Consider the following 57,671-nt stretch of genomic DNA (forward strand, 5'->3'; position numbering starts at 1 on the left):
CCGCTCGCCGCCGAAATGGCCGAGATCGATGCCATTCTTGCCCGCTCGCAGAAGCTCATCGACATCCATACGGGCAAAGCGCCGCCCGGCGAGGCGGCCACAGTATCACCGGCCAAGCGCAACGATGACCCTCTCGGCCTGCTTGGCGACGAGGAATGGGATGAGGAGCAGCGGCTTTCGGAGTGGCGGTGCGTGCTGCCCCTGGCCGACAACCTGCCGCCGGTTCTAGGGGCCGTGATCCTGTTCGAAGCCTGGGACAGGATCGAGCCGTTGCGGCGTCAGCATTGGCTCGGCGGGCTTCTGGTCGAAAGCTACCTGCGCGCCCGCGGCAAGGTCGCTTCGCATCTCTTTTCCTTTTACGGCGGGCTGAAATTGGTGCGCCACGAGCGGCGTCGGGCCCGTGACCGGGTGACGCGGCTGCAAGCTTTTCTCGAAGCGATGCAGCTGGCTGCGGCGGCCGGCCTCAAGGAAATCGACCGGTTATCGCTGGCCCGCACGCAAATGGAGCTGCGCTTTCGCGGCCGTCGCTCGAACAGCAGCCTGCCGGAGCTTGCCGATTTCATCCTGTCGCGGCCGATGGTGTCGGCAGCGATGATCGCCCGTCAGCTGCGCATCACGCCGCGCGGCGCGCTGAACCTCGTCAACGAGATCGGCATTCGTGAAATCACCGGCCGCGGCCGCTATCGCGCCTGGGGCATCATCTGAAATAAAAAACCGGCCGGGTGGACCTCCGGCCGTACCTTTGAGAGTGAGCGCCCGGTCTGCCATCCTGTCACAGATTGCAGACCGGACGCTCTTGCGCTTCCATTGCCCCCAGAAGCGCGGTCCTATTCCCGCTCGCCGGTGAAGTTGAGCAGAAGCTGGAAGATGTTGACGAAGTTCAGGTAGAGCGAGAGCGCACCGAAAACGGCAAGCTTCTGGTTCGATTCCTGATCGTAATTTTCTGAATATTGTTCCCTGATGTTCTGCGTGTCGTAGGCGGTCAGGCCGACGAAGACGACGATGCCGATCACCGAGATGGCAAACTGCAGCGCGCTAGAACCCAGGAAGATGTTGACGATGGCGGCGATGATGATGCCGAACAGACCCATCATCAGGAACGAGCCCATCTTCGAGAGGTCACGCTTGGTGGTGTAGCCGTAAAGGCTGGTGGAGCCGAACATGGCCGCGGTGACGAAGAAGGTCTGGGCGATGCTCGTCTTGGTGAAGACCAGGAAGACGGAGGCAAGCGACAGGCCCATCACGGCGCAGAAGGCCCAGAAGGTGATCTGAGCGGTGCTCGCCGACATGGTCTGGATGCGGAAGGAGAAGAAGAAGACGAAGGCGAGGGGCGCGAGCATCACGACCCACTTCAGCGGTGAGCCGAAGATCGGGACATAAAGCGCCGGCGTCGAGCCGACGATGAAGGCAACGATGCCGGTGATGACGAGGCCAAGGCCCATATAGTTGTAGACGCGCAGCATATGCTGACGCAGACCCTCGTCGAAAAGGGCCTGTGAGCCGGCGACGGCTCCATAGCGGGGATTGATCGGGTTCATGCTGATCTCCTCGGTTTGAACTAGTAGAGCGAGCGGGCGAGCCGTTCGGCCGCCTGATCGAGATTGAGGCCGCTATCGTCGGCGATCAGCGCATAGGCGACGTCGCCGATCTGCCAATAGGCGGCTTCTGCTTTTTCGAGTGCGAGATGGCTGACCTGCCGGACCTCGAAGGCTCCCGGCCGGACGGCGAAAAGCGACAGCCGTTTTCCATCGGCCACCGTGATCGCCATCTCGACGCTCGGTCCGAATTCGGACGGGAATATCTGCACGTCGGCGATCTTCCAGTCTTTCGGCAACTCAGGCATGACGATCGCGGTGGCGGCGCGGATGTCCTCGGCGCTATAGCTGGTCGGGGTCTGCGAAGGCATCGAGGCGCGAAGGGCCGCGGTCTGATAGGCGCGGACGGCATCCTCGACATAAGCAGGCGCCGGAACGGAAGCCGCCACCTCGGTCGCCGAAAAAGCGCCGAAGGAATTATGCGCCACCCAGCCGGCGGTGACCAGAATGCCGACGGCGGCGATGCGCTGCATGGAATGAAGGATACGGCCATAGGAAAGGCCGCGCTCCAGCCGCCGGGCGGCATCGCGGGTCTCAGGACGGCCGAGGGCATTTTCGCCGGCAAGCGCCAAGCGCAGCTCACCTTTCATGCTGAGATCGGCCATGACCTTGGCGGCAATCGCCGGATTCTCCGAGAGATAGGACTCGACCTGAATACGGCGCGCGACATCGAGCTCGCCATCGACATAGGCATCGAGATCGGCATCGATGATCGGATCAACTGCTTTCATTGCCGCTCCCTCCGATTAATTTGAGATGCGAAACGCGCGGCGTCTTCTCCTCGAATTCGCGCAGTTGCGCCCGGGCACGGGAGATGCGCGACATCAGGGTGCCGATCGGAATACCGAGCGCATTGGCGGCTTCCTGATAGGAAAGGTCTTCGATGGCAACGAGATGCAGCGCCTCGCGCTGTTCCTCCGGCAGGTCGAAGAAGGCGTCGCGCACCTGCTGCAGGCGCACCGCATGTTCCTGGCCGGCCGGCAGCGACTGCTCGCCTTCGACAGCCACTTCGTCGTGGCGACGCGTCAGCGACCGGTTCCGGCGAAGACGATCGATATGGGCATTGTGCAGGATGGAAAGCAGCCAGGTGCGCAGATTGCCACCGCTTCGGAAGCTTTTTCTCTTCTCTAAGGCGCGCACCAGAGCATCATGCACCAGATCCTCCGCCTCATCCGAGTTGCGCACCAGGGCGCGCGCATAGCGCCGCAGCGCTGCAAGCTGTCCGATGACATCGAAGGGGCGGTCTTTGCGTTCCATGCTTGAGTATACGCAACCGCTGCGGATTTTATTCCCGGCGGCACAAAAAAATGATGCGGGGAAATACCATCCGTCAGCGCATGCCCTTAAATCGGCGATTGTTTATGACAATTACATGACAGATCATCACGCCGCTGATTTGCGGGGACGATATAGGATGAAGGAAAAGAAGCGGGTCTACGAAGCTCTCGTGGACGGCGCCATGGAAGGGCTGACGGGTGAGGCACTCTATGATTTCGTCAAGGCGCGATGCCCGAAAGCCACCGGCAAGAAGATCGTCAGAGCTTCGCTTCTCGCTCTGACCGATCCTCATCTCAAAGACCGCAATATTCTCGACGTGATTTACGCGCTTGCGATCAAGCACCGCCTCGATGAGGGCGTGTTTGACGACGGCGACGATGAGCCCGCCGAACCGGCGCCGTTCCAGACGGTCAGCTAGAGCCTTCCGGCTTCCCCAGGATGGTCAGCGACCGTCCGAGAGCTCTTCGAGAATCGGGCAATCCGGTCGGTCGTTGCCATGGCAGGCATGCACGAGGTGCTCGAGGGTGCGGCGAAGTTCCGTCAGCTCGCGGATCTTGCGGTCGATTTCTCCGAGTTTCGTCTCGGCAATGTCCCTGACATCGGCGCTCGCCCGGGCTTTGTCCTCATAAAGCGCCAGCAACTGCCGGCATTCCTCGACGGAAAAGCCGAGGCCGCGCGAACGCTGCAGGAAGCGCAGCTTGTGAACATCGGCCACAGCATAGTCGCGATAGCCGTTTCCGCCCCTTTCGGGGCGGATCAGGCCGATATCCTCGTAGTAGCGGATGGTCTTCGAAGGCAGGCCGGACCGCTCAGATGCTTCGCCGATATTCATGGCCGTCTCCTATAATTTTGCAAAGCGCAGTCTCAGCGCATTAGCGATCACCGATACCGACGATAGGCTCATCGCCGCCGCCGCGATCATCGGCGAGAGCAGCAAGCCGAAAACGGGATAGAGGATCCCGGCAGCGACCGGAACGCCGAGCGCGTTATAGCCGAAGGCGAAGCCGAGATTCTGGCGGATATTGCGCATCGTCGCCTCCGCCAGCCGCCGCGCCCTGACGATCCCGTTGAGATCGCCTTTGACCAAGGTAATGCCCGCGCTTTCCATTGCAACATCGGCGCCGGTGCCCATGGCGATGCCGACATCGGCTGTCGCAAGAGCCGGGGCGTCGTTGACGCCGTCGCCTGCCATGGCGATCACCGCGCCCTTGGCGCGCAGTTCCTCGATCAGCGCCTTCTTGCCTTCCGGCAGCACGTCGGCGCGGACCTCGTCGATGCCGAGGCTGTTCGCGACCGCCCGCGCCGTGCGCTCGTTGTCGCCGGTCGCCATGATGATCTTCAGCCCGCTGTCGTGCAGCGCCTTGATGGCAGCTGATGTCGTCGGCTTGATCCGGTCGGCGACGGCGACGAGACCGGCGAGCTTGCCATCGAGGGTCACGAACATCACCGTCTTGCCATCGCCGCGCAGGGCTTCGGTCTTCTCCGACAGCGCCGATGGATCGACGCCGAGATCGGTGAGCAGCGCCGCATTGCCGAGTGCCACCTTCGTACCGTCGGCTATGCCCTGGACCCCCTTGCCGGTCTTCGCCTCGAAGCCGCTCACCTCCACGAAGGCGGCACCGCGTTCTTCGGCGCCGGCAACGATCGCTTCGGCCAGCGGATGCTCCGAGCCGCGCTCAAGGCTTGCGGCCAGCGACAGCAGCCGGTTCTCCTCGACGCCGCCTGCGGCGACGATGTCGGTGAGCACGGGCTTGCCTTCGGTCAGCGTGCCGGTCTTGTCGACAATCAGCGTGTCGACTTTGGAAAAGCGCTCCAGCGCTTCGGCGTCCTTGATCAGCACGCCTTCGCCAGCGCCGCGCCCGGTCGCGATCATGATCGACATCGGCGTCGCAAGGCCGAGCGCACAGGGGCAGGCGATGATCAGAACGGCGACGGCGGCAAGCAGCGCGTTTGCCAGGCTCGGCTCCGGCCCGATCGCTGCCCAGACGACGAAGGCAAGCATGGCGACGGCGACGACGGCGGGCACGAAGAAGGCCGACACCCGGTCGACCGCGCCCTGAATCGGTGCCCGCGAACGCTGCGCCTTTGCGACCATGTCGACGATACGAGACAGCACCGTGTCTGCGCCGACTTTCTCCGCCGACATGACGAGAGAGCCGTTCTTGTTGATCGTGCCGCCGGTCAGCCCGTCGCCCGTCGTCTTCTCGACGGGCAGGGGCTCGCCCGATATCATCGATTCGTCGACCGTCGACCGGCCCTCCAGGACGGAACCGTCCACCGGTACGCGCTCGCCCGGGCGCACGCGCAGCCGGTCGCCGGTCTGGATCTCCTCTACCGGCACGTCCCTCTCGTTGCCATCGGCATCAATGCGCCGCGCCGTCTTCGGCGCGAGGTCGAGCAGCGCGCGGATCGCCGAGCCGGTCCGCTCGCGTGCCTTCAATTCCAGCACCTGGCCGACGAAGACCAGGGCGACGATGACGGCGGCCGCCTCGAAATAGACAGGCACGGTGGCGCCATGGCCGCGAAAGCTCATCGGGAAAAGACCGGGCGCAAGCGTGGCGACCACGCTGTAGACATAGGCGGTGCCGACGCCGAGGCCGATCAGCGTCCACATGTTCGGGCTGCGGTTGACGAGAGAAACCCAGGCGCGGCGGAAAAAGGGCAGGGCGGCCCACAGCACGACCGGCGTTGCGAGGGCTAGCTCGATATAGGTTGCCCGTGGTTCGCCGATCGTTTCGCGAAGCGGCAGGCCGAGCATCGGCCCCATGCCGAGCGCCAGCAGCGGCAGGGCAAGGCCGGCGCTGACCCAAAGCCGCCTGATGAAGTCGACAAGCTCCGGATTCGGTCCTTCATCGGCCGGAGGAATGCCCATCGGCTCCAGCGCCATGCCGCATTTCGGGCAGTCGCCGGGCCGGTCGCTGACGACTTCCGGATGCATCGGGCAGGTATAGAGCGTACCCTTCGGCGCCGGCTTTGCCGCCGGACGGGCGCCGTCGCGATAGGCCGACGGGTCGGCCTCGAATTTGGTTTGGCAAGCGGCCGAGCAGAAGTAGAATTTCTCGCCCTCGAATTTGACGAAGTATTTTGCCGTCGAACGATCAACGGTCATGCCGCAGACGGGATCCTTCGCCGTCAGATAACCCTGCGGCTGAGCCGCAAACTTCGTCCGGCAACTCTCGGAGCAGAAATGATAGACACGACCCATGTGGTCGAACGAGGGTTTGCCGGCTTGCGGATCGACCGTCATGCCGCAGACGGGATCGCGGATGACCACTTCGGTCGCCTTCTCCTGATGATCATGGCCGCAATGGCAGTGACTGTCGCCGTGGCTGTGGTGATGGTGGTCGTGTTCGTGCTTGGTATCCATGACTATCTCCTATGCCCGAAGGGCAGTTGGAGAGGCTTATCCACCTTCCAGCAACTGGAAGGTCAAGCACTAAATTTAACGATGTCGATTTATCGAAAACTGCCGCTTCGCGTGTCGCTGTGGTGGCATGCCCGATTTCTCAGGTCCCGCCCGATCCTCAAATCGGGCTGATCAGACCGAGCGGCTGGCTCCCGAGCAGTGCGGCCACCGAAATGCTGCCTCCCGGCTCGATCGTTTTTCCGGTCACGAGATCTGCCTTCAACCCATGAAGAGGGGAGGGGACCGCGATCGCCGTATCTTCCCAGAACTCCGGGCCGGCAAAAAGCACGCCGGGATCGAGCCAGCCGAACATCAGCCGCGGGGCGACGGTGATCGCGAATTCGCTGTTGTGCACGCGGGCAAAGGCCAGCACATGATCACGGCGGCTGCCGGTCGTCTTCAACGGCAGATAGTCACCCCGGGCAAAGAGAACCGGGTGCCGCCGGCGCAGCTGCAGGCCGATTGCGATGATGCGCTGCTTCAAGGCCGCCGCCTGAAGCTTGGCGATCGGTCCGGCTTCACCAAGCCAGGCGGCCAGCTGTGCATGATCGACCGGCCGGCGATTATCGGGATCGACAAGACTGAAATCGAAGCCTTCCGCGCCTTGGTAAATGTCGGGAATTCCCGGCGCGGTCAGCTTGAGCAGCGTCTGCGAAAGGCTGTTCACGTACCCCGCCGCAATGAAGGGCTGCAGCACTCTTTCGAAATCTTCCAGAAAGGCGTCATTGTCCGGCGACACCAGCGCCGCCGCATAGGCGGTGATCGCCTCCTCGTAGGCGCCCTCCTGTTCGGTCCAGGCGCTGCGCAATTTCGCCTCGCGCACTGCCTTGACCGCGTAGTCGGTGAAGCGCGCGCGAAGGTCTTCCCTTTGTGCTCTGTCGAATTCCTCCGGCCAGACGCCGGCGAGCGCCTGATACAGCATCCATTCGGTGTTCGTCTCCGGCGCTGCACCATCCGGCAGATGCGTCAGCCACGGCCGGTTCATGTCGCGCCACCGCTCTACCGCCTGAGCAAAAACATCCGCACCCTCGCTCAAGACATAGAGCCGCGCGCGTGCATCCTCGCCGCGTTTGGTGTCGTGAGTGGAGCTTGCCGAAAGCCCGTGCGGCTGCAGCCGCGCCCGCTCGGCCATGCGACGATGGAATCCGTCCGGCCCCTCAGGTGCCTTTCCGGGTTCGCCGCCGACCTCGTTTGCGGCAAGCAGCCTGTTATAGCGGTAGAACAGCGTATCCTCTGTCGCCTTCGCCATGACAGGCCCGCTCAGCTGCTGGAAACGGATCCGGAATTCGTGGGCCACAGGACCTTCGATCTTGCCTTCCAGAAGCTTCAGCACGTGATCGAGCGCGCGCCGGTCGTCGAGAAGCGGCATGACCTGCGATGCGGTCGCGGCAAGGACGGACGAATCCTGCCAGCTCAGCGGACCGCCGTCGCCATAGGTGCGGTAGACGGGGAATGCGATCAGCAGCTCGCGCACGGCGGTGGCGATCTCTTCCCGGTTTACCTCGGGAAAGATGCCCGCTGCCATCGCGACCAGCCTGCCGGTCTCGCCGGCAAAATTGCGCTCGACCATCTGTCGTTTGGCAAGCCGCCGGCCCTCCTCGAGATCGCCCGCCTCGCCGGCGAGGCCGCGATAGGCATCATCCAATATCCGCAGGCCGCCGGCGTCGATGAAGAGCTCGCCGAGAGCGGCGATGAATTCATATCCGGTGGTGCCGGCAACCGGCCAGCTCTCCGGCAGGACCTCGCCCGCCCCGAGGATCTTTTCGACGACGATGTAGGTGTCGGCCCCGACAGCTGCCCTCAGCCTGTCGAGATAGGCCTTGGGTTCGGCAAGCCCGTCAACATGGTCGACGCGCAGGCCCTGCACCTTGCCATGGCGCACGAGTTCGAGCACCAGCCGATGCATGTCTTCGAACACCAAGGGATCCTCGACGCGGGTCCCGACCAGTCCGGTTACCTCGAAAAAGCGGCGGTAACTCAGATGCCGCGCCGCTTCCTTCCAATGCATCAGCCGCCAATGCTGCTCGTCGTGCAGGCTTCTCACGAAATCGCGATCGGACGAGACATCCCCGAGTTTCTCCCGAAGGACTGCCTGATCGCCGCCCTCGAAGAGGATGTCGCGCAGTGCGCGGGCGAAGTCCTCGCCTGACGTCACGGCCGCGGCCTCGGCCATTCGGGTTGCGACCGGATTGTCGAGCCGATTTGCGACCGCGCCGTAGCTGCCGGGTTTGACCGGCAATAGCGTCTGAAAATAGGCCAAGGCGAAGTTGCCGTGCATCTCGTCGAGCACGAGGCGCAGTTCGCCTGAAGCCAGCGCCTCTTCGAAATCCTGGCCGAGTTGCGGCAGGGTCAGCGGCTCGCTCCAGTCGATGTCGAAATGGCTGGCATAGGCGCTCTGCGGGCCGAAGGTCAGCACGTCCCGCCACCAGGCGTTGTCAGGCGAAGCGGCCATATGGTTCGGAACGATGTCGAGAACCAATCCCATGCCCGCCGAGGCGAGGCACTCCGTCAGCCGGTCGAACCCCGCGCGGCCGCCAAGCGCCGGATCGATCTCATTGGCGTCGATGACGTCATAGCCGTGAGTCGAGCCGCTGACGGCGGTGAAGATCGGTGAGGCATAGAGATGGCTGATGCCGAGCGTCTTGAGATAGGGAACGAGGTCGCAGGCACGATCGAAAGTCATGCCGTTGCGGAACTGTATCCGGTAGGTCGCTGTCGGAAGAGTCATGAGGCCGTCTGACGTTGGAGGGAGACCTTTTCCAACGGTTGTCGGACTAATTTGGTTCCTTCAGTCGATGAAAACGCCGACACTTGCGGCGCGTCCGGCTGAATCGATGACGGTCAGTTTCGAATAGCCGCCGCCGTCGGGCAGCCATTGCTGGGTGCGACGGCGCGAGAGATCGGGTAAGGGCTTGCCGTTGGCAAGCCACCGGAAGGGCGCACGGCCGCCCTGCAGCTTCAACAGCAGCGGCGACAGATCGCCCCCCTTGGCGCCGAGATCGATATGGGCTCCCTCGGGCGGATAGACGATCTGCGGCGCGGGCTCGCGGCCGGAAGCGACGAGCAGGCCGCTGGCATTCAGCGCAAAACGCCGCTGGCTGATCGGCAGCTCGGCCTGGGCGATGCGCACGGCGCCTGCCGGCGGGCGGGGCAGGGGCGTGGTGGCGATGCCGGATTTGGCGAAAGCCTCGAACAGGATCGGCGCGGCGGTGCCATAGCCGGTCAGACCGGGCACGGCGCTGTTATCAGGCCGTCCGACCCAGACGCCGAGCACATACCGGCCGTCATAGCCGACCGACCAGGCGTCGCGATAGCCGTAGCTCGTCCCGGTCTTATAGGCAATGCCGCGCTGCGGCGCGCCGGCGGGGGGAATGACGCCGGAGAGGATATCGGCGACGTTCCAGACCGCGACCGGTTCCAGCAGCGGTTCGCCGTCGATTTTGCCCGGTGTACCGGTGACGCCGTCGCCGAGCCGTGCCGGCTGGCCGCGATTGGCGAGCGCCGTATAAAGCTGCACCAGATCCTTGAGCGTGAGGCCAACGCCGCCGAGACCGATCGCCAGTCCGGGCGTCTCGTTCGGCGGCAGGACCGGGCGAACCTCGGCGCGACGGAAGCGCACCAGCAGCCGCGACGGCCCGACGGCGTCGAGCAGCTTGACGGCCGGCACGTTCAAGGAGAGCTGCAAGGCCTCGCGCACGGTGACATCGCCCTGATAGCTCATGTCGAAATTGCGCGGCCGGTAGCCGAAGAAATCGGCGGGCCGGTCTTCGATGATCGTCTCCTGGGAAACGAGGCCCTGCTCGAAGGCGAGCCCGTAGATGAAAGGCTTCAGCGTCGAGCCGGGCGAACGGTTGACGCGGGTCATGTCGATCCAGCCGGAGCGGCTGGCGTCGAAATAATCGGCCGAGCCGACTTCGCCGACGATCGCACCGGTCTGCGCATCCGCCATCACCATGGCGAGCGAAAGCTTCGGCCCGAGTTTCGTCGTCGCGGCGCGCGCGACGGATTCCAGCCCCTGCTGCACCTGCTTCTTCAGCGTGGTCCGATGCTTGAGGACCAGAGGCTCCTTGCGCAATGCGGCTTCGCCGACATGGGCGGCAAGGGCAGGCAGTTGCAGGCGCCGCGGTGGAATGGCGACAGCTTCGGCCCGTTCCGCCTCGCCGTCGCCGACGGCTTCGGCCACTGCGACGCGGTCGAGCACGCGCTTGCGCGCCTCCTGTGCCGCCTCGAGATTGCGGTCCGGCCGCCGCCGTTCCGGCAATTGCGGCAGGGCGACGAGCAGCGCCGCCTCGGCCACTGTCAGGCGTCGCGGCTCCTTGCCGAAATAGGCAAGGCTTGCGGCGCGCACGCCCTCGAGGTTGCCGCCATAGGGCGCATGCGTCAGATAGAGGTCGAGGATCTCTTCCTTCGACAGCCGCCGTTCGATCTGCACGGCGCGTGCGAGCTGCAGAAGTTTTGCTGAAAACGAGCGTTCGGCGCGCGGCTCGATCAGCCGGGCCACCTGCATCGAAAGCGTCGAGGCGCCGGAGACGATGTGGCCGTTGCGGACGAACTGCAGGCTGGCGCGCCCGAGCGCCCAGATATCGATGCCGCGGTGATCGTAGAAACGCTGATCCTCATAGGCAACAAGCATGCGCAGAAATTGCGGATCGACGTCGGCGACCACAGTCCTCAGCCGCCAACGGCCCTCCGGCGTCGCGAAAGCGCGCAACAGCTGCCCATTGGCATCCAGCACCTCGGGTGAAACCACAGCCGCCTTGTCGAGCGGCGGCGGAAAGGCCCGGTCGGCGGCTTCGAGCGCGAGGAGAGCCGCGCCGGCAAGAAGGATGCCGGCGGCGGAGCCGATCGCGATCTTGTGCCACAGCCTCATTTTTGCGCTGCTACGACCTCCATCTTGCCGGTCGCCGTGCGGGCCGAAAGCTCCGGCCGGTACATGTCCTCGACGCTTGCTGCCGGATGGTCGTAGGTGCCGGGGGTGACGGCGCGCACGACATAGGCGACGTTGAATTCACGCTCGTCGCCCGGCGCGCGGTTGAAGGCGGCGACAAAGCGGTCATAACGGAACTCGGTATGGGCGGCTGATATTTCGCCGATCCAGTCGAAATTCGTCATCTGGGCGCTGTCGACGAGATTCGGATTGTCGATCTCGAAGCCGGCCGGCAGAAGGTCGGTGATAACGATGCGCGATTGCCAGTCATTGGTCTCGCGCACGTGGATTACGACCACGTAGCGCTCGTTCTGCTTCGCCTCGCTGACATTGGCCCCCTCGCCGTCGAGCGTGTAATAGCTGCGCTCGATGAGGAAGCCGTCGCCGCCGGCCGGCAGCGGCACGGTGGGAGCGGCGACTGTGGTGACGACAGCGGAGACGGAGTCGTTCGTCTGGTTGGTCAGCGTCAGCGGATGATCGGCGAGCGCATCGCCGGTCATGCGTGCCATATAGGCGCCGCTGTGGGCGGCGCCATTGACATCGATCTTCAGACCGTCATCACCGCCCTGGAGGGCGCGCGCGGCAAGCAGCATCCAGGCCTCTTCCTGGGTGCTCTTATATTTGCTGCGGCCCCATTCCTTGGCAACGGCCTTGGCGAGATCCGGGATGACAGGCGGTACCGGCCGGCTTTCGGCGGCGAGCGCCAGGATCGCCGCACCGTCACGCAGGATCGTGCCGTAATCGGTGCGCGACAGGTTGACGCGCGACACCATCGATTGCTGCGACATCTGTAGCGCGTCGATGAAAATATTCTTCGAACGCTGGGCGTCGCCATAAAGCGCCAGTGCGGCGGCGATATGCGCCTTGGCAAGCGGCGTCGGGAAGTCGTTGATCATCGTGTCGGCATAATAACGCAGATCGCTGATCGCGGCCTTCTTGTTGCGGGCGAGAACATAGATGGCATAGGCGATCTGGTCGCCCTGGCCCTTGATGTCGGTGGTGTAGGAAAGCGTGTTCTGCAGGTTTTCGAGCGCCTGCACGAAGGCCTTTTCCGGGACGTCATATTTCATTTCGCGGGCGCGCGTCAGGAAATCGGTGACGTAGGAATCGAGCCAGACGTCGCCGGAATCCGGACCCCAGAGGCCGAAGCTGCCGGCCGAGGCCTGGTAGGAGAGCACCCGATAGATCGCGTCCTGCACTCTGCTGTGAACGTCGTCATCATTTTCGATGCCGGCCTGTTTCGCCACTTCGGCGAAGTAGAGCAGCGGCAGCGCCCGGCTGGTGGTCTGCTCGGCGCAGCCGAAGGGGTAGCGGTCGAGCGTCATCAGCAGCGCCGGAATGTCGAAGGCCGCCGAACGGGTGACGTTGACGCTGATCGAGGCGCCGGGCAGCACGCTGTCGGCCAACAGGTTCTTGTCCACCGTCAGCTTGGCGCCCGGCTTCAGCGCCAGCACCCTGCGTTGGGTGATCGGCAGGGATGAGGGGCGCACCGGCACGTCGATGACCTGGTCGAGTGAAAGGCCGGAGGCGTCCGAAAGGTTGATCGAGACGCTGCCGGCGCCCGGCTGATTGCCGATGAGCGAAAGCGTCAGTTCGGATTTCGCGCCTGCTTCGAGGCGGATCGTCTGCGCGGCGGATGCTGCTTCGATGCCGACTGCGTCGTTGCCGGTCAGCTGCAGCTTGTAGTCGCCGGCCGGCGCATCGGTATTGGCGATGTCGAGGCGCAGTTTGGCCTTGTCGCCGGGAGCGAGGAATTTCGGCAGGCTCGCCGTCACCACCACGGGATCGCGGATGATGACGTCCTTGACGCCGTGGCCGACGCCAGTCTTCGACCAGGCGACTGCCATGACGCGCGCCGTGCCGTTGAACTGCGGAATGTCGAAGGAGACCTTCGCCTTGCCCTCGGAGTCGAGCTTGACGGGGCCGGAGAAGAAGGCGACGAGCTTCTGCGTCGGCGGGCTTGCCTGCAGCGCAATGGCGCCACCGTCGCCGCCGCTCCTGAGCTTGCCGGTCGCGCCCAGCGAGCCGTCGATCAGCCTGCCATAGAGGTCGCGGATCTCGAGACCGAGCTGACGCTGGCCGAAGTACCAGTCTTCGGGGTTCGGCGGTTCATAACGCGTCAGGTTGAGAATGCCGACATCGACGGCGGCAACCGTCACGTAGGCATCCTCGTTGGCGCCGGCGCCGGTTACCTGCAGGCCGATATCAAGCGGCCCGCGCGGCAGCATCTTTTCCGGCGTATCGATCTTTACCGCAAGTGCACGCTGTTCGGGATCGACCTTCAGCCATTTTATGCCGATCGAGCGCATCGGCATGTGGCTGTCCTGCGCGTCGCCTGGGCGGAAGAGCGTCGCCGTGACATAGGCGCCGGCGCCCCAGTCTGCCGTGACTGGGATGTCGATCTCGCCGCCGGTCTCGCCGATCGTGGCGTTCTCTACGGCCACGAGCTTTTCGGTTCCGGCCGTCACCATCAGTTCGCCGCCATAGCGCGACGTGATTTTCAGCTTGGCTGTTTCGCCGATCTTGTAGCTGTCCTTGTCGAGGGCGATTTCCAGGCCATCCGGCGTTTCGGTCGAGGTCGAGGCGACGAACCAGCCGGCGTCGAATTCGACGCTGGACGTAGGGCCGTCGGCATCAGGGCTTTCCACTTCGAGGCGGTAGCGGCCCCAGGTTACCGGCACGGAAATCTTGCCGCCATCCATCGTCGCGTCGACGCTGCCGTTGGAAACCTGCTCGGCGGTATAGACCGGCTCGTATTTCCAGGCCGTCCCTTCGCGGTACCATTGGTATTCGCGGTTGAGGCTGTAGAACTTCCAGCGCAGGTCCTTCATCTCCTGCTTCTGTCCGTTAGCATCGACGCCAATCACCGTGAAATTGGCGATGGAATTCTCGGGCAACTCGTCGGAAAATTCCGGCTTGATACCGATCGAGGCGCGCTCGTTCTTAACCGGAAGGACAAGCGAGCGCTCGATGGCACGCCCGCCTGCTTCCTGCATGCGTATATAGACGGTGGCGTTGAGCAGCTGCGTCGTTGCCGGCAGGTCGCCGACGGTGAGGTCCGTCGAAGCTTCGCCGTTTTCGTCGAGTTCCGGCAGTCCTTCGATCGGTAGACGCGAATCCTCGTTCGTCTCCTCGTCGGCAAGCCCGAAGAGGTAGCCCTTATAGGCGGCGCTCTCACGCGTGGGCTTGACGACGACGTCGCCCTCGAGCGTCAGGCCGACGGCCGGCGCGCCATAGAGATACTTGCCTGAGATGGTGATGTTCGCCGGCGTATCCGGGCCGATCTCCTTGGCTTCGGTTTTGATCTCCATGTCGGTGCGATCGGGCACGAAGTCGTCGACGAGGAAACTTTTGCTGGCGATCGCGCTGCCCTTCGGATCGGTGTAGATGTTCATCGTCCAGGTGCCGCGCATGGCGTTTGCCTGGGTGGTGAAATCGACGGAATAACCGCCGAGATTGCTGGTCTGGCTGACGATCCGGCGGTCTTCGACGCCATCAGGGCGGCTGAAGATGAAAGTCAGCGGCAGATTCTCGATGGCGTTGCCGTCGGTGTCGCGGGCAAGCGCCTGAGCGTGGACCGTTTCGCCGGCGCGATAGATGCCGCGTTCGGTAAAGGTCAGCACGTCGATCGCGCCGGGTGAGGCGCGGCCGGTGACGCCGCGGTCGGAGAGATCGAAGCCGGCGCGCGTCATGTCGAGGAAGACGTAGTCCGAGGCGCCGTTTTTCGCGGTGATGACGGCGGGCGTCAGGGCCGCCGTGCCGCGGATGAGGCCGGCAGTGAAGGTGGCGCGGCCGTTTTCGTCGGTGGTGGCGGTGCCGAGCACTTCATTGTTCTTGGCAAGCAGCTGCAATTCGACGCCCGATATCGGCTTGGCCGAGGCGAGCGAACGGGTAAAGACATTGAGCCCGTCGGTGCCGGCATAGGTGGTGACGCCGATGTCGGAGACGAGGAACCATTGCGTCGCCTGCGAATCCCACTCCTGCGTCGGTCCATTCGGCGCCGTCGCCGTCATCACGTAGATGCCGGGCTTGCGCTCGGGCAGCGCCTCGTCGACGGGGAAGCTGGTGATGATGTCCTTGTTGAGCTCGTTGGCGATGTCGATCGAACCCTGCCAGACGAGTTCGCCGCTTTGATCCTCGATATTCTGGGCGCTGTAGCCGTCGAGCTGGCTCAGGAACTGCGAGTTGGTCAAGAGCGGCGCGATGGCGCGATCGCCGATACGGTAGAGCTTGAGATTGGCGGAAGTCAGGTTGACCGAAACGATCGGGATGCCGCGGCGCGCCGTCGAGGGCAGCACGAAGCTGTCGCCGGTGAAGCGCACCATCTGGGTGCGGTCCTTGATATAGACGTCGATGGTAACAGGTGCATCGAGCGTCTCGTCGACCGATGACGGCAGGCCGTTGCGGAAGGCGATCTTGTAGGTCTGGCCGTGCGTCAGGCCCTCGACGCAGATCTGCTTATCCTTGGTTTCGACCGCCTTTGGCGCCTCGCCGTTCAGCGTCACGAAGGGCGTGTAGTCGGTGGTCTTGATCAGCGCCTCCGAGAAGGTGACGCAGGCCCGCGGCGTGGCGCTGTCGGCGTCGACCGTGTGTTCGGTGATGCGGAAGCCCTGCGTCGATTTCAACTGCAGGTAAGCCGCCTGCACATCCTCGGAGGCAACCAGCGCCAGACTCGCCTTGTAGGCGTTGAGCGCCGCGCGGTAATTGGCGTTTCGATCCAGGGCGTCGGCGAGGACGGCGAGCGCCTCAGCGCGCTTGGGCTTGGTGCGCGTCAGCTCGTAGCCGTTCAGCGCGTCGAGCACGGCCTGGCCTGATGTGTTGGTCTCGGCGCTACCGAGCGAAGCGGCGGCGCGGGCGGTTTCCAGCCAGAGATCGGCGTCGTCAGGGGTGATCGACAGCGCGCCATGGAAGGACTTCAGCGCGTCGGCCAGATTGTTGCCGGTGAGATCGATGCGGGCATTGGCCGTCAGGCTGTCGACGCCCTGGCCCTGCTGGTCGTCGGCGAGCGCGAGATTGTCCTTGAAGTCGTGAGCCTGCTGAATGAGGTCGTTGCTCAGGAAGCTCAGACGCGGCGCGGCGCCGAGATCCGGCTCCTGCTTGGTTGATGTCTCGACGATCTTGCCGGCGACGGCGCCGGGGAAGGCGTTCATCGTCTTGAAATCGGACTTCAGGAAGCACCATTTCACCTTGGGATTGTAGGTGAAGGCCTTGCAGCTCTTGTCGCCGATGCAGGAGGTCTTGCATTGATCGAGCGAGACGTTCTGTTCGGTGCGAAGATCGAAGCCGAAGAAATCGGCATCCTTGATCGTCTGGATGTCACGCTTGGTCTCCGCAGCGGCGACCGGAAGACCGACGGCGATCGCGGAAAAAAATGCGATGGTGGCGAAAGCAAAGAACGAGCGCACGGACATAGGTTCCCCCCGGAATGCTGGCTCAGATCGGCGGCACTCTCCTCACTCCTCACGAGATTGTCAACTCAACTTGAGCGCTGTTTCGCCTTCAAGCACACGCTTTCATTTAGTTGTCACATCGGCGTGAGTGAACGTCTTGTGATTTGCCGCTTTTACAAGGATGAGCAAGGATTTGAGCGACCCTCAGGAGGTAGCGCGATGCCCATCTCTTCCAACCTTACCTCGCTCCTCGTCACTGTCGTCGTCTCGCTCGGTGCGGGCATGGCATGTGCCGCTGAGGAAGCGGTCGTCATTCCGCCGCCGACCATTGACGAAACCGCCGGGTCCGCTACTGAAACCGCCATTTTCGCCGGGGGATGTTTCTGGGGCGTCCAGGGCGTCTTTCAGCATGTGAAGGGCGTCGAGAGCGCCGTTTCAGGTTATGCCGGCGGCGAGGCTAAAACGGCACAGTACGAAACCGTCAGTACCGGTTCGACCGATCACGCAGAGGCCGTCGAGGTGAGGTTCGATCCGAAGAAGGTGAGCTACGGCAGGTTGCTGCAGATCTTCTTCTCGGTGGCCCACAACCCGACGCAGCTGAATTTCCAGGGACCGGATCGGGGCACCCAGTACCGCTCGGCGCTGTTCGTCACCGCTCCCGAGCAGCGAGAGGTGGCTGAGCGCTATATCGACCAGCTCGACAAGGCGCACGTCTTCCCGCAGCCGATCGTCACCAAGGTGTCCGAGGCCGCCGGCTTCTATCCCGCCGAAGCCTATCACCAGGATTTCCTGACGCGCAATCCGACCTATCCCTATATCGTCTACAACGACCTGCCGAAGATCGAGAATTTGAAGTCGCTGTTTCCCACCGACTACCGCAGCCAGCCGGTGCTCGTCGGGAAGACCAAGGGCTGATCTGAGCCTGCTCGGTTTCGGGGTCGATGCCGGTGAACCGGATCGCAGCCGCTTAAGGCATGATGTCGATGGGCGTATGATCGGGAACGCGAGCCCAAATATCGCGCATCTCCGCATCGGTCACCGCAATGCAGCCATCCGTCCAGTCCCACAGGCGATGGATCCCTCCGAGCAGGCCCCAGCCATTGGGCAGCCCGTGGATCATGATGCTGCCGCCGGGCGGATAGCCATTGACTTCAGCCTCATGCTGCTCATTCGGATTCGGATAGGAAATGTGCAGGCTGAGATGCGCCACGGATTTCGGATTGCGCCAGTCTATCTCGTAGCGCCCTTCCGGTGTTTTCTCGTCGCCTTCGCGTTGCTTGGGACCCGCATCGGCAGCACTTCCAAGGGAAATCTGATAGGCCGAGATTGCAGCGTCGCCTCTGAAAAGGACCATGCGGCGTTCGGACTTGTAAACGCGAATGAGGTCGGCGCGTTGCTCCGGAGGTGCATCCGCGGGCGGCAAGCCCGAGCCGATTCTGGCCATCACTTTGGTATAGGCGAACAGGCTGACGGCCACGATGAAAAGGACGATAAGTTTGGTTCGCAACGTGATCCTCAATCGCCCAAGCCGATGGAATAATCTGATCGTATCATTGCCCGCTCTCATCCAGAAGTAGGCAGGTGAAATTCAAATGATTAAGCGGCGGGTTTTGTTTTTGCGGCTTTTCCTGTTAAGAATTTATAAACGTTAACAACATCTTAAATGGCGAAAATCGCGTTCCACCGCGGAACATATCGCCAGGTTCCCCGTTACGACAATGAGTTTCGGCAGGGACAGACTGCCGAAGCGGCTCCTTCTTTCGAAGTATATGCGTAACAAGAGGACGGATCATGGCCACCAATGTCGTGCGGCGCTACCAACAAGATGATCTCATGAAGCAGAGAGTGTTGATCGTCGAAGATGAATTCCTGATCGCGCTCGATCTCGGCGCGACGGTGGAAGGCATTGGCATGCAGGTCGCCGGCCTTGCGAATGACCGCGAACAGGCGCTGCGGCTGGCGCCGTCCTCCGATATCGCCTTCGTCGACGTCAATCTCGCCGATGGCCCGACCGGGCCTGAGCTTGGCAGGCGGCTGGCGGAAGAGCATGGTATCGCCGTCGTCTTCATGACGGGCAATCCCGAGACCGTCGCCGACGGCGTCAAGGGAGCGGTCGGCGTCGTCCAGAAGCCGGTGATGCCTTCGCTTGTCGAACAGCTGTTGAAATATCTTGCGGCGCGCCGTGTCGGCATGTTTGCGGTCGTGCCGGCGCAGATGACGGTTTTTAGCTGATCACAGGGTGTGATCAGCCTGGTATGGCCGCGAGCTGCGGCTCTCCGCCGGCTTTTTCGGCTTTCGGCCTGCCATAGGCCTTCAGAAAGGTCCGCACCGCATTGCGTGCCGCCTTTTCCAGTTCTTCATTGCTGGGTGTGCCGCCGAACAGCGTCATCATCTGCAGGTCTGCATTGGCGAGCGCCACGAACTGCCGGGCGGCGACGTCGAAATCATCGATAGCCAGCGCCTGTTTGTGGGCAAGCCGCGCGAGAAGCGCGGAAAGCGCAGTGGTCAGTTTGCCCGGCCCATGCTGGCGCCAGCCTTCGAAGAGGTGCGGATATCGCTCGCCTTCCGTCTGCACCAGTTTGCGCAGGAATTTTCCGTCATGATTGCAGATGCAATTTTTGTTGAGGCGCACGGCAAACCCCGTCAGACCGTCCTCCAGATTGTCGGCGCTGTCAGGAAAGGTCGACAGCACGGAAAAGAGCGTGGCGTTGGCGCGGTTCATCACCTCCTCGACGACGGCGACGAACAGCGTCTCCTTTTCACGATAATGATTGTAGATCGTCTGGCGGGAGACACAGGCGACGGCGGCGATCTCGTCGATGCTGGCGGCTGCAAAACCCTGGCGGCAGAAGACATCGGCGGCGGCGTCGAGGATCGACATACGCTTGGCGCATTGTCCACGCTGCGTATGCCCCATCATCCGGACTGCCGGTGTCATGCTATCTTTCATCGAGCGAAGATAAGACGTCTTGACGATTTAGACAATGGCGTCTAGGTTTACAGGCGTGTCCAAATTTATTGACACTCTTGAGTTCGCTGCTGGAGATCTCCCAACTTCATCTTCGCGCGAACGATCTCATTGAACCCATCGCATCGGCGCGAAAATCGCACTGATTTTCGGAGAGCAGGATGCGTCGATTCCAAAGAGTGCGGAGCGACGATCCGGCGCCTCCGCTGCGCTTTTACGAAAGATCACCATTATGACGGCTTCCTTCTTTCGCATTGCCCTCATTCTTGGCCTGTTGTCGGCCATCGGTCCCTTTGCCATCGACATGTATCTGCCTGCGCTGCCCTCCATCGGCCAGGACCTGCATGCAGATAACAGCGTCACCCAGCTGACCCTGCTCGCTTTCTTCATCTCCTTTGCGCTTGCCCAGCTCGTCTACGGGCCGCTGTCGGACATGTGGGGCCGCAAGCTGCCGCTCTATCTCGGTATCGGTCTCTTCGCAGTCGCGTCGATCGGCTGCGCATTTGCGACCGATATCGAAACGCTGATCGCCTTCCGTTTCGTCCAGGGCATCGGCGGTGCCGCCGGCATGGTCATTCCGCGCGCCATCGTCCGCGACATGCACACCGGCGTCCAGGCCGCGCGGCTGATGTCGCTGCTGATGCTGGTCTTCTCGATCTCGCCGATCCTGGCGCCGCTGACCGGTAGCGCCGTCATCGAGCTCTCCGGCTGGCGCGGCGTATTCTGGGCCGTGACGGGTGCGGCGGTGATCGGCCTCCTCCTGCTTTCCACCCAGCTTGAGGAAACCCGCCCGGGCGAGGAGCGAAACGGCAGCGGCCTCGGCAGCGCCATGAAGGCCTATCGCCTGCTGCTCGCCGATCGCAATTTCCTGACGCTGACCTTCATCGGCGGCCTCGGCATTTCGAGCTTCCTCGTTTATCTCGCCAACTCGCCCTTCGTGCTGATCCAGCATTACGGGCTGACGCCGACCGAATACAGCTTCGCCTTCTCGATCAATGCCGTCTCCTTCTTCGCGGTATCGCAGGCAACGGGCTGGCTCGGGGAGCGTTTCGGCCTGGTGCGCGTCATGCGGATTGCCGTCAGCGCCTTTGCGCTGGCCATGATCGTCATGGCTGTGGTGATGGCTGTAGGCTTCAACCAGCTGCCTGTTATGGCGACCTTCCTGTTCATCGGCTACGGCTTCCTTGGCCTCGTCATTCCGACGAGCGCGGTGCTTGCGCTGGAGGAACACGGCGCGATCGCCGGCACCGCCTCGTCGGTGATGGGCACGCTGCATTTCGTCATCGCCGCTGTCGCCATGGTTATTTCGAGCCTGTTCTTCGACGGCACCGCCGTTCCGATGGCCGCCGGTATTGCGCTTTGCGCCTTCTCGGCCTTCGTGCTGACGCAGGCGACGATCGGCCGCCGCGCCGCCGTCGCCGCGGCCGAATAGCCGGAAAACAGGCCGCACACGGCAGCGGGTGCGGCCCCGCCACCTTCCGGGAAAGTACAACGAGCGATTGATTATCGGCGATCTGCACTATCTACTGACGATGCATTGTGATACCGGAGGATGAGGATGGTCGATGAGAAGCGGCTGATTTCGAAAATCACCTGGAAGCTGATGCCGTTTCTCGGCATCCTCTAACTGATCGCCTATATCGACCGGCAGAACGTCAGCTTCGCCAAGTTGCAGATGGTCGATGCGCTCGGGCTGAGCGAATATGCCTATGGCCTTGGCGCTTCGCTCTTCTTCATCGGCTATTTTCTCTTCGAGGTCCCGAGCAATCTCTTCCTCGACAGGCTCGGCGCGCGGGTCTGGTTCGCGCGCATCCTGGTCTCCTGGGGGCTTGTCACCGTGGCGCTCGCCTTCACGCAGAACGCGACGATGTTTTATATCCTGCGGTTCCTGCTCGGTGTCTGCGAAGCCTGTTTCTTCCCTGGCGTCCTCTACCTCCTGACGCTCTGGTTCCCTTCGGTCTATCGCGGCCGGATGGTCGGGCTGTTCATGATCTTCAGCGCCATCGCCAATGCCGTCGGCGCACCGCTCGGCGGCGTGCTGCTTGATCTCGACGGCCTCTATGGCTTTGCAGGCTGGGAGTGGGTCTTCCTGGCAACTGGCGTGCCGGCCGTCATTGCCGGCGTCGTCACCTTCTTCTATCTTCCCGGCCGGCCGGAGAGCGCAGGGTTTCTCAGCCGTGAGGAGAAGGAGTGGCTGCAACGCCGGCTCACTGCGGAAAATGCCGGCATGGGCAAAAATGCCGGAAACGGTTTCAAGGCGCTCGTCGATCCGCGCGTCCTGCTGATGGCGCTCTGCTATATCGCCTTTCCGCTGTCGGCCTATGGCCTTAGCTATTGGCTGCCGACCATCGTCCAGGTTTTCGGCGTCAGCAACACGGTCAACGGCTTCCTCAACATCATCCCCTGGCTGCTGGTCGCCGTCTCGCTCTATGCCATTCCCGCCATGGCCGACAAGGCGCAATCGAAGACGCCCTATATCGTCATCCCGGCCTTCATCGGCGCTGCCTGCCTGCTGCTGTCGGCGCTGATCCCGAACCATACGGTGCAGTTCGCCTTCCTCTGCGTCGCCGCCGCCGGGATTTTCGCGCCCCAGCCGGTGTTCTGGAGCCTGCCCTCGCGCTTCCTGAAAGGGGCGGGTGCGGCGGCCGGCCTTGCCGCCATTAACTCGGTCGGAAACCTCGGCGGCTTCGTCGCCCAGAACGTCGTGCCCTGGATCAAGGATGAGAGCGGCAGCACGATCGCGCCAATGTTCTTCCTGGCCGGCTGCCTTGCTGCCGGCGCCCTGCTGGTCTTCGTCGTCGCACATCAGCTGGCGAACCGGGAACAGTCGGCGCCGAGCCGGGCCTGAAATCGGCCTTGGTCTCAGCCCGCCAGCGTGAAAGCGTCGCTTTCGCCTGGAACAAGCTCCATCGGCCAGATCCTGTTGCGGGCTCCCTGCGGATAATGCTCGGCATAGGCCGGCATGGTGGCGAGCAGGGTTTCGCCGAGCTGGGCGCCGAGATCACGCAGCGACATGCGGAAGGAGGTCAGCGTCGGCTGCAGGAAATGGGTGCGCGGCTCTTCGCGGAAGCCGACGACAGCGAGGTCGCGACCCGGCACGATGCCGGCCTCGGCCAGCCGCCGGTACAGCCCGATCGCCATCAGTTCGTGGATCAGGATGATCGCGGTCGGCCGCTCTTCCAGCATCAGCAGTTCGTGGCCGGCCTGGTAGCCGCCTTGCTCGCTCGACTTTACACGGATGATGAGGGCGGGGTCGAAGGGAATGCCGTGGCGTTTCAACGCCTGACGGTAACTGTCGATGAAGATATAGCCGAGATTGATGTCGGAGGAGGGGGCAGCCACGGCAATCCGCCGGTGGCCCTTCGCAACGAGCCGGTCGACGCCGCGTGCCGCTACGCCCTCGAAATCCAGATCCATCCAGGTATAACTGCCGCCCGACGCGCTGCGGCCGAGCGCCACGAAGGGGATACGGGCCTTTTCCAGAAGCTCGATGCGCCGGTCGGTGCGCCGCGTCGCCGAAATGATCAGCGCGTCGACCAGCCGGCGCGCCACCATGCGCTTCAGATATTCGTGCGGATCCTCGTCGTCGGGGCAGGGCAGCATGACCAGATCGAGCTTGTGACGGGAAAAGACGCTCTGCAGCCCGTCGGTGACGCCGAGGAAGAAATCGTCGCTGTTTTCGACCGTCTCGCGGCTGACCTCGAGCATCAGCCCGATGACATTGGTCATGCCCTGGCGCAGGCTGCGGCCCGACTGGTTGGCGACATAACCGAGCTCTTCGGCGGCGGCGAGCACGCGCCGGCGCGTGTCTTCATTAACGTCCGGCTTGCCGTTCAGCGCCCGGGACACCGTCCCGATCGAAATGTCGAGATGCTCGGCGAGCTGGCGAATTCCTTTCATCTGCAGCGATCTTCCTCCCTGACAACGCCGCGCGATCGAAAACGCGCAAAGGACGTAACACCTCGATTGCCAAATCCTTCTTGCCACAGGACGGCGCCTGCGAAAAGCTAAGGCTTGAGGCTCTGTTGATGCTGGCTAAAGCGGTGCGGTTGGGGAGGGTGTGCGGCAGCCGGAAGACCGGGCTGATCTTCTGCCCGGATGTGGCCGATGTTGAGCAAAAAAATACCGAGGGTGCGGGACGCAACCTCGGCTGAAAGCAAACCGGCGGCGCTAACCGGCACCGTCGCAACAATTGGGGACTACTCGCAGACCCGTACGGTCTCGGCGTGATAGCCGCCGTCATAGCGGTTGCGCACGTCGCGGTCCTCATACCAGCACCTCGGTTCGACATAGCGGGGGCTCTCGACATAACGCGGCCCCTCATCGACGTAGCGCGGGCCGCCATTGGCGAGTGCACCGCCGATCAGGCCTCCAACGACACCTGCGGCGACGCCGCCGGCGATGATGCGGCCAGTGTTATCGTGATGGTGATGGTGATCGCGTGCGGCAGCAGGCTGAATAGCCGATCCAACAAGGGCCGTCGCGATCAACAAGCCGCTAATAATTCTCTTCATGACATTCTCCTCAGTGGCACTTGCCCCGGATAAGAGGGAAATGCGGCAGGAACGCGTTTGTTCGTTCAATCTTTACGACACGCGTTAACGCAAGTCATCCTCCGTCAGGTCGCCGATTCTTCAGCCGTCGTCTCTTCCAACACATCATCGGGAATATCGTCGAACGAGGCGTAGTTAAGGTTATAGAGTTTGGAATAGAGCTTGCCGTTCTTCATCAGCTGGCGGTGGTCGCCGCTTTCGATGATTTCTCCGTTCTGCAGCACGATGATGCGGTCGGCTTCGCGGATCGTCGCCAGGCGGTGGGCGATGACGAGCCCGGTGCGGTTTTCGAGCAGCTTCACCAGCGCCTTCTGGATCAGCATCTCGGTATAGCTGTCGATATTGGCCGTCGCCTCGTCGAGCACCAAGATCTTCGCATCCGCCACCAGGGCGCGGGCAAAGCTCAAAAGCTGGCGCTGGCCGAGGGAAAGATTGCCGCCGCGCTCGCCGAGAACGCTGTTGTAGCCATCGGCCAGACGCATGATGAAATCATGCGCGCCGACGGCCCTGGCCGCCTCGATCACCTGCTCGCGGGTCGCATCTACCTTGTGATAGCGGATGTTTTCAAAGACGGTGCCGGTAAAGAGGAAGGGCTCCTGCAGCACCATGGCGATCTGTGCCCCGAGCGAATCCTGCGTCAGGTCACGCACATCGTGGCCGCCGACCAGCACCTGGCCCTGCTGCACGTCGTAGAAGCGATGGATCAGCGACATGCAGCTCGATTTGCCCGATCCCGTCGGACCCACAAGCGCCACCGTCTCGCCGGGATTGACCTTGAAGCTCACATGTTTCAGCACCGGATGCTTCGGATTGTAGCCGAAGACGACATCCTTGAATTCCACCGATCCGTCCATGTCGCGCGACAATGCCTTGGCGTCGGGTGCGTCCTTGATGTCAACAGGCACGTCGAGCACTTCGGTCAGGCGCTGGCCCGAGGCCATGGCGCGCTGCATCACCGAATATTGCAACGTCAGCGAACGGATGGGGTCGAAGAAGCGCTGGATATAGAACAGAAAGGCGACGAGCACGCCGACATCGAGCGCCTGGTTGAGCACGCGGGCGCCGCCGACGACGATGACGAGTGCCATCGCCACGCCGGTCAGGCTGTCGACGATCGGCACCATGACCTGGGCATAGCGCGCCGCGGTCAGATGCGTCTTGAGATTGGCATGCGCCTTGTCGTCGTAGAGCATGAAGTTGACGCCCTGCCGGTCCATGCTCTGGACGGCGCGCACGCCGTGGATGGCTTCGGCGAGCGCGCCATTCGCAACCGAATTGGTCTCATGCGCGGCCATGAAGGACTTGCGGGCGAGCGGCAGCCAGAATAGCCGGACGATGAACAGCACCGGCAGCACGGAGAGGGTCAGCAGCCCCAGCTTGAAATCGAGATAGAGCATCACGAAGATGATACCGAAGAGCAGCACGATATCCCCGACGGAAAGTACTGAGGTTTCGAGGAATTCCTGCATCGAGTTGACGTCGCCCTGCAGGCGCGACATCAGCCGACCTACCTCGGTCTTGTCCATGAAGGAGAGCGAAACCCGCTGGAGATGCGAAAACATCGCCTTGCGGATGTCGAAGAGCACCTCTTCCGCGACATTGCCGACCAGCGTCTCCTGGGCGTAGCTTGCCGCATAGTTGATCAGGATGGCGATGGCAAAGGCGGCGATTGCCCACATCAGCGCCGCATGATTGCCGCCCGGCGACATGCCGTGGTCGATGGCGTAGCGGATGATCAGCGGAATCAGCAATTGCATCGTGGTGAAAGTCAACACCGCGACAACAGCCCAGAGGACCTGGGTACGGTAAGGGCGAACGAAAGCCCAGATCCGCTTGATGATATTGCCGTCGAAGGCCTTGCCGAACATTTCCTCCTCGACGCGATGCGAACCGACCACCGCCCGCGGCGGGCGGCGGCCATCCTCGCGAACGTCGGGACGCTCGGTTTCCAGTTCCTCGGCCATCACATTCCTCCTGCGGCCATGACGTCGGGTGGCCTGCATCCCATTGCTTGTCCCCCTTCTCCCCAGCGGGGGTCCGAAGGACGAGTCGACCCGCGGCTCGACCCCGGTCAGTGGCCCGAAGGGCGGATGAGGGGGCCGCACGGCACGCCCTATTTGCCCTTCGCTTCCGCTCAGGATCGCCCCCTGATCGGCCTCGCTTTGTTCGGCACTTCTCCCAGCTGGGGAGAAGCGGGTATGATTACGCGCTCAACACCTCGTCGCCCGGCCGCACTTGCAGGTCGTAGAGCGCCTTGTAGCGGCCGCCGAGCGAAAGCAGCGTCTGATGCGTGCCGCGCTCGACGATCCTTCCGTCTTCGACGAACAGGATCAGGTCGGCATGCATCAGCGAGCTCAGGCGATGAGCGACGATGATCGTCACGCGGTCGGCGGCATAGCGACGCATGGCGCTGCGGATGCGCTGCTCGGTGGCCGCGTCGATCGCCGCCGTCGAATCGTCGAACACCATGACAGCCGGCTTCAGCATCAGCGCGCGAGCGATCGACAGCCGCTGCCGCTGACCGCCGGAGAGCGACACGCCGCGCTCGCCGACGACGGTGCCGTAACCGGTGGGAAGGCCGAGCACGTAATTGTGCAGCTGAGCGCTTTCGCTGGCTCGTTCGATGCGGCTTTCCTTCGCCCAGGGATCGCCATAGGCGATGTTGTTCTCGATCGTCGTCGTGAACAGGAAGGAATCCTGCTGGACGACCGCAACGGAACGGCGCAGCGACTGAAGCGTCGCCTTGCGGATGTCCTGGCCGTCGATGGTGATCCTGCCGCGGCTGACATCGTAGAAGCGCGGAATAAGATGGGCGATGGTCGACTTGCCGCTGCCGGGAGGGCCGACGATGCCGATGGTCTGGCCGCGCCTGGCTTCAAAGGAGACGTCGTGAAGCACGGTGCGCTTTTCCGCGCCGGGATAGGCGAAGCTGACATTTTCGAAGCGCAGCACGCCGTCCGTCACCGCCAATTCTCTGGCATCCGGCGCGTCCTTGATCGCGATGTCAAGGTCGAGAAGGTTGAAGAGGCGCGACCCGCAGGTGGAGGCGCGGGCAAAGGCGTTGACCATCAGGCCGAGCTGGCGCACCGGCATCTGCAGGATGGTCATGAAGGTCAGAAACGAGGCGAGCGTGCCGACGGTGATCTCGCCCGACATCACCTTGCCCCCGCCGACCCAGAGGACAAGGCCCATGGCGGCGAAGAAGGAGAAGGTCATGGCGCTGGTATTGACGACACGGATGCCGACGCGTTGATGGGCGAGCGCCAGCGCGTTCTTCGAGGCCGCCTCGAATTTCGACAATTCGTGCTCCTGTGCGGCAAAGGCGCGCACGACGCGGATGCCGCCGAGATTCTCCTCCATGATGCGGGTCAGCACCGAAAGCCGCTCCTGCAGGTCGAGCCAGGTGGCGCGCAGCCTGAGCTGCGTCACCGAGGAGCGCCAGCCGACAAAAGGCACGAAGGACAGCGCCAGCAGGCCGAGCACGACGTCGGTCGACAGCAGCATATAGGCACCGATGCCGATGAGGATCGACAGCAGGATCATGCGGACCAGCGCCGTCGAAAAATACATGCGCACGCCTTCGAGATCGAGCAGGCCGACGGTGATCAGGTCGCCGGAATGGACCGTGTCATGGAAGCTGAAGGAGAGGCGCTGGATCTTTTCGTAGCAGGCCAGCCGCAGCTCGTAGCCCATGTGGTGGCCGACGGATTCGCTGAAATAGTTCTGCACCATGGTGAAGAGACCGCGCAGCACGCTGGCGCCGAGTAGCAGCAGCGCCGTGGTCAGAAGCGCGTCCTGCGCCGCCTGACCGGCCGCGCCGCCGCCCATCGCCGTCTGCGTGTGGTCGACGGCCTGGCCGAGAAGGCGGGGAATCATCAGCTGGAAGGTCGAGGCGATGAGGGTGGCGCCGATCGCAAAGCCGGCCTGCCAGGGATGGCGGAAGGCCATCACGGTGATGCGCACCAGCGTATAGAGGCCTCTGCCCCAGCCTGCCGCAGTTGCAAGCGCCATCGAAGCCGAAGGCTTCGTCGCGCGTGTTGACGCATCGCTGCTCACGGTATTTTTCCAATAGATGTGGTGCTCGGACGCTGGCCCGAAAAGACGGCAAATCCATGAAGGGATTGATAGCACCGTCATTTTTGCCGATTCCAACCGGGCGTTCAAGTAAAGAATTCACCAACTGGTTATTTTTACGTGAGGTTCCCCCCGCGTCCCCGCGGGAACAATCGGCGCTCGGATGGGTTGCAGCAGCAAACCCCTGTCAGGCAACCGTTACGGAGAGACCGATGCCGCTGAAAGCCCTTGCTCTCAACGCGACGCTGAAGGCCAGCGATGCCAAGGATCCGTCGTCGACCGAGCGGATGATCGCTCTCGTCGACAAGGCGATGGCTGAATACGGCGTTACGACCGAAGTGATGCGGCTTGCCGATTTCAACATTAAGCCGGGCGTCACCTCGGACGAAGGCGCTGACGACGACTGGCCCGATATTCGCGCCAAGGTCCTCGCCGCGGATATCCTGTTGATGGCGACGCCGATCTGGCTCGGCCAGCCATCCAGCGTCTGCAAGCGGGTGCTCGAGCGCATGGATGCCTTCCTCGACGAGACGGACGATCAGGGCCGCATGGTGTCCTACGGCAGGGTCGCGGCGGTTGCCGTCGTAGGCAACGAGGACGGTGCCCATCACGTGTCGGCCGAACTCTACCAGGCGCTGAACGACGTCGGCTTCACCATTCCGGCGAATGCCGTCGCCTATTGGGTCGGAGAGGCGATGGGCTCCACCAATTTCGTCGATCTCGACAAGGTGCCGAAGGTCGTGACGAAAGCCGTCGATATGCTGGCGCGCAACACGGCGCATCTGGCGGGCCTGCTGAAGGCGAAGCAATATCCGGGCGAGGGCGGCTGAGGGCTTCACACAAACTTACAATTACATCAATGACTTATGGTAAGAAATAATAAAGCCCTTGCCAGGGGTGCCGTTTAGCGCTTTCATACACGACCAGTTTAATAGACTATCGGCGAGGGGATCCCTCGTTTTCTTGGCGGGGTTCCCCGGTTGGACCCCGAGCTGCGGCGTCAATGGCCGCGTGACCCTCATCAACGCGTGATCCGCTGTTTACGCGTTGAAACCTCGATCGACCCCAGGCTGCGAATGAAGCGCAAAGGAGTTGCGATGACGGTTCAGGGACTTTTTTCCGGAAGAGCCAAGGCGGCAGCGCAGATCTCGGCCGTGCCGCGCATAGCGATCGTCGGGCGCGGCTTCTCCGGAATGATGACGGCCATTGCGCTGATGAAGACGGTGCGCGCACCCTTCCATCTGCAACTGTTCGATCCGAATTCGTCGGTCAGCGGCGGCCAGGCGCTGGCCTCGGCCCGCGCCTCGACGATCCTCAACACCCGCGTGCGTGATCTCTCTGTTTCGGTCGGCGACAGCGACGATTTCAACGACTGGCTCTGTAGCAACGCCGCTTTCCGCGCCGCCGTGCCGGCCGCCATTCCCGGTTTCCGGCAGATCTTCGTGCCGAAGGAGATCTTCAGCGATTATGTCTACCAGCGCTTTTCGGAAGCGCTCGCCGTGCGCCGCGACATCACCGTCCAGGTCTGCAACGATCCCGTGGTGGCGATCCGCCGCAGCCACGGCAACCGCTTCCTGCTCGAAAGCGCCAATCCGGCCAATCCGCTGTTCGATACGGTGATTCTCGCCACCGGCTACGGCCTGGGCGATCCGAATGCCGAGGAGCCGGGCGCGTCGCCGGTCAGGGCCCAGCGCCTCGTCGCGCGGCCGCATGCCGTGTTGCTCGGCAGCGGCATTCGCGTCGTCGATCAGTTGCTGCAGCTGCGCGATTCCGGTTATGCCGGCCAGGTGACGATCATTTCCCGGCGCGGCTTCCTGCCCCAGAGCCATACGCCGAATTCCGCCGATCCGGTGTTTCCGGCCGAAGCGCTGCCGGAGAGCCTGCCCGACATTGTGCGTTTCATCCGCCAGGCCTGTCGCGAGGCGGAAGAAGAGGGGCGAAGCTGGCAATCGGTGATGAACGGTCTCAGGAAACATGCCCGCTCTCTGTGGAGATCGCTGCCGGCCCGCGACAAACATCAGTTCAACCGTCATTTGCGGGCGATCTACGACAGCCACCGCAATCGCCTGCCGGAGGCCATGCACCTGCGCCTGAAACGCGAGCTTGCCGAAGGCCGCACGGTGCTGCGCCGCGGCCGGGCCGGCCGCCAGGGGCTGAGCGGCCTGTTCTTCACGCCGGCCGGCTCCTCTGTCGAAGAGGTCATCCATGCCGAGCGCATTATCGATTGCCGCTGCCGGGCGCCGGATCTTTCCGCGCCGCTGATGCAGAGCCTGTTTTCCGCCGGTCTCGCCATGCCGGACGAACTTTCGCTCGGGCTGGCGGTCAATGCGCGCGGCGAGCCCTTCCTGGCGGACGGTTCGACGGTTGCCGGGCTTTTTGCCGTCGGTCCGCTCGGCCTCGGCAGTCTTCCCGATATCGATCTCGTGCCGGAGATCGTCTCGCAGGCTTATGCTGCTGCCGAGCACATCGGTGAGCGGTTCCATCCGCAGGTCAGGGCCATGTGAAAAGTGTGACATTTTCGGAACCTTCTGCCCCCTGTAGCGTTAAGAGCGCTGGTAACCGAGAGGGGCAGATGGAAGTGCTGGATCGACATGATACGTCTTTCGACGAAGAGGGACGCTTTCGTCTTCTGGTCGATGCCATCACCGACTATGCGATCTACATGCTGAGCCCTGACGGTATCGTCACCAGCTGGAATGCCGGTGCTCAACGCTTCAAAGGTTACAAGCCGTCCGAAATTCTCGGCGAGCATTTTTCCCGTTTCTACGTGGATGAGGACCGCGCCGCAGGCGTCCCCGAGCGCGCCCTCGCCACGGCGGTGAAAGAGGGCCGGTATGAGGGGGAGGGCTGGCGCCAGCGCAAGGACGGCAGCCGCTTCTGGGCCCATGTCGTCATCGATCCGATCCGCCATCCCTCTGGCGAACTGGTCGGCTTTGCCAAGATCACCCGCGATCTGACCGAACGCAGGGCCGCCGAACAGGCGATCCGCCAGAGCGAGGAGCAATTTCGCCGCCTGGTCCAGGGCGTTTCGGACTATGCGATCTACATGCTCGATCCTGACGGCAATGTCAGCAGTTGGAATTTCGGTGCCGAGCGCATCAAGGGTTATCGGCCTGATGAAATCATCGGCCGGCATTTCTCGACCTTCTATACGCCAGAGGATCGCGCGGCCGGCCTGCCGGAGAAGGCGCTCCGGGTCGCGCGCTCCGAAGGACGGTTCGAAAGGGAGGGCTGGCGTGTCCGCAAGGATGGCAGCCGTTTCTGGGCGAGCGTCGTCGTCGACGCTATTCGCGACGAAGACGGCGAAGTACTGGGTTTCGCCAAGATCACCCGCGACATCACCGAAAAGATGGAAACGCAGCGGGCGTTGGAGCAGGCGCGCGAAGAGCTTTTCCAATCGCAGAAGATGGAGGCGATCGGCCAATTGACTGGCGGTATCGCCCATGATTTCAACAATCTGCTGATGGCCGTGCTCGGCAGTCTCGAACTCCTGAAGAAGCGCATGCCGCAGGACCGCTCGCTGACGTCGCTGGTCGACAATGCTATGCAGGGCGCCCAGCGGGGTGCCGCCTTGACGCAGCGCATGCTTGCCTTTTCCCGCCGGCAGGAGCTGCACATGGAACCGATCGACGTCTCGGGCCTGGTGCGCGGCATGATGGAAATTCTGAGCCGGTCGCTCGGCCCCCTCACCACGATCGAGACTTCCTTCCCGGTCAGGCTGCCGACAATCCTCACCGACCCCAACCAGCTGGAGATGGCGATCCTCAATCTCGTCGTCAACGCGCGAGACGCCATGCCTTCCGGCGGCCGCATCATGCTTCGCGCATCCGAGGAAACGATAACCGCAGGCAAGGGGCCGCTGTCGGCTGGCCGCTATATAAGAATCGCGGTGATCGATGAAGGCGAGGGCATGGATGCGAAGACGCTGGAGCAGGCGGTCACACCGTTCTTCACTACCAAGGGTGTCGGCAAGGGCACCGGCCTCGGCCTTTCCATGGTGCAAGGTCTCGCGAGCCAGTCCGGCGGCCGGCTCATCCTGAAGAGCACGCTGGGCGAAGGCACGACGGCCGAGCTATGGTTTCCTATCGTCATTGCCGAACAGACCGCCGAAGCATCGGCCGACATGCCGCAAAAGCCGGACAACGCACCACAGGGGCTGCGCATTGTCGCCGTCGATGACGACGGCCTGGTCCTGATGAATACGACGCTGATGCTGGAGGATCTCGGCCACACCGTTTTCGAGGCGATGGCCGGTCCGGAGGCGCTCGACATCCTGCGCAAGGAACCGGTCGATCTGGTCATCTGCGACCACGCCATGCCGCGGATGACGGGAGCGCAGCTCGCCGAGGCGATCCGCAGCGAGTGGCCTGAGATGCCGATCATTCTCGCCACCGGTTATGCCGATCTGCCCGACGGCGCCGGCGCCGCCAATCTGCCTCGCCTGGGCAAACCCTTCTCGCAGGCGCAGCTTGCCGAAGCGATCAGCCGGATCGCTTGTTAGCCGCTCTAGGCGCGAAGCTTCTCGTCGCCATTATCCTGAATGACAGTGCGGCCGGCTCCGAGTTCTGAGGTCGTCGGAATTTGCTGTTTATCCATCGTGGCCGCATTTGCGCCGTCCAGCAATCGCTTTTCGGTCTCTTGCAGGTCGAGGATCGCCTGTTCGATAGTGTCAGCCGGAGTTTCGCGCGAGGCTGCGCGCCGCCGATGATGCCGCCACCACGCGACGAACAGGCGTCGGCTCGGGACTTCTATCGTCTCGTGAATGAACCATGCTCCTGCCGCCGCAACGCCAAGCGCCACCAGGACGAGTACCGGTTCCGGAATCAGACCGTCGAAAGCCCGGCGTACAAGGAACGTGATGGGGACGTGGAAAAGATAGAGCGAAAAGCTGATCGCGCCCAAGAACCGCATGGGTGCCGCTGCCAGGACATGGGCTGCGATCGGAGGCTGTCGAGCGGCGAGCGCCACGATGACGGCTGCCGCGAGCGCACTTTGAAGCCCCCAGAATTCATGGGAGAAACCGGGCAAGACATGCCTGTACGTGAAGAACACCGCCAGAAGGAACAGCGTGAAAGCGCCGGTGGAGGCGGATGGCCTCCACCTGTCCCAGCAGGAATGCATCGCCCCGGCAAGCGCGCCGAACAGAAAATAGGGGAGCTTGGAAACAAGCAGTATACCTGGTCCCGGCAGCTCGAGCAGACCATCCACCACGACCAGCACCGCCAAACCTGCGATCACACCGCTATAGCGCTGCGGGCGGGTCAAGCAGAGCCAAAGGATCGGGAAGAACAGATAGAATTGAATTTCGGGTGGAATTGACCAGAAAACCCCGCTCGAGCCCATAAGAAAGACATGGCGGAGAAACTCCGTGCCGCCGATGATCGGCTGAACGAAGTTTAGACTTTGCATGCCGGACAGCGCCGCCACGAGCAGGACTGCAGCCAGATAGACCGGATAGATGCGGGCAAAGCGGCTGACAAGAAAATCCAGGACGGTTTCCTTGGTGACCGGTCGTGAGCCGTAGAGATGGGCCATCAGAAAGCCGCTGAGGGCGAAGAACAGGCCGACGGCTTCGCTGCCGATTGTGATGAAATGCAAACCTGTGTTTGGAAAGACAAGCCCGATATGCGCTTGCACGACCAGAAGCGCGGCGAGACCGCGCAGACCATCGAGACTGGGGATGTAATCCGGCCGGCTCATGTGCAGCTTTATATGTTCTGTTCAGGCAAGCAGTATCGGACATCGCTTTACAAGAGATTAATCCGAAGCGCGGAGACGACCGCTGTGCAACTGTTGCTTCCCGGAGCGCTTGCACCGCTGCAAAGCGGCAGCGACTTACGTCCGGCGGCCTCTTCCGATCTCAGCGCGAACAACAAACACCAGCAATACCAGCACCATCACCGCCAGCCCGTACCAGGTGATCGCATAGACGAGATGGTTGTTGGGGAAATGAATGATCGTCAGGCCGCCGACCGGCAGACCGCCGGGATTGGCAGCGGCGTCGGCATCGATGAAATAGGGCGCGACCGCGCCGAGGCCGCGCTTTTGGGCGATCGCAGCGACATCGCGCGAATACCACCGGTCGGCGGCGACGTCGTTTGATTGGAGCAGCGATCCCTTCGGCTCGGTCATCCGCAGCGGCCCGGTGATCTCGATGACATCAGACAGCTGACCCTCGCGGCGCGAGGCGGGGTCGCGCCTGTCCGTCGGCACGAAGCCGCGATTGACGAGGATGGCGGTGCCGTTGGCGAGCATCAGCGGCGTCATCACCCAATAACCCGGACCGAGAACGGTCGAAGCGTAGACCAGCGTTTCCTTGTCGTTTGCCAGCATTCCCTCGACGGTCACACGGCGATATTCGTCGCTGCCGGCATTGACCTTGTCCCAGTCGGCGCGCCCCGGAGCCTGCACGGCGGCTGCGTGCACGCGCTGCTCGACGCGGGCGATGAGGTCGCGCTTCCAGGCCAGGCGTTGAACCTGCCAAGTGCCGAGACCAAACAGGATGGCGGCGAGCAGTGCCAGGCAGACGGCGAAGAGCGCGCGTTTTGCCCGGAAATGCCGTCTTTCCGATTTTTGCGTGGAGGCTTCGCTCATTGGTCTCAGGGCGGCGCTGCCGCCGCCCTTCGTTTGCCGTTACGGCATGTTCTTCATCATCTCGGGGCTCATCGGCATCATATTGGAGTTGAGATGATGCATGACCCAGAGTGAACCGGAGAGCGCGATGGCGACGATGATGAGGGTAAAGATCAGCGCCATCATCGTCCAGCCGCCTTCGCTCCTGGGATTCATGTGCAGGAAGAAGACCATATGGACGACGATCTGGATGGCGCCGATACCCATCACCAGCACCGCCGTCAGCGCCGGGCTGGCGAACACGTCGGCCATAACAAGCCAGAAGGGGATGGCGGTCAGGACGACGGAGAGCGCAAAGCCCACCATATAGCTGCGGAACGTGCCATGGCCGGCCTGGTGACCGTGGCTGTGGCCGTGATGCGCCTCGTGGGCATCCTCATGGGTGGGTGCTTGCGAACTCATCCGAGAACTCCGAGCAGATAGACGAAGGAAAAGACGCCGATCCAGACGACGTCGAGGAAGTGCCAGAACATCGAAAGGCACATCAGGCGGCGGCGGTTGGCCTCGATCAGCCCGTGCATCGACACCTGGACCATCAGCGTGATCAGCCAGATGATGCCGAAGGTGACGTGCAGCCCGTGGGTGCCGACGAGCGTGAAGAAGGAGGAGAGGAAGGCGCTGCGGGTCGGCCCGGCGCCCTCGTGGATCAGGTGGATGAACTCGTAAAGTTCCAACCCGATAAAGGCCGCGCCGAACAGGCCGGTCACGGCGAGCCAGAACAGCGTTTCCGCCTTGGCGTTCCGCTCCATCTGCAGCATGGCGAAGCCGTAGGTAATCGAGGAGAAGAGCAGCATCGAGGTATTGAGGGCGACGATCGGCAGATCGAAGAGATCGGCCGGCGACGGGCCGGCGGCATAGTTGCGGCCGAGCACGCCGTGCGTCGCAAACAGCACCGCAAAGATCAGGCAGTCGCTCATCAGGTAGAGCCAGAAGCCGAGATTGGTGCTCCCCTCCGGATGATGGTCTTCCGTCAGGTAGAATTCAGGCTTTTCGGCCGTATCGATGGTTTGATCGCTCATGGTCATTACACCTGCTCGGCAAGCAGCGCCGTGCGCTTGCCCTCCGTTTCGGTCACCTTGCCGGCGGGAATGTAGAAGTCGCGTTTGTAGTTGAAGGTATGGCCGATCGCCACGGCAAGCAGCGCGATGGCGGAAACGATCACCAGCCACCACATGTACCAGATCAGGCCGAAGGCAAGCGCGACGCTGATTGCCGACAGGATGGCGCCGGTGCCGGTATTCTTCGGCATGTGGATCGGCTTGAAGCCGCCGAGCGGGCGCTCGTAGCCGCGCCTTTTCATGTCGTACCAGCTGTCATGGTCGTGGACGACGGGCGTGAAGGCGAAGTTGTAGTCCGGCGGCGGCGAGGAGGTCGACCATTCCAACGTACGGCCGTCCCAGGGATCGCCGCTGTCGTCACGCAGTTCCTCGCGTTTCATGAAGCTGACGACGATCTGGATCAGGAAAGCGGCGATGCCGAGCGCAATCAGTCCGACGCCGAAGGCGGCGATGATGAACCAGATCTGCAGTGACGGGTCCTCGAACTGGCTCATGCGGCGGGTGACGCCCATCAGGCCGAGCACGTAGAGCGGCATGAAGGCGAACCAGAAGCCGATCTGCCAGAACCAGAAGCTCATCTTGCCCCAGAAGGGATCGAGCTTGAAGCCGAAGGCCTTCGGAAACCAGTAGTTCACGCCGGCGAACATGCCGAACAGAACGCCGCCGATGATGACGTTGTGGAAATGGGCGATGAGGAACAGCGAATTGTGCAGCACGAAGTCCGCCGGCGGCACCGCCAGCATGACGCCGGTCATGCCGCCGATGACGAAGGTCACCATGAAGCCGACCGTCCACAGCATCGGCACCTCGTAGCGGATACGGCCGCGATACATGGTGAAGAGCCAGTTGAAGATCTTCGCTCCCGTGGGGATCGAGATGATCATCGTGGTGATGCCGAAGAAGGAGTTGACGCTGGCGCCCGAGCCCATCGTGAAGAAATGGTGCAGCCAGACGATGTAGGACAGGATCATGATCACGCAGGTGGCGTAGACCATCGAGGCATAGCCGAACAGGCGTTTGCCGGAGAAGGTGGCGACGACTTCCGAGAAGATGCCGAAGGCCGGCAGCACCAGGATGTAGACCTCGGGATGGCCCCAGATCCAGATGAGGTTGATGTACATCATCGGATTGCCGCCGAGGTCGTTGGTGAAGAAGTTCGTCCCGGCATAGCGGTCGAGCGACAGCAGCGCGAGCGTTGCCGTCAGGATCGGGAAGGAGGCGACGATCAGCACGTTGGTGCAGAGCGCTGTCCAGGTGAAGACCGGCATTTTCATGAAGGTCATGCCGGGCGCGCGCATCTTGACGATGGTGGCGATCAGGTTGATTCCCGACAGCGTCGTTCCGACACCCGCCACCTGCAGGCCCCAGATATAATAGTCGACGCCGACGCCCGGACTGTAGGCGGCGCCCGACAGCGGCGGATAGGCGAGCCAGCCGGTCTGGGCAAATTCGCCGATGAACAGCGACAGCATGATGATGATCGCGCCGGCGGTGGTCATCCAGAAGGAGAAGTTATTGAGGAAGGGGAAGGAGACGTCGCGCGCGCCGATCTGCAGCGGCACCACGAAGTTCATCAGACCGGTGACGAAGGGCATCGCCACGAAGAAGATCATGATGACGCCGTGGGCGGTGAAGATCTGGTCGTAGTGGTGCGGCGGCAGGTAGCCCTCCGAACCGTTGAAGGCGATCGCCTGCTGGACTCGCATCAGGATCGCGTCGGAAAAGCCCCGTAGCAGCATGATCACTGCGAGGATCACATACATGATGCCGATCTTCTTGTGATCGACGCTGCAGATCCAGTCATGCCAGAGCGGGCCCCAGAATTTGAAATAGGTGATGGCGCCGAGCACAGCGAGACCGCCGATGACGACGCCGATGAAGGTCACGACCAGAATCGGCTCGTGATAGGGGATGGCGTCGAGGGTCAACCGGCCGAAGATCAACTTCAGGAGGTCAGGATTGGAAAACATGGAACAACCCGTTCATTATGTCTTGCGACGCAAAGCGCCAGGTTAATTGTTGTTGTTGAGCTGCGTCGGCGCCGGGTCGGCGCCGTTGCCCGAGCCGGGCATGGAATGGCCGTCATGCTGCATATCCATCCCGGGCATGCCCTGCATGCCGGGCATGTTGTGCTGCGTGCTGCCTCCGGAATTGCGCGGCGGCTCTGCCTTTGCCGGGACGCCTGTTGCCGGCACGGTGGCCCCAAGCTCGACGACGCCTTCACCGGCATGGCGGTTGTCGTATTGCAGCTTCTCGCGGTTTTCAGCACTTTCCTTGCCGCCGCCACCCATCATATCGATGTGCATCATCTCGTTCATGCACATCTTACCTGGCGTGGCGCACATGTTGAGGATGGCGTCGTAGAGATCGGCGTCGGCGCCTGCATAGTAGCGCACCGGCTCCTTCTCGCTCGGCTTCTCAAGCGTCAGATAGGCGTCGCGGTTGAGCATCGTGCCCTGCTGCTTGACCTTGGCCATCCAGGCGTCGAAGCCTTCGCGGGTTAGGCCATGGAACTTGAAACGCATGTGCGAGAAGCCGGCGCCGCTGTAATTGGCGGAGAAGCCTTCATATTCGCCCTCCCGGTTGATGACGGCGTGCAGCTTCGTCTCCATGCCGGGCATGGCGTAGATCTGGCCGGCAAGAGCCGGGATGTAGAAGGAGTTCATCACCGAGGAGGCGGTGATCTTGAAATTGATCGGCGTGTCGACAGGGGCGGCCATCTCGTTGACTGTGGCGATGCCGAGTTCGGGATAGAAGAACAGCCATTTCCAGTCGAGCGCCACGACCTCGACGGTCAGCGGCTTGGTATCGGCCGGGATGGCGCGCTCGGCATCCAGGCGGTCGAGCGGTCGGTAGGGATCGAGCTTATGCGTCGAAATCCAGGTGACGGCCCCGAGCGCAATGATGATCGCCAGGGGGGCCGCCCAGATGACGATTTCGAGGCGGGTCGAATGATGCCATTCCGGCGCGTAAGCGGCGGCCGTGTTGGAGCGGCGGTAGCGCCAGGCGAAGAGCAGCGTCAGGAAGATCACCGGGACGATGATCAAAAGCATCAGCACCGTCGAGATGACGATGAGATCGCGCTGTTGCACGGCGATGTCGCCTGAGGGCGCCATGACCACCATGTTGCATCCTGCCAGGAAAAGCAGCGGCAAGACGGATAGAAGGCGGGAAAACTTCACGAGTTTTTGCACGTCTCTAAGCTCTTGTTGTTTCGTTTTGACCGCGACTAAAGCACTGAACCCGATAGCGACATGAGGCGGAAAGTCGCAGTGCAGCAAAGATGCCGCAGTGCGGCAGAAATCATGTTGCGCTACTGCTTTGAAATCCTGATGAAATCGAGAAGGATTTTTTACGCGCGCATGTCCCCTCAATATATCCGCAAGAGCCGGCCAGGCCAGCTTTTGCACCGGAAAAATAGCGGCTGGGGCCACGCAATTTTTCCTGACACGGCTCGATTTGCGCCGCGATGATGAACTATTTCCATATTGCGGACTTGATAAGCCTGCGGGTTTGATCAAGATCAGCCTGGGGCGCCTTGCCGGAAGCGCCTTAACGAGGAGGCGTTTTTCATGGCTACAACATCGCATTACGGACCGTCGTCGTCGTCGCTCGAACGCGACGCGCGGCGCATTCACGACGACAAGCCGGTTTCGCCGGGCAGTATCGCCATCGGCGTGGTGATCGGCCGCATGTCGGAATTCTTTGATTTCTTCGTCTATGGCCTCGCCTCGGTCCTCGTTTTTCCGCAGCTCGTCTTTCCCTTCGCACCGGACAGGCTGACGGCGACGCTCTATTCCTTCGCCATCTTCTCGCTCGCCTTCCTCGCCCGCCCCGTCGGGTCCGTCGTCTTCATGACCATCGACCGGATGTACGGGCGCGGCACGAAGCTCACGATTGCACTCTTCCTGCTCGGCGGTTCCACGGCCTCGATCGCTTTCCTGCCCGGATATGCTGAGATCGGCGTCTGGTCGATCGCCCTGCTGGCGCTCTTCCGTCTCGGCCAGGGCTTCGCGCTCGGCGGCGCCTGGGACGGTCTGGCATCGCTGCTCGCGCTCAACGCGCCGCCCAATCACCGCGGCTGGTACGCGATGATCCCGCAGCTCGGCGCGCCGATCGGCTTTGCGCTGGCAAGCACGCTCTTCGGTTATTTCGTCGCCAACCTGTCCAGCGAGGATTTCCTCTCCTGGGGCTGGCGTTATCCCTTCTTCGTCGCCTTCGCGATCAACGTCGTGGCGCTGTTTGCGCGTCTGCGCCTGGTCATGACCAAGGAATTCGGAACGCTTTTGGAGCAGCATGAGCTGGAGGCCGCACCGATCCTCCAGGTGCTGCGCGTTCACGGCCGCGACATCCTGATCGGCGCCTTCGTGCCGCTCGCCAGTTTCGCCATGTTCCACCTGGTCACCATCTTCCCTCTCGGCTGGATGAGCCTTTACGGCAACCAGCCGATCGGCACTTTCATGGTGGTGCAGGTGATCGGCGCCATGGTCGGCGTCATCGCCATCATCGCCTCGGGCCTGATCGCCGACCGCATCGGGCGCCGCGCCCAGCTTGCCATCTGCGCCGTCATCATCGCCGTCTTCAGCTTTATCGGGCCGATCCTGATCGCTTCCGGCAATAATGGCCACGACGCTTTCGTCATCATCGGCTTCGGCGTGCTCGGCCTGTCGTTCGGCCAGGCGACAGGCTCGATCTCGTCGCGCTTCGGCCGCGGCTATCGCTATACCGGTGCAGCCTTCACCTCGGATCTCGCCTGGCTGGTCGGCGCAGGCTTTGCGCCGCTGGTGGCGCTCAGCCTCTCCAGCCGTTTCGGCCTGACCTTCGTCGGTTACTACCTTCTCTCCGGCGCCATCTGCACGCTGGCCGCGCTGGCCTTCAGCAAGGCGCTGGAACAGCGGGAATAGGATCGAGACAGTCCGCCGGGAAACCGGCGGCTGCCTTAGCATCTATCGCAGAGAAGAGCGGCATCGTCGAAATGCAACATTTGGTCGTTGGCGATATCCACGGCTTTCCCGAAACCTTTGTCGAGCTGCTGGATGCTGGCAGCTTTCAGCGCCATGGTTTGCAACTGGCCGACCTGAGTGGGCGTCCTGATCTACGTGGGGACGCGCTTCACGACCATCTCTTCAACCAGGACGGCATGCGGCATGCGATCCGGGCACTTCGTGAGATCGACGGACGCGGGTGCTTGGGGATCGGTTTTAGCGCCGGTGGGACGGCTCTGTGGAATGCGGTCAGAGAGGGTCTTGAACTCCAGGCGCTGATCTGCGTGTCATCAACCAGGTTGCGCTTCGAAACGTCTCCCCTCGATATACCCACCATGGTCTTCTGGGGAGAGCTCGATCCATACCGGCCAACTGAAAGCTGGAACAACGCTGTTCCCCAGTGCTGGAAAATCTATGCCGGCAAGCAGCATGATTTTTATCGGCTCGATGCGCTTACAGCGCGATCTGCGTTGAGGTCGGATATTGCCGCCTTTGTCGAAGGCCGAGGCCCGTTTGAATAGGGCGTATTCTGTGTCGCTTGGCCGCTTCGGCCTGAATTTCGTCGATTACTACTGTCCGGCGCCATCTGCGCGCGGCAGCACTCGCCTTGCAGCAGGGCGCTGGAGCAGCGTCAATAGGCGGATTTGGACACGGGCTCGCGCCTCGGACACCAGCCCCTCATCCGCCTGCCAGCACCTTCTCCCCGCCTGCGGGGCGAAGGGGGCAAGCCGCGAGCCCAGTGTTCCCCGCCAGCCTCTCGCTGGGCACGTCCCCTCGCCCCGTTTACGGGGAGAGGGTTAGGGTGAGGGGCAGCCACGCGGCACAAAGGCTGCAGCAGCGGTGGCCTGCCGCCTGCATCTGCTGGACATTGCAAATACAACACGTCAGGACATCAAACAGGTCGAAATGCTGCGCCTCGTCCGTGGCGCGCAGAAATGGCCGCCGAAATCTTGATTTGATCTTACTGCGCCATCTGCGGCTGCTTTGCCGCTCGCGCTGCGGTCAATTCCGCCGTCGTGTGATTCAGGCGGTCGGCAAGCACGCGCATGATTTCCACGGCCATTTCGGGAAAGTCGCTGAGCAGCTTTAAAAAGTGCTCTTTGCTGATGCGTAATACTTCGAGGGGCGAGGTGGCCCGCACTGTCGCCGTGCGTGAGACATCGCAGAGAATGGCAATTTCGCCGACGATGGAATTGAGCTCGACGTCGGCGACCTTGATCTCGCCTGCCGGCGAGGAGACGATGATATCGGCGCTGCCGGAGAGGATGACATAGGCGGCATCGCCGACATCGCCCTGGTGGAAGAGATCCTGACCGGCTTTGTAGGTCATGCGGTCGGAGGTGAAGGCCAAAAGCTTGAGTTTCGCTGGTGCAATCCTGGAAAAGATCGGCACCCGGCGCAGCATTTCGACTTCGTCTCTCAACAGCATGAGCGTTTCAATCCCCTGACGCAGGGTTCTTGGAACCAGGCGTCTCAATTCCGGGCGTTCCCCCGGGAACGCCTACCATCGCCGCCCCCATAGAATATTACGATAACAGTTCCTTGAACATACCGTTTTTCTCGGAAAGTTCCGGATAGTTTCCCGCTTCCGCCAGCCCGCCGCGGTCGAAGAGCAGGATCCGGTCGAACATTTCGGCAAGCCGCGCATTCGAAAGCACCCAGATGATCGCCGGGCGCTCACCTTCCTTATGCAGGTCTTCGATGATGTTGCGGGTGATCTGATCCTGAACGCGCTGGTCGAGTGCCGACAGCGGCCGGTTGAAGACGAAATAGTCCGAGCGCTTCAGAAGCGCGCGGGCCAGGTTCAGCTTCTGGCGCTGCACCATGGTCAGCCGCTTGCCGCCGGAGCCGACGTCGAATTCGAGGCCGATCGACAGAACATCGTCATAAAGGTCGAGTGCGTCGAAGAGCTCGCCCATGATGGCGCGGATGCGGTCGGAGGCGTCGGCCTGCTGATAGGCGATACGGCCGAAGAGCACATTGTCCATCAGGCTTGCCGACGGGGTGAAACGCTCGGCGTCGTAGCGCTCGATCAGCTCGGCTAGATCGGCCGGAATATGCGCATGGAACTGCTTGCGGGCGCTGACGATCTTGTCCATCAGCTCGTTGGTCAAAAGGCCGAAGCGATGGCGCGGCTCAATATAGGCGAAGCTCAGCCGGATAATGGCGGAGCGCTCCTCAGGTGTCGCATCCTCGAAGCGGCGGCTTTGCAGCTTCTGCAGCAGCGCCTGATAGGTCGGAATGTCGTCCGCCGTCATGAAGGTCAGCTGCTGAAAGAAAGGATGATCCGGCGGCAGGTCGTGGAAGAGTTCGACGGCGTTTTCGGCGATCTCGAGGCCCATGGCGTAGAGATCGGTGCTGAGGCCCGTCTCGCGGAACAGCTGCTGGAAATAGGGATGGGCGGCAAGCCGGCGATTGGTCATCAGCGGCCGCTTCATCGTGCCGAAGAGCAGGTTTTCACCGACCGTCGCCTGGGCGTTGTAGGCGTCAAAATCGAAAGGCACGACGATGCCATCAAGACCTTCGTCGCGCAGCCGCTCGCGCAGCGACGCGCGCAGCGCCACGACATGGTCGCTGACCGCCACATGCACCTCGGTATTGACGTTCGAGCGCAGCGCCAGATCGAGGATGTCCTGCGAAATCTGCACGGCGTCGAGCACCGGCCGGATCGCTTTCAGGAGATCTTCCGGTCCATTGGCGCCGGCCGCCTGGTAATCCACCCAATCGCTGTTGAGGTCGAGCGTCGGGTTGCCGGCCTTCACCGCCTCGATAGAATGCCATTTATACTCCTGCGCTTCCTTCTCGTCGTAGACGGCGTCGATCATCGGCGCGTGCTTGAGGCCGTAGAGTAGATTGCTGGCGAGCGTGCCATGGAAGAAGAAGGTGTCGGCCGAGGCATAGGAGATGCGGCGGCCGGTGATCGATTCCGGCAGCTCGAGCAGGTCGCGTCCGTCGATGGTGATGCGGCCGGAGTCGGGCCAGATCATCCGGCCGAGCGCTTCGGCGAAGGCTTCGGCGCCGCTGCCGTTCGGGCCGACGATCGCAACCGTCTCGTTCGGCTTGATTTCGACCGAGACGTGGTCGACAAGGCGGGCGCCGCTGTCGTCGGAGAGCGTCAGATTGGTGACGACGAGTGCGCTGGTCAGTGGGCCCACGGGTGCGGTCGCCAATTCCTGGATGTGGCTCTCGATCAAGGGCTCGACGTTGAACTGCTCGTAGACCTGCTGATATTTCACCTGCACGTCCTGGCGCATCTGGTCCCAGTCAATCAGTTCCTTCAGCGGCCCGGGCAGGTCTTTGTAGGCTGATATGACGGCGACGAGCTGGCCGATGTCGAGCCGGCCCTGCAGCGCGAGATAACCACCGATCGCGTAGAACAGGAACGGCGTGACCTGAGCGAGAAAGTTATTGATGAACTTCACCAGGAACTTCCACTGGTAAAGGTCGTAGCGGATCGAGAAGATGCGGCCGAGCCGCCAGGCGATATCGGCGCGTTCGAGGTTGGATGTGTCGTTGCCGTGGATTGTGCCGATGCCTTCGACGATTTCGCCGACGCGGCCGGAAAGCTCGCGCGCCGTCAGCTGCCGCTGGCGGCCGAGATCCAGCAGGCGCTTGCGCATGCGCGGGATGACGACCGCCTGGACGCCGACGATGGCCGCGGCGATCATGCCGAGCCAGAAATTCTGCACGATGATGAAGGCGAGCGCGGTGATCGCTTGGCCGCCGAGCAGGGCAGGCGAGACGAAGGCGTCGCCGGTGAAGCCGCCCATCGGCTCCACCTCGTCCTTGATCATCGTAGCGATCTCGGCCGATTTTACCCGCTTGAAATGGGCCGGCGGAAACCGCAGCACCCGGTCGATCAGTTCGAAGCGGATGCGCCGCAGCATGCGTTCGCCGAGCCGGCCCTTATAGGTGTTGATGTAGAACTTGAAGAGCCCGTTCAGCACCACCAGCGCCAGGAATACCAGACTGAGAGCCATCAGCATCTGGAAACGGTCGAGCTGCACGCCCCTGAAGAATTCGACATGGCCGATCAGCGGAATGTCGTAGGCGATATGCATGAAGGTCTGAGTTGCGCCGGGGCCTTCAAAGCCGTCGCCCTGGATCGGTCCGTTGACGATCTGCTTGGGCAGATCGAAGGACAGGAAATAGGGGATCATCGAGGCCGCGACGACAGCCAGGATCCACAGCTGCTGCAGCCGCGTGTTCTTCCAGATATAGCGGGCGAGGCTCTTTTCCATGGCTAACCGTCAGCGTGCTGGGAAATTCCGAAGGCGCGATCCGGGCGCGGGGAGGGTAGGAATTGTCGAGAACAGAACCATGCAGCCGGACCGCCGATATCGCAATGGAAACAAGGCGAAGGGACCGGCTGCAGACAGGCCGATTCTCGCCGGAACTCTGCTTATATCACAGGACTTTTAAATTAGGCGAGCGATTCGGCAATCAGCGAGCGAATGATGGCAGCCGTCTTCTCCGCCCCGTCGAGATCGAGCGAGACCGGCTCCTGCCGAGGCGCTGCCAGCGCCTTTTCGACAGCCTCTTTCATATGGGCCGAGGTCAGCCCCTGTTCCGGCAGGATATCGGCAAGACCCAGCGCCTGCAGCCGTTCGGCGCGCACCGTCTGCTCGGTCTCGCCGCCGGCGACGAAAGGGATGAGGATCGGCCGGCACTCGGTGCGCAAGAGGTCGCCGACGGTGTTGTAGCCGGCCTGCGAGATCGATACCCTGGCGCCGCGCAAGAGCGAAGGAAAATCCCTGCGGAAGCGCACCAGCGTCACATTCGGGGCTGCGTCCCGCGACAATCTGGCGAAATCGGCCTCCGGCAGGTTGGGACCCGAGATCAGCAGCCAGCGAAGATCGACCGGCAGCAGCGCCGCCGCCTCCTTCGCCGCGCCGATCAGCTCGGCGCCGACCGCGCCGCCGCCGGCCGAGGCGATGATGTCGAAGGTTTCCGTCGGTTCGGGCGCCGGCGGCGGCGCGACGAGGCCGGTATACCGCAGCCTGCCGGCGATCTCAGGCGTCAGCGGGAAGGTATCCTCGAGCCTGACGAAGCTGGGATCGCCATGGACAAGCACGGCGTCGAAGTGATCCTTGACCAGGGCGACCGTCTCGGCGTCGCGGCCGGCCTTGCGGTTTTCCTGCAGGATGTCGCGCACCGAGCTGACGAGTTTTGGCCGCGGTTCGGCCTCTTCGATCGCTTGAAGCAGGGGCAGGAGTTCGAAGCGCATCTGCCGCCGGCCAAAGGGGAAGGCCTCGATGATGACGACGTCGGGCCTTGCGGCATGGAAGGCGTCGAGCAGCAGGTTCCGGCGAGCGGCCAGGAATTCTTCGCCGGCCGGCCGGCCATCGGCATCGGCAAGGCCGGAGAAACCGGAATTGCTGGCGACGACCGCCGGCAGGGCGACGGTCTTCACACCCTCGCCGGGAAAACCCGGCACCGGCAGGCCGCCGGTCACGACGGTGACGTCGAAGCCATCCCTGACGAGTGCATTGGCGATGCGGCTGGCGCGGGCGATGTGGCCGATGCCGAGCAGATGCTGGACATAGAAAAAGATGCGCGGTGCCATCATGACGCCTTCTGCCATTCGGCCTCGAACAGGCCGGCGAGCTGCCTGATGCTGGAATGATAATCGAAGTCATCGCGCACCCGCCTTTCGGCGGCGTCGCCAAGGCGCTGGCGCAGCGCCGGATCGCGGATCGCCGCCTCCAGCGCGCTGGCGAGCAGCGCCGGATTCTCCGGCGGCACGATGAGGCCGTTCTCGCCGTCCGTCAGCAGCTCCGGCACGCCGGATACCGTGGTGGAGATGCAGACGAGGCGCTGGCTCGAGGCCTCGACCAGCACGTTCGGCAAACCGTCGCGGTCGCCGTTGGCGGCGATGCGGCAGGCGAGCGCAAAGAGATCGGCGCGGCGGTAGTGATCGAGCACGTCTTCCTGTGCCATGGCGCCCTTCCAGACAATGCGGCGGGAGAGGCCGAGCTCGGCTGCGAGCGCCTTCAGCCTGGCAAGCTCGTCGCCGCCGCCAATATGCTCCATGCGCCAATGGAGATCAGCCGGCAGCAGCGCCAGCGCCCGCAGCAACACGTCGTAGCCCTTCTTCTCGACCGCGCGGCCGACGCTGAGAATGAAGGCCGGATCGGCCGGGTCGTTGCCGGTTCTCTCAGAATGTGCGCCGGAAAAATGGCCGAAGCGGGCGAGATCGAGGCCGTGATAGCTCAAATGTATGGCCTGCTTGCGCGATGTCAGCATGCGCATGTGTTCGTAGCCGGTCCGGGTGCAGGTGACGGTCCAGCGGGCGCTCTTCAACTTTTCCTTCAGTTCCCAGTCGGGCGAGGTCCATATGTCCTTGGCATGGGCCGAACAGGTCCAGGGCGTGCCGGTCAGGATGCTGGTATATTCCGTCACCGAGGCCGGCGTATGGATGAAATGGGCATGCAGCCACTCGCCGCCGTCAGGCCACTCGCGCGCCAGCACCAGCGCTTGGCCGAGGCGACGGAAGCGGTTGCGGGAGAGATCACGCTTGAGGTCGGCAAAGAAGCGTTTGATCAGCGCTTTGAAGCGGGGTTTGCCGTAGGCGGCGGCGAGGCCTTTCAGTACGCGGATCGGCTCCTCGTGCAAATATTCCGGCAGATAGACGACAGGCGCCTTGATCTCCTCATGCACCGGATGGCGCTTCTTGTCGGTCGGTCGGCGCATGGAAATCAGCGTCAGGTCGAAGTCGGCTCTTTCGAGGCCGAGCAGTTCCTGGGCGATGAAGGTCTCGGAAAGGCGGGGATAGCCTTTCAGCACGACGAGGATCTTGCGGCGTGGCGGCAAGGCTGTGCCCTATTCTGCGCCGACGACGGCAAGGTGGGTGGCGCGGCCGTCGAGCCATCGGCCGACAGTCTGCGAGATGTGGTCCAGCCCTTCGAGATGCATATTGCTGCCGCTTTTCGACGGCGGCAGCCGGGAGGGCAGGCGCTTCAGCGCCGCGGCCAGGATGGCCGGATCGGCCGATTGTTCCGGCAGCAGCATGTCGACGAGGCCTAGCTCACTTGCCCGCTTTGCGCGCAGCAGCTGTTCCTCGCGCGGCTTGACGCGCGGCACGATAAGGGCCGGCTTGTCGAAGGAGAGGATCTCGCAATAGGTGTTGTAGCCGCCCATGGCGACGACGCCGGTGGCGCCGGCGATCAACTCTTCCATATGATTGTCGAACTCGATCACCTCTATATAGGGAATGGCTTCGCCCTTCTGCACCAGCTTGGCGCGCTCGGCGGCCGGCATATAGGGCCCGAGCACGACGAGCGCTTTCTGTGTCAGCGTCGGATCGGCCTCGTAGGCGTTCATGACGTCATGGACGAGATCGGAGCCGTCGCCGCCGCCGCCCGTGGTGACGAGCAGGTAATTGTCCTTGCGGGCGTTGATCGAGCTCTTGCCCTTGGAAACGCTGCGCTGCAGGAAGCCGACAAAATCCATTTTCCGGCGCAGGCTGGCCGGCACGTCGAGACCAACGAGCGGATCGTAGAAGTCAGGCGGGCCGTAGACCCAGACGCTGTCATAATATTGGTCGATCTTCTGCATGATGCTGTTTTTCTTCCACTCGGCCTCCAGCAGATGCGGCGCGTCCATGATCTCGCGCAGCCCCAGCACCAGCACGGTGCCGCGGGCCTTGAGATAGGCAAGCGTATCCTCGACCTCGCCCTTCAATCCCATCGGCTCCTTGTCGACGATGAAGATATCCGGCTGGAAGGTCTCGGCCGTATGGCGGATGCTCGATTCGCGCATCTTCAGCGTCTCGTGGAGATCGATATGGCTGGCGAGCGACGTATATTCGCCGTTGCGCAGCTTGATGACGCTCGGGATCTTCACGAAGTCGACGCGGGCGCGGTAATCGAAGGCGCCGGCGATCGTCGCCCCCGAAATGATCAGGATGTTGAGGCCGCGATAGTCTTCGACCAGCGCATGGGCGATGGTGCGACAGCGCCTGAGGTGGCCGAGGCCGAACGTGTCGTGGCTGTACATGAGGATGCGAGCATCTTCGAGACGTCTGGCCATGGGTGTTCCCTCCGGGGTGAACAACATGAATTAGTACCCCCACCGTCCGGAGGCCAAGAGGCGGGCGCGGTGCCGGAAGGCGCCGCCGAGCTTCCCGCTATTTGTAGGGATCTGCCGCATCGCGCAAGCCGTCTCCCAGAAAGTTGAACGCCAAAATGACAAGAACAACAGGAATGATCGGAAAGAGCAGCCAAGGATAGAAGGCGATGACGCTGACGCTTTTTGCCTCGGTCAGCAGAATGCCCCAGCTGGTGATCGGCGGCCGAAGACCGAGGCCGAGGAAGGAGAGCGCGGTCTCGCCGAGGATCATGCCGGGGATCGAAATCGTCGCCGAAGCGATGAGATGCGACATGAAGCCCGGCACCAGATGCCGGCCGATGATGCGCGGCGTGCTGGCGCCCATCAGCTGCGCGGCCTGTACGTAATCCTCCTCACGCAGCGCGAGAAGCTTGGAGCGCACGGCCCGCGCCAGTCCGGTCCAGTCGATGATGCCGAGGATGACGGTGATGCCGAAATAAATGACGATCGGACTCCAGGTCACCGGCATGATGGCGGCGAGCGCCATCCACAGCGGCAGGCTCGGCAGCGATTGCAGCACCTCGATCAGGCGCTGGACGATGAGGTCGAAGACGCCGCCCCAGTAGCCGGCAAGCCCGCCGATGACGATGCCGAGCACGAAGCTGATCGAAATGCCGATCAGGCCGATCGTCAGCGATATGCGGGCGCCGTAGAGGATGCGCGATAGCACGTCGCGGCCGAGCCGGTCGGTGCCGAGCAGGAACATTTGGCCGCCGATCGCCGGGCAGACGAGATGATAGTTCGAAGCGACGAGGCCCCAGAACTTATAGGAATCGCCGCGGCAGAAGAAGCGGATCGGCTGCACGTCGTTCGGCCTGTCGGTATAGACGCGGTGCAGTGTGTCGAGATCGAGCGTCATGCTGCGGCCGTAGACGAAGGGACCGACGAACTCGCCCTTGTCGAAGAAATGGACGCGCTGGGGTGGCGCGTGGATGAAATCGACATTGCGCGTGTGCAGGCCGTAGGGCGCCAGGAACTCGACGATCAGGATCATCAGGTAGATGGCGGCAAGGAAGATGCCGGAGATCAAGGCAAGCCTGTGCTGCTTGAACTTCCACCACATCAGCTGTTTCTGCGAGGCGAGATGGATGCGCGATTGCGCCGCCGTCATGCTCTCGGTCGCGTGCGGATCGAAGGGCGCGGTGGAGACGTAATGCGGCAGCGGCGCGCCGGGTGCGGGAAGGGGCGACATTATTTGGTGCTCCTGCCTTGCAGTCGGATGCGGGGATCGAGGAAGCCGAGGGCGATATCGGAGATCAGCACGCCGATGACGTTGAGGAAAGCGAGGAACATCAGGAAGGAGCCGGCCAGATACATGTCTTGGCTCTGCAGCGCCTTGATCAGCATCGGCCCGGTCGTCTCCAGCGACAGGACGATGGCGACGATCTCGGCGCCCGAGATGATCGACGGCAGAATCGAGCCGATGTCGGCGATGAAGAAATTGAGCGCCATGCGCAGCGGATATTTGACCAGGGCCCGCATCGGATGCAGGCCCTTGGCGCGGGCCGTCGTCACATATTGCTTCTGCATCTCGTCGAGAAGATTGGCGCGCAGCCGCCGGATCATGCCGGCCGTGCCGGCCGTGCCGACGATGACGACGGGGATCCAGAGATGGGCAAGGATCGACTTCGCCTTTTCCCAGCTCATCGGCGCGTTGAGATATTGCTGGTCCATCAGGTGGCCGATCGACAGCCCGAACCAGACATTGGCGAAATACATCAGGATCAGAGCCAGCATGAAGTTCGGAACGGCGATGCCGAGCAGGCCGAGAAAGGTCAGCCCGTAATCGCCCCAGCTATACTGATGCGTCGCCGAATAGATGCCGATCGGAAAGGCGATCAGCCAGGTGAGCAGGATCGTCGTGAAGGAGACGAGGATCGTCAGCCACAGCCGTTCGCCGACGACGTCCGAGACCGGCAGTTGGTATTCGAAGGAATAGCCGAAATCGCCGTGCAGCATTCCGGCGACCCAGTAAAAGTAGCGGACGATCTCCGGCTTGTCGAAGCCGTATTGCTGGCGCATCTCCTCGATTTCCTGGAGGTTGGCCGTCTCCCCGGAGGCGCGCAGCTCGGCGATCTGGCTCTCGAAGAAGTCGCCGGGCGGCAGCTCGATGATCGTGAAGACAAGCGCCGAAATGACGAAGAGCGTCGGCACCATGGCGGCGATGCGCCAGAGAATATATCTGAGCACGCCTCAGGCCTCCTTGTACCAGAAAACATCCGGCATGTAGACGCCGAGATAGGAGGTGGGATCGAAGCCGTAGAGCGCTCTCTCCGGCAGGTTCTGCAGCTTGGCGGCGCGAAGGATCGGCTGCAGCGTGCTGTTGATGAGGCCGATCGAGAAGACCTGCTGCGTATAGAGCGACAGCATTTTGTGCCAGATCGCCTGACGCTCCTCGAACTTCGCCGTCGAGCCCCATTGGCCGAGCAGGTCCACCAGCTCTGCAGCTTCCGCCAGGTCTGGTGCGACGCCTTCCTGGCCGGCGGAGAGATAATGCATGCCCCAGAGCGGCCATTGCAACTGATCGTCGAGCGTCGGCGCAAGACCGGACGGCGACATGTCGGCCGTCGGCACGCCGTTGTCGAGACCATACCAGATCGACATCATGATTGTGCCGCTCATGGCGCGGTTGCGGAAGACGTCGCGCTGCGAGGTGCGGGTATAAAGCGCAAGGCCGATATCGGCCCAGTGATCGTGCACCAGTTCCAGCACGTCGGTATCGAGATTGCTTTCGCCGGCGGTCTCGACGGTGATCTCGGCGCGCCGCCCGTCCGGCAGCCGCCGGATACCGTCGTCGCCGCGCTTGGTTAGGCCAAGCTCGTCGAGCAGGCGGTTGGCCTCATCGGGATCGAACTTCACGAAGGCGTCGGCATATTCCTGCTTGAAGAGCGGGCTGTCGGGCAGCACGGTATCGGCGCTCGGCGTGCCCAAGCCATAGAAGGCGACCATGTTGATCTCGTGCCGGTTGATCGCCAGCGACAGCGCCCGGCGCAGCCGCACGTCGCGGAAAAGGCCGCGCCACACCTCGTCGGCGCAGTTGAGATTCGGCAAGAGCGTGATGCGCGAGCCGCGCGCGACCTTCCAGAGATTGACCTTCACCGGAAAGCGCTTCTCCGCCTCTTTCAGGAAGGTGTAGTCGTTGAAATCGATGCCGGTCGCCTGCAGGTCGGCCTCGCCCGCACCCGCTTTGGCAGCGATGATCGACGAGGAAGAGACGTTGAGGACGAAACGGTCGAGATAGGGAAGCTGCCTGCCGTTTTCGTCGACGCGATGGAAGAACGGGTTGCGCTCGAAGACGAACTGCTCGGCTGGCAGTGCGGTCGTATTGTGCCAGGGATCCAGCGTCGGCAGGTTCGGATTCTCGGGCCGGTAGGAGCGCGCCATCTTGATGTGCAGGTCCTGCCATTTCTTGGCGCGGTTGGCCTGCATCATCTGTTCCATCTTCGCCTGGTCGGGCTGATACTTCTTGTGGAACTGCTTCAGGTAATGCGCCGGCCCGAAGATGACGAGGGGTTGCGGGCCTGCCAGGGTTGGCAGGAACATCGGGTTGGGTTTTTCCCAGGTATAACGCACCGTCAGTGGATCGAGCATCTCGAAGCGCGGCAGGCTGCCGTGTGGACGAAGCTCGAGCGCACCGCCGCCGGGTGTTAGCTTGTCGTTGAGGATGACGTCTTCCCACCAGTAGCGGAAATCATCGGCGGTGAACGGCGCCCCGTCCGACCATTTATGGCCCTCGCGCAGCGTGAAGGTGAAGACCGTGTCTTCCTCGGAGCGGAAATCTGCCAGAATGTCGGGCTGGAACTGCAGGTGCTTGTCGTAGCCGATCAGGCGGGCATAGCCGTAGATCGTCATGAAGCGAATATCGCGCTGGCTGCCGATGATCGTGCGCACCGTGCCGCCATAGGCGCCGGGTTCGAGCCCCATCTCCTTCAGGTTGACGATGCGCGGACGGGCGGGAATGCGCTCGGCCATCGGCGGCAGGCTGCCTGATGCCAGCCGCTCCTTGAGGAATTCCGGCTCACCGGCCGGCTCGGCCCGCAGCACGGCCGGCGCGATCGCAGCACCGACGAGGCCGCCGAGAAAGGTGCGACGCGTCACCATCAGCGCAACTCCCGGATATCGACGCCCTTGCGGGCGCGCACCAGATGGCCGTCGCCGAGGTCGGCATAGGCAAGCTCGGAAGCGTCGTCATGCTCGGCGGTGAAGGTTACGCCCCAGTTCTGCTTGTCGGCGGCGCCGTTTTCCCTAAGGGCCTTGAAGTCGAGCGGCCGGTCGAGATCAGGGAAGGGGACGGCGGCAAGCAGCGATTTCGTATAGGGATGCACCGGATCGCGCAGGATGATTTCGCGTGGAGCGATCTCGACGATGCGGCCCTTGCACATGACCGCGATGCGGTCAGCCATGTAATCGACGACAGCGAGATTGTGCGAGATGAAAAGATAAGTGAGCCCCAGCTCCTTCTGCAGATCCTTCAGGAGGTTGAGGATCTGCGCCTGCACCGAGACGTCGAGCGCCGACACCGGCTCGTCGAGGATGACGAGTTTCGGGCCGAGTGCGAGTGCCCGAGCAATGCCGATGCGCTGGCGCTGCCCGCCTGAGAAGCTGTGCGGATAACGGCTGAGATAGCGCTTGTCGAGGCCGATCGCCGCCATCAGCCCTTCGACCTTGCGCTTACGCTCGTCGCTGTCACCTCGGTCGTGGATCTCCAACGGTTCGCTGAGGATGTTGCGCACCGTCATGCGCGGCGAAAGCGAGGAGACCGGATCCTGGAACACCATCTGGATCTTTGTGCGCATATCCTGGAGAGCCTCACCGCGAACGGAAAGCAGGTCGATCACGTCCTTGCCATCGTTGAACACCACCGCGCCGCTGTCCGGCGTGATGGCGCGCATCAGGATCTTGCTGACGGTTGTCTTGCCGCAGCCGGATTCGCCGACCAGGCCAAGACATTCGCCGCGGCGGATATCGAAGCTGACATCGTCCACAGCGCGCAGCACGGTAGCCTCGTGCTTGCCGAGAAAACTGCGCTTGCGCGTCTTGTAAGTCTTTGAAAGATTGGAGACTGAAAGCAGCGTGCCCGGGGTTTCCGCCTGCTGCGGCTTTTTCTTGCCGACCAGCGTCTCGAGATTGACCGGCACGTCGCGCAGTGCCTTCAGCCGCTCGCCGGGCTTCATGTCGAAATGCGGCACGGCGGCCATCAGGGCCTTGAGATAGGGATGCTGCGGGTTACGGAAGATCGCCTCGACCGGCCCGGCTTCCATGATCTCGCCGTGATAAATGACGACCACCTCGTCGGCCATATTGGAGACGATGCCGAGGTCGTGGGTGATGAGCAGCATCGCCATGCCGAGCTTGGCCTGCAGATCGCGCAGCAATTCCAGGATCTGCGCCTGGATCGTTACGTCAAGCGCCGTCGTCGGCTCGTCGGCGATCAGCAGCGCAGGCTTGCAGATCAGCGCCATGGCGATCATCGCGCGCTGGCGCATGCCGCCCGACAGTTCGAAGGGATACATGTCGTAGGTGCGGTGCGGATTGGAGAAGCCGACGAGGCCGAGCATCTCCTCGGTCCTTTGGCGTGCCTCCTGCTTGTCGACGTCGGTATGGATCAGGAGCACTTCGCTGATCTGGTTGCCGACGGTGTGCAGCGGCGAGAGCGAGGTCATCGGCTCCTGAAAGATCGTCGCCATGCGCTTGCCGCGCAGATCGCGCATCTCTTCGCTGTCGCGCGGCAGCGACAGGATATCTGTCGTGCTGCCGTCGAGCGGATCGGTAAAGAGGATGCTGCCCGACGCTTTCGCCGGATTGGGCAGGATGCCCATGATGGCTTGGCTGATCACCGATTTGCCGGAACCGGACTCACCGACGAGAGCGGTGACCTTGCCCGGAAGAATGCGGAGATTGGCTTCTTTTACGACACGGAGGCGGTCGCCGAAAACCGAGAAGGAGACGTCGAGATTCTCAATACGCAACAGATCGGCAGCGGACGCCATACCAATGAAATTCCCCAGTCTTCTATGTTCCCGTTAAGGCAACACTATCGTACCGCAAACGGGGTGTCTAGCTGATGACAATCAAGGGGAAATTGCCGCGTTTCACCATCTCTGCCCGGAAGAACCGGCAGTTCTAGCGGCCGCAACCGGGCGTTTTACTGAATGAACTTCTCCATACTTGTGCGCTTGACCTGTTTCTTGGCGTCGCGGTGCAGGAGAATGACCTGTTCGGCTTCGGAAAGTCCGTTCTGCACGGCCTCTCGGAAATGTTCGTCGACATGAATCTCCGGGGCCGGGGCACGTGGCTGCAGCACCGTGACCTTCTGGCGGATGCCGCGCAGCTTCTCCTCGCCGAGCGTCGTCCATTCGCCGCCGCAATAGCCTGCGAAGGCTTGGCTGGCGACGACTTCGCGGCCATATTTCTTGGTCAGGATCTGCAGACGCTGCACCTCGTTGACGGCCGATCCGAAGGCGGAGAAGGTCAACCGGTCCTTGAGGCCGACATTGCCGAACATGACGTTGCCGACATGCAGGCCGATGCCGTAACCGATCCTGGCCAGACCCTTCTCCTCGCGGTCGCGGTTGAGCTCGGCCACCCGCGCCTGCGCCTGGTAGACGGCGGAAAGCGCTGCCTCGCAGGCGATTTTCGACGGGTCCTTGTGACGCCCGCAGGGATAGACGGCCAGAAAGCCGTCACCGAGGAAGCTCAGAATCTCGCCGCCATTGCGGTTGAAGGGGGCGGCGATCGCGTCGAAGAACTGGTTCAGCGTATCGATATAGGCCTGCCTGCCTTCCTTTTCGGCATACATGGTGGATTCGCGCATGTCGCCCATGACGAGGGCCGCACGGATCGTTTCGCCGTCGCCGCGGCGGATCTGGCCGTTCAGCACCCGCTTGCCGGCGTCGCCGCCGAGATAGGTGGTCAGCATGTTGTTGGCGAGCTTGCCGAGCACCGCCATCTTGGCCGCGACCGCGAGATGGTTCTGCATCCGGAGCAGCGCGTCGATCATGTCGTCGGTAAAACCGTTATGATGATCGGTCGACCAGGAGCCCATCATGCCCTGCACCGAATCGTCGCCGAAGGGCTGCACGAAGGCGAGGTAATCGGTCATCCGGTCCTTGCGCAGATCCTCGAAGATCGGGAATTCGGCCGGGCCTTCCTGCATCAGCCGCCGGCGGATGTGCTGCAGGTTGTTGTCGAGCAGGTAATAATAGGGGCTCTGCAGGAAGCGGTCCGGCTTCTGGCCGGCGGGCATTCGGAAGCCCTCGATGGTGACGCCGCTGGCGCGCCGCCAGGTGAAGCTCAGCGCATCGTAGAGCGGATGCAGCATCGAAAAGGTCAGGTGCACGCGCGCGATCGGCAGGCCGGCGGCGGCAAGTCGTTCGCAGAAGCCGCGCACGATGTTTTCGAGGTCGTCGCCGGCCAGCGAGGAATGCGTCAGCCATTCGGCGACCCGGTCCAACAGGATGGAGGACACGCTGGATTCGATCGTGCTCATTCTCGGTATGATCCTCATAAGGCACGCCATCCCCAAGAGCCAAAAATCCCCTGGCCGACGCATTTTCATGCGCAGATCACAAGGAAATCAGGATGTACGAGCGGTAATATTTGTCAACGATCTGCCGAAAGCCCGGCAGCGGCGTCCTTCAATTCCCCATCTCGGAGGACCGGACGGGCAGTCCTTTCATAGCCGTTCATTATCAAAAGTCAAAATAGGGATGCTGCAAATGCGAAACAATGGGAGCCGAATTTTTTGTGCGCCGAAGTTGCAGCAAAGACGACCGCCGGGACATTTCGGCCACACCCCCCGGAGGAGGGGGCTAAATACCGCCCGAGGCCGCCAAGAATGCCCGGGGACGGGAGCGCCGGTTGGCCGCCAAGGCACAATAGCAGCCCAGCCAGGCTGGCATCGAGATGGCGGGCTGGCTGTTGCTGCTGACGTCGCTCACAGCCGACGACTGGCCGCCGAACGGCTCGCCTCGGCCTATCGGCTGCGATGGCAGATCGAGCTGAGCTTCAAACGCATGAAGTCGCCGATCGCTTGGAAGACCTTCGCCCAAGGGATGCCGACCTGGTCCGCCTGTGGATCAACACCGCCCTGCTCGCCGCGCTGCTGGCGAAAGACGACCTGCCGACGCTCGATTCGAGGCGCCGGACACTCTCCCCTTTTGCTTGAGCCGATCGAGCTTGCCGATCCGGGATCTCGTCGGCATCTCTATCGCCGTCTTGCACCGCGCCACTGATCCTCGCCCTCTTGCTCAGCGCAGAATTGGGCTGCCGTGATGGTTGTCACCGGCTTCGGTCGCCGTTCAGGACCATTCCCGTTCTCTTGTGTCGCCTTTCTAAGGGACCGGCCGCCGTTAACGTCAACCCGCAAGGGGTTCCCCTGCGCTGGCGCTCCGGTGACGCCTGCGGCTCGGCCCCTTCTTCGGGCGCCATCGGGAATGGTCCCGAGCAACCGAAGGAGACAGAACCATGGCCACCACGATCGCAACGCTCACGCAGAAGACCGACGGCACCCTCGAAGGCATCTTTGCGACCATCCGGGTAAACGCCCCGATCGCCATCGTCCCCAACGCCAGCAAGGCGAGCGACGACGCACCCGACTACCGCATCATCCACCGCAAGACCGGCTTCGAAATCGGGGCGGCGTGGAACCGCATTGCCCGCCAGACCGGCGAGGAATATCTCTCCGTCAAGCTGG

The 57,671-nt window shown here is 62.6% G+C and carries 42 protein-coding genes and 1 pseudogene (2 of these 43 running past the window's edge); 13 read left to right on the plus strand and 30 right to left on the minus strand.

What is annotated here, in order from left to right; translation table 11 throughout:
- Positions 1-705 carry the 3' portion of an RHE_PE00001 family protein gene (locus tag FHT70_RS13990; RefSeq protein ID WP_183702143.1) on the plus strand. Its footprint begins 429 nt before the window's first position, so the window shows 705 of its 1,134 coding nt (coding positions 430-1,134); its start codon lies beyond the left edge, outside the window; its stop codon occupies positions 703-705.
- A 122-nt stretch (positions 706-827) separates the two neighbouring features.
- Here FHT70_RS13990 and FHT70_RS13995 read toward each other — a convergent pair whose 3' ends face one another.
- From FHT70_RS13995 to FHT70_RS14005, 3 genes are read right to left on the minus strand one after another with little or no spacing between them, the layout of a single operon-like run.
- Positions 828-1,538: a Bax inhibitor-1/YccA family protein gene (locus FHT70_RS13995; protein WP_183702146.1), complete on the minus strand. Its 711-nt coding sequence runs from the start codon at positions 1,536-1,538 to the stop codon at positions 828-830.
- Positions 1,539-1,558: 20 nt separating this feature from the next.
- Positions 1,559-2,326 (minus strand): anti-sigma factor, encoded by a 768-nt coding sequence (locus FHT70_RS14000; RefSeq protein WP_183702149.1) that lies wholly within the window; start codon positions 2,324-2,326, stop codon positions 1,559-1,561.
- Complete coding sequence (locus FHT70_RS14005) at positions 2,313-2,852, minus strand: sigma-70 family RNA polymerase sigma factor (RefSeq protein ID WP_183702152.1); 540 nt, start codon at positions 2,850-2,852, stop codon at positions 2,313-2,315. Before FHT70_RS14005 ends, FHT70_RS14000 begins: the two co-directional genes overlap by 14 nt.
- A gap of 157 nt (positions 2,853-3,009) precedes the next feature.
- On the opposite strand from FHT70_RS14005, the gene FHT70_RS14010 reads away from it, so the two are divergent.
- Entirely contained in the window at positions 3,010-3,291 is a 282-nt protein-coding gene (locus tag FHT70_RS14010; protein WP_183702241.1) for a hypothetical protein, read from the plus strand.
- A gap of 24 nt (positions 3,292-3,315) precedes the next feature.
- On the opposite strand, the gene cueR is transcribed toward FHT70_RS14010, so the two are convergent.
- From cueR to FHT70_RS14035, 5 genes are all read right to left on the minus strand, one after another.
- Positions 3,316-3,705 carry a Cu(I)-responsive transcriptional regulator gene (cueR, locus tag FHT70_RS14015; RefSeq protein ID WP_183702155.1) on the minus strand — a complete coding sequence of 130 codons (390 nt, stop codon included), beginning with the start codon at positions 3,703-3,705 and terminating at the stop codon, positions 3,316-3,318.
- Positions 3,706-3,714: 9 nt separating this feature from the next.
- Positions 3,715-6,240, minus strand: a complete 2,526-nt coding sequence (locus FHT70_RS14020; RefSeq protein WP_183702157.1) for a heavy metal translocating P-type ATPase — start codon at positions 6,238-6,240, stop codon at positions 3,715-3,717.
- Between the two features lie 157 nt (positions 6,241-6,397).
- Positions 6,398-9,007: a malto-oligosyltrehalose synthase gene (gene treY, locus FHT70_RS14025; RefSeq protein ID WP_183702160.1), complete on the minus strand. Its 2,610-nt coding sequence runs from the start codon at positions 9,005-9,007 to the stop codon at positions 6,398-6,400.
- 60 nt (positions 9,008-9,067) lie between these two features.
- Complete coding sequence (gene pbpC / locus FHT70_RS14030; protein ID WP_183702163.1) at positions 9,068-11,149, minus strand: penicillin-binding protein 1C; 2,082 nt, start codon at positions 11,147-11,149, stop codon at positions 9,068-9,070.
- Complete coding sequence (locus FHT70_RS14035) at positions 11,146-16,617, minus strand: alpha-2-macroglobulin family protein (RefSeq protein WP_183702166.1); 5,472 nt, start codon at positions 16,615-16,617, stop codon at positions 11,146-11,148. Before FHT70_RS14035 ends, pbpC begins: the two co-directional genes overlap by 4 nt.
- Positions 16,618-16,815: 198 nt before the next feature.
- On the opposite strand from FHT70_RS14035, the gene msrA reads away from it, so the two are divergent.
- Positions 16,816-17,511, plus strand: a complete 696-nt coding sequence (msrA, locus tag FHT70_RS14040) for a peptide-methionine (S)-S-oxide reductase MsrA (protein WP_183702169.1) — start codon at positions 16,816-16,818, stop codon at positions 17,509-17,511.
- 52 nt (positions 17,512-17,563) lie between these two features.
- Here the strand turns inward: msrA and FHT70_RS14045 are convergent, their stop codons facing one another.
- A complete protein-coding gene (locus tag FHT70_RS14045) occupies positions 17,564-18,103 on the minus strand; it encodes a L,D-transpeptidase family protein (protein WP_183702172.1) in 540 nt (179 codons plus the stop codon).
- A 284-nt stretch (positions 18,104-18,387) separates the two neighbouring features.
- On the opposite strand from FHT70_RS14045, the gene FHT70_RS14050 reads away from it, so the two are divergent.
- Entirely contained in the window at positions 18,388-18,828 is a 441-nt protein-coding gene (locus FHT70_RS14050) for a response regulator (protein ID WP_183702176.1), read from the plus strand.
- 13 nt (positions 18,829-18,841) lie between these two features.
- On the opposite strand, the gene FHT70_RS14055 is transcribed toward FHT70_RS14050, so the two are convergent.
- Entirely contained in the window at positions 18,842-19,546 is a 705-nt protein-coding gene (locus tag FHT70_RS14055; protein WP_183702179.1) for a TetR/AcrR family transcriptional regulator, read from the minus strand.
- A 250-nt stretch (positions 19,547-19,796) separates the two neighbouring features.
- Between FHT70_RS14055 and FHT70_RS14060 the strand changes: the two genes are divergently transcribed.
- Positions 19,797-20,996 (plus strand): multidrug effflux MFS transporter, encoded by a 1,200-nt coding sequence (locus FHT70_RS14060; protein ID WP_183702182.1) that lies wholly within the window; start codon positions 19,797-19,799, stop codon positions 20,994-20,996.
- Positions 20,997-21,122: 126 nt separating this feature from the next.
- Positions 21,123-22,412 (plus strand): annotated as a pseudogene (locus tag FHT70_RS14065) (MFS transporter).
- 14 nt (positions 22,413-22,426) lie between these two features.
- Here the strand turns inward: FHT70_RS14065 and FHT70_RS14070 are convergent.
- The 4 genes from FHT70_RS14070 to FHT70_RS14085 all read right to left on the minus strand — a co-directional run bounded on the left by FHT70_RS14070 (position 22,427) and on the right by FHT70_RS14085 (position 28,128).
- On the minus strand, positions 22,427-23,464 hold the full coding sequence (locus tag FHT70_RS14070) for a LacI family DNA-binding transcriptional regulator (RefSeq protein WP_097598791.1): 1,038 nt from the start codon (positions 23,462-23,464) through the stop codon (positions 22,427-22,429).
- A gap of 299 nt (positions 23,465-23,763) precedes the next feature.
- Positions 23,764-24,078 (minus strand): hypothetical protein, encoded by a 315-nt coding sequence (locus FHT70_RS14075; protein ID WP_183702185.1) that lies wholly within the window; start codon positions 24,076-24,078, stop codon positions 23,764-23,766.
- Positions 24,079-24,182: 104 nt separating this feature from the next.
- Entirely contained in the window at positions 24,183-26,081 is a 1,899-nt protein-coding gene (locus FHT70_RS14080; RefSeq protein ID WP_183702189.1) for an ABC transporter ATP-binding protein, read from the minus strand.
- 238 nt (positions 26,082-26,319) lie between these two features.
- Positions 26,320-28,128 carry an ABC transporter ATP-binding protein gene (locus FHT70_RS14085; RefSeq protein WP_183702243.1) on the minus strand — a complete coding sequence of 603 codons (1,809 nt, stop codon included), beginning with the start codon at positions 28,126-28,128 and terminating at the stop codon, positions 26,320-26,322.
- 275 nt (positions 28,129-28,403) lie between these two features.
- On the opposite strand from FHT70_RS14085, the gene FHT70_RS14090 reads away from it, so the two are divergent.
- The 3 genes from FHT70_RS14090 to FHT70_RS14100 all read left to right on the plus strand — a co-directional run bounded on the left by FHT70_RS14090 (position 28,404) and on the right by FHT70_RS14100 (position 32,692).
- Positions 28,404-29,021, plus strand: coding sequence for an NAD(P)H-dependent oxidoreductase (locus tag FHT70_RS14090; RefSeq protein ID WP_097598793.1), 618 nt, complete (start codon positions 28,404-28,406; stop codon positions 29,019-29,021).
- A 267-nt stretch (positions 29,022-29,288) separates the two neighbouring features.
- Complete coding sequence (locus FHT70_RS14095) at positions 29,289-30,695, plus strand: FAD/NAD(P)-binding protein (protein WP_183702193.1); 1,407 nt, start codon at positions 29,289-29,291, stop codon at positions 30,693-30,695.
- Positions 30,696-30,763: 68 nt separating this feature from the next.
- Positions 30,764-32,692: a PAS domain-containing sensor histidine kinase gene (locus FHT70_RS14100; RefSeq protein WP_183702196.1), complete on the plus strand. Its 1,929-nt coding sequence runs from the start codon at positions 30,764-30,766 to the stop codon at positions 32,690-32,692.
- Positions 32,693-32,697: 5 nt separating this feature from the next.
- Here FHT70_RS14100 and FHT70_RS14105 read toward each other — a convergent pair whose 3' ends face one another.
- From FHT70_RS14105 to cyoA, 6 genes are all read right to left on the minus strand, one after another.
- Entirely contained in the window at positions 32,698-33,891 is a 1,194-nt protein-coding gene (locus tag FHT70_RS14105; protein WP_183702199.1) for an acyltransferase, read from the minus strand.
- A 135-nt stretch (positions 33,892-34,026) separates the two neighbouring features.
- Positions 34,027-34,785: an SURF1 family protein gene (locus tag FHT70_RS14110; protein ID WP_097598796.1), complete on the minus strand. Its 759-nt coding sequence runs from the start codon at positions 34,783-34,785 to the stop codon at positions 34,027-34,029.
- A 39-nt stretch (positions 34,786-34,824) separates the two neighbouring features.
- On the minus strand, positions 34,825-35,226 hold the full coding sequence (cyoD, locus tag FHT70_RS14115; protein ID WP_183702202.1) for a cytochrome o ubiquinol oxidase subunit IV: 402 nt from the start codon (positions 35,224-35,226) through the stop codon (positions 34,825-34,827).
- Positions 35,223-35,843, minus strand: coding sequence for a cytochrome o ubiquinol oxidase subunit III (gene cyoC / locus FHT70_RS14120; RefSeq protein ID WP_085781247.1), 621 nt, complete (start codon positions 35,841-35,843; stop codon positions 35,223-35,225). Before cyoC ends, cyoD begins: the two co-directional genes overlap by 4 nt.
- 5 nt (positions 35,844-35,848) lie before the next feature.
- Complete coding sequence (gene cyoB / locus FHT70_RS14125; RefSeq protein WP_097598797.1) at positions 35,849-37,852, minus strand: cytochrome o ubiquinol oxidase subunit I; 2,004 nt, start codon at positions 37,850-37,852, stop codon at positions 35,849-35,851.
- A 42-nt stretch (positions 37,853-37,894) separates the two neighbouring features.
- Entirely contained in the window at positions 37,895-39,076 is a 1,182-nt protein-coding gene (cyoA, locus tag FHT70_RS14130) for a ubiquinol oxidase subunit II (protein ID WP_183702205.1), read from the minus strand.
- A 378-nt stretch (positions 39,077-39,454) separates the two neighbouring features.
- Here cyoA and FHT70_RS14135 point away from each other — a divergent pair, with 378 nt between their 5' ends.
- Entirely contained in the window at positions 39,455-40,786 is a 1,332-nt protein-coding gene (locus FHT70_RS14135) for an MFS transporter (RefSeq protein ID WP_085780643.1), read from the plus strand.
- Between the two features lie 71 nt (positions 40,787-40,857).
- Positions 40,858-41,388 (plus strand): alpha/beta hydrolase, encoded by a 531-nt coding sequence (locus FHT70_RS14140; RefSeq protein ID WP_097598799.1) that lies wholly within the window; start codon positions 40,858-40,860, stop codon positions 41,386-41,388.
- A 440-nt stretch (positions 41,389-41,828) separates the two neighbouring features.
- On the opposite strand, the gene FHT70_RS14145 is transcribed toward FHT70_RS14140, so the two are convergent.
- The 10 genes from FHT70_RS14145 to FHT70_RS14190 form a co-directional block, all read right to left on the minus strand.
- A complete protein-coding gene (locus FHT70_RS14145; RefSeq protein ID WP_004679746.1) occupies positions 41,829-42,296 on the minus strand; it encodes a cyclic nucleotide-binding domain-containing protein in 468 nt (155 codons plus the stop codon).
- Between the two features lie 97 nt (positions 42,297-42,393).
- The gene (locus FHT70_RS14150) at positions 42,394-45,108 is read right to left on the minus strand and encodes an ABC transporter ATP-binding protein (RefSeq protein ID WP_183702208.1); all 2,715 of its coding nucleotides are present in this window, start codon (positions 45,106-45,108) and stop codon (positions 42,394-42,396) included.
- Positions 45,109-45,290: 182 nt separating this feature from the next.
- Complete coding sequence (locus FHT70_RS14155) at positions 45,291-46,436, minus strand: glycosyltransferase (RefSeq protein ID WP_183702246.1); 1,146 nt, start codon at positions 46,434-46,436, stop codon at positions 45,291-45,293.
- Positions 46,433-47,680, minus strand: a complete 1,248-nt coding sequence (locus FHT70_RS14160; RefSeq protein ID WP_183702211.1) for a glycosyltransferase — start codon at positions 47,678-47,680, stop codon at positions 46,433-46,435. The genes FHT70_RS14155 and FHT70_RS14160 overlap by 4 nt, the downstream gene beginning before the upstream one ends.
- A gap of 9 nt (positions 47,681-47,689) precedes the next feature.
- Positions 47,690-48,898: a glycosyltransferase family protein gene (locus tag FHT70_RS14165; protein WP_183702214.1), complete on the minus strand. Its 1,209-nt coding sequence runs from the start codon at positions 48,896-48,898 to the stop codon at positions 47,690-47,692.
- 97 nt (positions 48,899-48,995) lie between these two features.
- Positions 48,996-50,168 (minus strand): ABC transporter permease, encoded by a 1,173-nt coding sequence (locus FHT70_RS14170; protein WP_085780649.1) that lies wholly within the window; start codon positions 50,166-50,168, stop codon positions 48,996-48,998.
- Positions 50,168-51,166, minus strand: a complete 999-nt coding sequence (locus FHT70_RS14175) for an ABC transporter permease (protein ID WP_183702217.1) — start codon at positions 51,164-51,166, stop codon at positions 50,168-50,170. Before FHT70_RS14175 ends, FHT70_RS14170 begins: the two co-directional genes overlap by 1 nt.
- A gap of 3 nt (positions 51,167-51,169) precedes the next feature.
- Entirely contained in the window at positions 51,170-53,077 is a 1,908-nt protein-coding gene (locus FHT70_RS14180; protein WP_183702220.1) for an ABC transporter substrate-binding protein, read from the minus strand.
- Positions 53,077-54,966, minus strand: coding sequence for an ABC transporter ATP-binding protein (locus tag FHT70_RS14185; RefSeq protein ID WP_183702223.1), 1,890 nt, complete (start codon positions 54,964-54,966; stop codon positions 53,077-53,079). The genes FHT70_RS14180 and FHT70_RS14185 overlap by 1 nt, the downstream gene beginning before the upstream one ends.
- Positions 54,967-55,121: 155 nt before the next feature.
- On the minus strand, positions 55,122-56,465 hold the full coding sequence (locus FHT70_RS14190; protein ID WP_183702226.1) for an adenylate/guanylate cyclase domain-containing protein: 1,344 nt from the start codon (positions 56,463-56,465) through the stop codon (positions 55,122-55,124).
- Between the two features lie 543 nt (positions 56,466-57,008).
- Between FHT70_RS14190 and FHT70_RS30590 the strand changes: the two genes are divergently transcribed.
- Entirely contained in the window at positions 57,009-57,143 is a 135-nt protein-coding gene (locus FHT70_RS30590; RefSeq protein WP_259668353.1) for a hypothetical protein, read from the plus strand.
- A 299-nt stretch (positions 57,144-57,442) separates the two neighbouring features.
- Positions 57,443-57,671, plus strand: partial view of a DUF736 family protein gene (locus tag FHT70_RS14200; RefSeq protein WP_097598976.1) — the 5' portion only. Its footprint extends 95 nt past the window's final position; only the first 229 of its 324 coding nucleotides appear in the window; the start codon lies at positions 57,443-57,445; the stop codon falls past the right edge of the window.

The sequence above is a fragment of the Rhizobium sp. BK049 genome (assembly GCF_014193135.1).
Taxonomy (GTDB): Bacteria; Pseudomonadota; Alphaproteobacteria; order Rhizobiales; family Rhizobiaceae; genus Rhizobium.

Excerpts from the sequence above, each read along its gene's own strand:
- FHT70_RS14100 (WP_183702196.1), top strand. The coding sequence starts at position 30,764 with ATGGAAGTGCTGGATCGACATGATACGTCTTTCGACGAAGAGGGACGC.
- FHT70_RS14005 (WP_183702152.1), bottom strand. The coding sequence starts at position 2,852 with ATGGAACGCAAAGACCGCCCCTTCGATGTCATCGGACAGCTTGCAGCG.
- cyoC (WP_085781247.1), bottom strand. The coding sequence starts at position 35,843 with ATGAGCGATCAAACCATCGATACGGCCGAAAAGCCTGAATTCTACCTG.
- FHT70_RS14000 (WP_183702149.1), bottom strand. The coding sequence starts at position 2,326 with ATGAAAGCAGTTGATCCGATCATCGATGCCGATCTCGATGCCTATGTC.
- msrA (WP_183702169.1), top strand. The coding sequence starts at position 16,816 with ATGCCCATCTCTTCCAACCTTACCTCGCTCCTCGTCACTGTCGTCGTC.
- FHT70_RS14095 (WP_183702193.1), top strand. The coding sequence starts at position 29,289 with ATGACGGTTCAGGGACTTTTTTCCGGAAGAGCCAAGGCGGCAGCGCAG.
- FHT70_RS14145 (WP_004679746.1), bottom strand. The coding sequence starts at position 42,296 with ATGCTGTTGAGAGACGAAGTCGAAATGCTGCGCCGGGTGCCGATCTTT.
- cyoD (WP_183702202.1), bottom strand. The coding sequence starts at position 35,226 with ATGAGTTCGCAAGCACCCACCCATGAGGATGCCCACGAGGCGCATCAC.
- FHT70_RS14035 (WP_183702166.1), bottom strand. The coding sequence starts at position 16,617 with ATGTCCGTGCGCTCGTTCTTTGCTTTCGCCACCATCGCATTTTTTTCC.
- FHT70_RS13995 (WP_183702146.1), bottom strand. The coding sequence starts at position 1,538 with ATGAACCCGATCAATCCCCGCTATGGAGCCGTCGCCGGCTCACAGGCC.
- FHT70_RS14135 (WP_085780643.1), top strand. The coding sequence starts at position 39,455 with ATGGCTACAACATCGCATTACGGACCGTCGTCGTCGTCGCTCGAACGC.
- FHT70_RS14050 (WP_183702176.1), top strand. The coding sequence starts at position 18,388 with ATGGCCACCAATGTCGTGCGGCGCTACCAACAAGATGATCTCATGAAG.
- cueR (WP_183702155.1), bottom strand. The coding sequence starts at position 3,705 with ATGAATATCGGCGAAGCATCTGAGCGGTCCGGCCTGCCTTCGAAGACC.
- FHT70_RS14140 (WP_097598799.1), top strand. The coding sequence starts at position 40,858 with ATGCAACATTTGGTCGTTGGCGATATCCACGGCTTTCCCGAAACCTTT.
- FHT70_RS14170 (WP_085780649.1), bottom strand. The coding sequence starts at position 50,168 with ATGTCGCCCCTTCCCGCACCCGGCGCGCCGCTGCCGCATTACGTCTCC.
- FHT70_RS14010 (WP_183702241.1), top strand. The coding sequence starts at position 3,010 with ATGAAGGAAAAGAAGCGGGTCTACGAAGCTCTCGTGGACGGCGCCATG.
- FHT70_RS14060 (WP_183702182.1), top strand. The coding sequence starts at position 19,797 with ATGACGGCTTCCTTCTTTCGCATTGCCCTCATTCTTGGCCTGTTGTCG.
- FHT70_RS14110 (WP_097598796.1), bottom strand. The coding sequence starts at position 34,785 with ATGAGCGAAGCCTCCACGCAAAAATCGGAAAGACGGCATTTCCGGGCA.
- FHT70_RS14165 (WP_183702214.1), bottom strand. The coding sequence starts at position 48,898 with ATGGCCAGACGTCTCGAAGATGCTCGCATCCTCATGTACAGCCACGAC.
- FHT70_RS14090 (WP_097598793.1), top strand. The coding sequence starts at position 28,404 with ATGCCGCTGAAAGCCCTTGCTCTCAACGCGACGCTGAAGGCCAGCGAT.
- FHT70_RS14105 (WP_183702199.1), bottom strand. The coding sequence starts at position 33,891 with ATGAGCCGGCCGGATTACATCCCCAGTCTCGATGGTCTGCGCGGTCTC.
- cyoB (WP_097598797.1), bottom strand. The coding sequence starts at position 37,852 with ATGTTTTCCAATCCTGACCTCCTGAAGTTGATCTTCGGCCGGTTGACC.
- FHT70_RS14080 (WP_183702189.1), bottom strand. The coding sequence starts at position 26,081 with ATGGCCGAGGAACTGGAAACCGAGCGTCCCGACGTTCGCGAGGATGGC.
- treY (WP_183702160.1), bottom strand. The coding sequence starts at position 9,007 with ATGACTCTTCCGACAGCGACCTACCGGATACAGTTCCGCAACGGCATG.
- FHT70_RS14185 (WP_183702223.1), bottom strand. The coding sequence starts at position 54,966 with ATGGCGTCCGCTGCCGATCTGTTGCGTATTGAGAATCTCGACGTCTCC.
- FHT70_RS14055 (WP_183702179.1), bottom strand. The coding sequence starts at position 19,546 with ATGAAAGATAGCATGACACCGGCAGTCCGGATGATGGGGCATACGCAG.
- FHT70_RS14155 (WP_183702246.1), bottom strand. The coding sequence starts at position 46,436 with ATGATGGCACCGCGCATCTTTTTCTATGTCCAGCATCTGCTCGGCATC.
- pbpC (WP_183702163.1), bottom strand. The coding sequence starts at position 11,149 with ATGAGGCTGTGGCACAAGATCGCGATCGGCTCCGCCGCCGGCATCCTT.
- FHT70_RS14085 (WP_183702243.1), bottom strand. The coding sequence starts at position 28,128 with ATGGCGCTTGCAACTGCGGCAGGCTGGGGCAGAGGCCTCTATACGCTG.
- FHT70_RS14070 (WP_097598791.1), bottom strand. The coding sequence starts at position 23,464 with ATGAAAGGAATTCGCCAGCTCGCCGAGCATCTCGACATTTCGATCGGG.
- FHT70_RS14180 (WP_183702220.1), bottom strand. The coding sequence starts at position 53,077 with ATGGTGACGCGTCGCACCTTTCTCGGCGGCCTCGTCGGTGCTGCGATC.
- FHT70_RS14075 (WP_183702185.1), bottom strand. The coding sequence starts at position 24,078 with ATGAAGAGAATTATTAGCGGCTTGTTGATCGCGACGGCCCTTGTTGGA.
- FHT70_RS14190 (WP_183702226.1), bottom strand. The coding sequence starts at position 56,465 with ATGAGCACGATCGAATCCAGCGTGTCCTCCATCCTGTTGGACCGGGTC.
- FHT70_RS14020 (WP_183702157.1), bottom strand. The coding sequence starts at position 6,240 with ATGGATACCAAGCACGAACACGACCACCATCACCACAGCCACGGCGAC.
- FHT70_RS14150 (WP_183702208.1), bottom strand. The coding sequence starts at position 45,108 with ATGGAAAAGAGCCTCGCCCGCTATATCTGGAAGAACACGCGGCTGCAG.